The following is a 57671-nucleotide window of genomic DNA, read 5'->3' as shown; positions in this document are numbered from 1 at the left end:
GCGTTTAGCTTATCAGACCTCATTGGTATGAGTGAGTAGGAATTAATATGGATAAAGTGCTTATTCGACAATTACGTATTGATACTGTGATTGGCGTCTATGAATGGGAAAAGAAAATTCACCAAAGCTTGTTTTTAGATCTGGATATGGCTTGGGATAATAAGGCCGCAGCGGTAACAGACGATTATCAATACGCGCTCTGCTATGAGACGGTATCGAATCGCCTGACTCAGCTCATTACCGAAAAGCCCATTGAGTTGATTGAGACGGTTGCCGAGCGGATTGCCCTGTGTTTGCTGACCGAGTTTAAGGTGAGTTGGGTAAAAGTGGTGGTGATGAAGCCAGGTGCTGTCCCTTCAGCCGCTTCTGTTGGGGTTGAGATTGAGCGCTCACGTTAATTGAATCTTTAGATTCGGGTTTTCGGTTTGGACGGTTCGGACATTCGTATGGCACGTATATACATTAGTTTAGGTAGTAATATAGAACCCACTCGCTACCTTAAGGCGGGCTTGCTGTCCTTACGGGAATACTTTGGCCCGCTGCAACTCTCCTCAATGTACGAGAGTGAAGCGGTTGGATTTAATGGTACCAACTTTTTAAACATGGTGGTCTGTGCACAAACGAGTCTGAATATTGCTGAGGTAGTTGCGCAGTTTAAGCAAATCGAGCAAAATCACGGCCGGTTGGTGGGGGCCAAAAAGTTTAGTCCAAGAACCTTAGATATTGACCTATTGCTCTACGATGATGTCGTTTGTCAGACCCCTGTGGTACTGCCCCGCGCCGAAATTGTCAGTAATGCTTTTGTGCTTTGGCCTTTAGCGGAAATCGCCCCCAATTTGATTCACCCATTGCAGCTAAAAACCTATGCTGCAATGTGGGATGAATATGATAAAACGTCACAAAAGCTGTGGCCGGTGGCCTTTGAATGGCCTTTTGGACTGACTTTTTAATTGATTGATAGGATTGTCATGGATACGTTTCAGGTAATTATTTTAGCGTTAATTCAAGGATTAACAGAGTTCCTCCCCATTTCAAGTTCGGCGCACCTTATCCTACCTGCACAGCTTTTAGGCTGGGAAGATCAAGGGTTATCCTTCGATGTTGCCGTTAATACAGGTTCATTGTTTGCCGTAGTGATTTATTTTAGGCATGAACTTTGGGCTATGTTTAAGGCGTGGATTGCCAGCATGGTTAAAGGTCAGCATTCTGACGATAGCAAACTGGCATGGTGGATTATTCTTGCTACTTTACCTGCGGTATTTTTTGGTTTTATGGCCAAAGACTTTATCGAAACCCATTTACGCAATGCCGGCGTTATTGCTGTGACAACAGTGGTCTTTGGTTTGCTGCTTTGGTGGGCGGATAAGATGTCACGCCGTGATTTGACGGTTTATCAAACGGGGTGGCGCAAGGCATTATTAATTGGTTTTGCTCAGGCGCTGGCGTTAATCCCGGGGACATCTCGCTCAGGTGCGACGATGACCGCGGCGCTGATGTTAGGTCTTAGCCGCGATGCTGCTGCGCGTTTCTCGTTCTTGATGTCTGTACCTGTCAGCTTAGGCGCGGCTATTTTAGTGGGTAAAGATTTGGCTGAAAGCCCGCTTCCCATTGACTATCAAGCGCTTACACTAGGCACTGTGATTTCTTTCGCTGCGGCTTATCTGTGTATACATTATTTCTTGAAAATCATTAGCCGCATGGGTATGACGCCTTTCGTTATTTATCGTCTTGCCCTTGGTGCTGTGTTGTGTGGATTTATCTTCTTATAATGCACTCGCTCTTTTGCCAAAAAATCGGGTCAAGTACCCGATTTTTGTGTTTTTAGGCATGAATTTTCGTATTTGGAGTTGTTTATGAGCCTTCAATATCAATGTCCTACCTGTAGTTTGCCACTGATGCAACATCAGGCGTCCCAAGGTTTTTATTGTGCGAATAAGCACCATTTTGATAAGAATGAAGCTGGATATTGGGTGTTCACTAAGCCTGCTCGTCAAAAGCCGACGGGGGATAGTCGTCAACAGGTCAGAGCTAAACGGTTCTTACTCGAGTCAGGGATTTTTACGCCTTTAATCGACAAAATGGGTGAGATGATTGCTGCGCATTTACAGGCTGATGATTGTTTGTTGGACTACGAGTGTGCTGAGGGCTTTTATTTACGTGCGTTATCTTCGTTGCTGTCAAGGCTGACAAATGGGATGAACGTCCACTACAGTGGCGTTTCGGATGCAGAAAATACTATTTTTGCTGCAGCTAAAGCGCAAACGCCAGCATCGCTCTATCTCAGTACATCCAAAGCGTTACCCTTTGCAGATAATTGCTTCGATTTTATTACTGTTGTCGATAAGCCGTTGAAGGGAAAAGAATGCGTCCGCGTGCTTAAAGAGCAAGGGCTTATGTTGCAGGTGATCCCAGGTGCTCGGCATTTATGGCAACTCAAGACGCTCATTTATCCAGAACTCATTGAAAAATCAGTCCAAATAAATTTACCTACTGGGTTAATCGTAAAAGAGCAGCAGCGAGTGCAATTTAGTTTATCGATAACAGGTGAACAAGTTTTGGTATTGCTTGATATGACACCTTATGCGTGGCGTGCATCGGATAAAGTCAAACACCTTATTCGGACTCAAGTATTCAATAATCTAGAAATTGACTTTATTTTAGTCTTAGCGCAAAAGTCTTTAATCAGAGCTTAACTCGCTAAAATAAATAATCCTATTGGATGTTTTTTAACCTATTCATAAGCTTAGGTATTCTATTTCTTGATGCTTCTGTAGAGTGAATAATGCAAGTGCATGATAATAATCGAGCTTTTATGTTGCTTTCATGTTAATCCAAGACTGCATGCCTTGGAGTTTGTATTTATTCAGCCGTCGTTCATTACAGATATAACCTCTTAACTGCTTTTGTCTCGCAAATTGCTTGAGTTTGCGCTGTTGTACTTTCATTAAAATACCCGTTAAGAGATTTAATAAAAATAACGTTTTTAGTGAGAACAGGGGAGAGGATTATGAAAAGTGAAAAATCGATTTTACGATGGATATACCAGTTTAAGAATGATTAATACTGGAAAGTCGTTTTCTTTCGATAAGAGTTTATCTTGATGTCAAGCTGAGAGTTTGGTTTGTGAAGCTAATAAGCATTAGCTAAATTTCAGTTATTCAACACAGCTTGGCTTATTACGGAATTAGCTTGTGAAAGCTGACAATCAACCATAAAAAAAGGCTTGGATCGATGTGCTATTCGCTTTCATCTCTCTCAAGCCTTTGATCTTAACCTGATGAATTACAGGTTAATTACCTATCATTACTTCTTGTAACGAGAAGCAACGTTGTCTAGACGGTCGTTAGCGCGTTTAGCTTCTGCTTGTGCGTCCATAGCTGCTGCTTTAGCATCTTTAACGTCTGCAGACAGTTTGCTTTGCTCTGATTTCAGAGAGCCAACATCAGCTGACAATTGATCAACTTTGTTGCCCAGAGTTGCAACGCTTTCTTCCAGAGCAGTAGTGTTTGCACAACCACCTAGTAGGGCAGTCATTGCTAAACCAGCAATCATCAGTACTTTTTTGTTCATTGTAAAAAATCCCTTAAAATAGGTTGGATTTGAATGTTTCGTCACTTGGTAATCGAAACTGCCTAATTATGACATAGCTATTTTAATTTGCTACGAATATTAATGCGTTTAACCACTATAGACATATAAATTTTTTTTTAAAAGCGTTTTTTCCCGGTTATATCGTCATTTCTCATCGAAAAATGGTGTCCCATTTACTAGAAAGTGTTTATGTGTTTACAAAAAAATTACAATTTTATGGCGTCAGTTTGGCTTGTTGGTGTGGCCAGTTGAGTTTCACTTGCTCGACGTTATCAATCCGCCTCAAATTGAGCGCTTGTTTTATCTGTCCTCCCTGAAATCCTGCTGCGATGATGGCTTTTATATCCACATTATTAGCGGCTAAAAAACACGCATTAAGGTAGTCACTTTGCGGGTAGGCTTGATGCTCGAAGCCTGTGCGCCCTCGCATATCGGCGATACAAGCCAATAGGAGTTGATTTAGTCGGTCTGGTTTACGCCAAAAATTGGCTTTATCGAAGACTTTAACAATTGTCTCGGCTCTTAATTCAAATGCTTGGTGTACGTTTTGGTGCAGATCACTAACCAATAGAGCGAGGTCGCGATACTCGTTAGGGACTCGTAACCGTTCACACAGTTTTTTAATGACGGGTAATCCTTTTTGTCCATGGCCATGGTGTTTAGGCCAGTGTTCTTTGGGGCTTAATGCCTTACCCAGATCGTGCACTAAAGCTGCAAAGCGTACCGCTTTGTCTTGAGTCAGTAATGTTGCCTGTGTTAACACCATCAGAGTATGCAGACCTGTATCTATCTCAGGGTGCCACTTTTCCGGTTGTGGGATACCAAAAAGTGCATCAATTTCGGGGAATAGGATTTTCAATGCACCGCATTGCCGCAGCACTTGGAAAAAAATCTCTGGATTGGGGCCGCCGAGACTTTTATCGACTTCTTGCCAAACGCGCTCAGGCGTAAGCGCCGTTAATTCCTCGGTTTGGCTCATATGCTGCATCAAGGACATGGTTTCTGTAGCAATCTTGAAACCTAAACTATGAAAACGTGCGGCAAAGCGTGCCACTCGTAACACCCTTAAAGGATCTTCTGCAAAGGCTGTTGACACATGCCGCAGTTGCCGTGCCTGTATGTCCGCGACACCATTATAGGGATCATACAAATTGCCTTCTTCATCTTGGGCAATCGCGTTAATAGTGAGATCGCGTCTTAGCAAATCTTGCTCTAGGGTAACATCGGGACTGGCATAACAGCTAAAACCACCATAACCCAAACCCACTTTACGCTCCGTACGCGCTAACGCATATTCTTGCTGGGTTTTAGGGTGTAAAAAGACCGGGAAGTCTTTACCTACTTGGCGATAGCCCAATTGCTGCATTTGCTCAGGAGTGGCGCCGACAACCATATAATCTTTATCTTTTATTGGAAGGTTTAGCAGGCTGTCTCGTACAGCGCCGCCAACTAAGTAAATTTTCACAGGATTATTCTAGCGAGTGTGCCATAGGCATAGCTTATCATGATGATGCCATTGCAAGGCGAACTAGAGTGTAGATATTTATTAGAATGTCACATCCATATTGCTGATGCTTTGACAATATCCTTTGGACGTTTTAACGTGGGGCGTTATTTTTAGCTTAGGATGATTGGTGGTATGTACAAGGCCTTTTATGGACTCAGTGATAACCCTTTTTCGATTGCACCCAATCCACATTATTTATTCTTGAGTGACAGACACAGAGAAGCCTTAGCCCATTTAACCTACGGGTTGGGTGAGACGGGTGGCTTTGTGTTACTAACGGGAGAGGTCGGCACAGGGAAGACAACAGTATCTCGTTGTTTGCTTGGGCAATTACCCGATCATACCGATACGGCGTTTATCTTAAATCCTTCGCTGACGGAGTTGGAATTACTCGCTACACTCTGTGATGAATTGAAGATTAGCTATGGTGAAAACCCAACCCTTAAACAGCTCACTGACCATCTGAGTCGTTTCTTACTGGCCAATCATGAGAAAGGCCGCAATACCGTTCTCATCATCGATGAGGCGCAGCATCTGCGTGCCGAAGTATTAGAGCAATTAAGGTTGCTCACCAATCTCGAGACCGATACGAAAAAACTGCTGCAAGTCATTTTGATTGGCCAACCTGAACTGCAGCTGCTACTCAAACGACAAGAACTGCGGCAATTAGCCCAGCGGATCACTGCTCGTTATCATCTATTGCCGCTTAATGAAGATGAAATCGCACTCTACGTTTTGCACCGTTTACAGGTGGCGGGTCGTTTTGAACCGCTATTTACCCGTAAAGCCATTAAAGTGCTGCACAAATACAGTGGCGGCATTCCGCGATTAATTAACTTGCTGTGTGAACGTGCTTTGATGGCGGGTTACGCACAATCTAAGGTGCCCATTGATCACCATATGGTGAGACAAGCTGCGGCTGAAGTATTAGGCGAAGAAGAACCACAGCAGCATAAGTATCTGTGGCCAAGTGCTATCGCCGCCGCATTGGTATTAGCTTTTGGAGTATCCTATTGGTTGTTTACGGATAAACTTGCTGTTGCCAATGTGACGACCGAGCCTGTGACCCACGACAAACAAACAGTTGTAGCTGACAATTCTGTTCAGCAAAGCCAAACGCCAGTAAATAATACTGTACCAGCACTCACTCAAGTGCAAAATACTGTTGTGGCGGCTGACCCCAGTCTGCGGGTATTACAGGAGGCTATCAAACAAAGTCGAAGTATTGATACCGCCTTTGCAGGTCTTTTTAATGTGTGGGGCAAAGTCCCATTTAAAGGCCTCACAGCCTGTCAGTCTGCACGGGAGCAGGGGCTGTCATGTTATCAACAGCAGGGAAATTGGATGTCGATTACGCGGCTAAATTATCCTGCCGTTGTATATTTAGTTGATGATAATCAACAAGATTTTTATGGTGCTGTCATTGCAGTTGATGGTGATCAGCTATTGATGCAATTGGGCGAGCAGCAGCTTTGGGTTGATAGAGCTTGGTTCAATCAACACTTTAGCGGCACCTTTGAAATTCTCTGGCAGGCCCCCAATTTACCTATGCTGGAAATTAGCCAAAAATCGAGCCCTGGGCAATTACAGTGGCTGGAGAATGCGCTTGCCCATGTGGCTAAACGACCTTCACGCCGAGTCAGCCAATTTGATCTTAAGTTGGAGAATGATCTTAAAGCCTTTCAAAGCCAACATGGGTTGAAGGCTGACGGTATTGCAGGCAATCAAACGTTAGTGAGACTGAATTTGTATTTAAGTGATCAAGGGCCGCGCCTAACCGATAATGGAGCCCAGAGTTAATGTCTATCTTACTCGACGCGGTAACCCGTAATAAACAACAGCAAGCTTCACCTTTACCCGATGCGGTATTAACGCCGAGGGCAAGTTATCCTGCGCCACGCAAGGCTTCTTTCCCTGCTGCAAAATTGTCGCTGCTTGCCGTTGCGATTACTCTTGGTATCGGTGTGGCATGGGGCGTTGCGCATTGGCAACAGGTCAATTCAATGATGCCCTTGAAGGCTAATGATGATAATAGAAGTGATCTTCAAACGGGCACAGTGATAACTCAGCATGCTTCAAATACAGGTTCTGATAGCTCTGTCTCAACGAGTCAGGCTAACCGGAACGCATCCTTAAATGACCCAGTAAGTGCAGCCACTACGGTTGCCACGCAGGAAGATACTGTTATTCAGGGGAACGCCGCAGGATTTCGATTAGCTGGGAAAGTCGCTTTGCCCAGGGAGCAGGTATTAAATGATGTGCCTTTAAGCGCACAAGCTTATCCGAACGTAGATTCGTCTCAGGTTGTCGCTACAAATACTTCCTCAAATGCTGATCCTAGTTATGATGACTATCTTGCGACGTCAGCAGCCTTAGATGAAACAACTCGCGCCCAGCCATCACCGGCCGAAAATGGGGAGCTGGCGCAAGAGTTTGCCGATCCTGAACCAATAATGTTGGGCGCGAATGCTAATCGTCAAGGGTTAGCAACACTTGAGGCGCTGCGTCAACAAGTTAATGCTGCGGCGACGGATGTTGGCTTGGATACGGCGCAGAGTCGTCAAGATGATGAATTGGTCGCGACCTTCCAAGATGCACTGAAAGAGGTGGAATATGTCAAAGCGGCTAAAACACCTGTGACTGAGCCTAAGCTTGATCCTATCCCTAAAACGGAAAATGGCGATATTCCTAAATACGGGCAACTGCCTGCGGGATTACAACTACAAGTACCGGAATTTAATATTGTTGCCCATGTTTATTCGACGGATGCGAGTCAGCGTTGGTTAAACGTTGACGGTGCCGAGTTACAGGAAGGCGATATGATTGGTGGTAAGTTAAAGATCATTGCCATTCGTCCGCGGGATGTCGTTTTAGACATTCAAGGAACACAGTTTAGGGTTCCGGCGATGTAAGGCATTCTCTTAAGACAAAAGGCGCCTGTTGGCGCCTTTTGTTTATCGTTTTAAATTAAGCAAAGAAGTTATATGCGAGGAATAAAGTTAAGCCATAGCCAACACAGTAGCATAGGAATAGTGCAGGTACATATTTCAAGTAGCTTACAAAAGTGAGCTCTTTTACTTTGCTCATGGCGACGATACCCGCAGCCGAACCAATCACTAACAATGAACCACCTACGCCCACACTGTAGGTTAAGCCTAACCATTCTGGAGTGTTGAGTACAGGTTCTGCTTTTAATAGGGCAGCAGTGAGTGGCACGTTATCGATAAGAGCTGAACCCATGCCTGTGACAAAGTTTGAGATATTTGGATTAAATAGGGCATAGGCCTCGGTCAGCATATCTAAGGTGCCGATTTCTTTAAGCATGCCAACTAGCAATAAAATCCCTAAGAAGAATAACAAAGTGTCATATTCAACTTGGCGGATATATTCAAGGATCTTGATTTCTTCTTTATCGCTGCGCGTTGTATGACCAATCAGGAACATGATGGACAGACCGGTTAAGAAGGTCAGTACTGGAGGGATGCCAAACAAAATGTTGAGTAACATGGTCATTAAAATCGTGCAGAAGAACACGAGGGCAATCAGTAGATCAACCGTTTGATAACTATGTTTAATTGGGGTTGTTGAGACGATACCTTCAGCTTTTAGCGAAAAGAGCGTTGCCAGTAAAACGACACTCACGGCTGATGGGATGAACAGCATTAACAGTTCGGAGATATGCACGTGACCCGCGAGGAAGATCATCAGCGTGGTGACGTCACCAGTGATCAATGCTACACCACCTGAGTTCACTGCGAAAATAATCAACACCGCCATTCTGCGACGCATTTGTTTATCGAGTTTAAAGGTGGTTAACAAACCCAAAGAAACCAATGTAGCAGTGACGTTATCACAAAAGGCGGACAGAATTAGCGAGAATAATGCGACTTGTATCATCAATAACCGAACAGAAACCTTTTGTGGAAAGAGCTTCTGCACCATGATTTGAATCATACCTTTGGCGTTAAGATAGGCCACAAAGGTCATTGTCGACATTAAAAATAGCCACAAGGTGGCAATTTCAAGCAAGTTTTCATTGAGTTGATGAGCAACTAACTTCTCATGGCTAGGATCTCCAGCAGCCATGAATAGTGCTACCCATGAAATACAGCCAAAGAATAAGGTGGTTTTTGCTTTATTAAGGTGGGTTACTTCTTCAAAAATAATACTGAGCAATGCAAGCAGTGCCAGTATGATCAGAAAGGTATATAGCATAACTGCAATTCCAACTGCTGTTTTAATGTCGTGGCAGGCCAAAGGCGAGCTATTGAGTGGCATTATCAAGGCTTAATTAAGTTTGCCGTGTTAACGCGTGCGGATCAGAACATAATGGCGCGAATAACGCAACTGTTAGCTGCAACTCAGTTTTGCGTTGCTTTGTGATGTGTATCTCAGTTGTTTGGGTGTGTTTTTAGTTTTAAATACTGTCTTGTGGTTTTTTGTTGGTTTTTTATGTTGTTTATTTCGGGTTGGTTATTGAGTGTAAAGTAAGATCTACGATTAAAGTCTAAGCCGTTATTTTATCGATCCTGCAATTAATTTTTCTTTAGAGAGAAAATTCTGATTGAAAATTCAATGGTTCAAATTAGATGCTGGATTTGAGTTTATTACCGACAATTGTACGGAATGTGCTGAGTGAGTCACAGATATGACCACGTCGAAATATTGACCGAACAGAAAGTGAGCGGTATCTTGTGCCTCTTTTATCGTTAGGACACTGGATGTTGTATTTTGAGGATGTTGCAAAATGAACTTTGTACTCCGGAGTCTCTTACTCTTAGGCTCTTTGGTTTGGCTGATCTACAGTGGTAAACAATTACTTGCTTTGGGTATATTCCACAATCCTAGCTTAGTGATTGATCACCTCACGTTAACTCTACAAGCCTTAGTCGCAGCGATTATCTTTAAGTCGGCCTTAGGTTCAAAAAAGTCCGATAGCTATTGATTGGGCTAAGATTTGCACAATATTACTTTCAAAAGCTAAGTAAGAAAAAGGGACGCTAATGCGTCCCTTGATATTTTAAGCGCTCGCTTACATTGCCGCTTTCATGCGAGCTAATACGCGATCAGCCGCTTCAAGCGTGAGGCGCAATTCTTCTTCGCCATGGGCCATCGACAGGAAGCCAGCTTCATAAGCACTCGGTGCTAAGTAAACGCCTTCATCTAACATGCCATGGTAGAAAGTGCGGAAGTGCTCAATATTGCACTTAGTCACTTGGTCGAAGCGAGTGATCTGCTCTTGCTCAGTAAAGAAGAAGCCGAACATACCGCCAACATAGTTGATCGCCATTGGGATGCCGTGCTTATCAGCCGCCGCTTTAAAGCCTTCGGCGATGCGCTTGGTTTTAGCGCTCAGCGCTTCGTACAGACCTTCTTCACACAGCGCTTCCATTTGTGCTAGACCCGCTGACATCGCAATAGGGTTACCTGAAAGCGTGCCTGCTTGGTATACAGGGCCAGTTGGTGCGATAAACTGCATCACATCTTTACGACCACCAAATGCACCTACAGGCATACCGCCACCGATGACTTTACCGAGTGTGGTTAAGTCTGGTGTAACGCCATAGTGACCTTGAGCGCCACTTCTTGATACTCGGAAACCTGTCATCACTTCGTCGATAATCAGCAGCGCACCAAACTCATCACACAGGCTACGCAGACCTTCGAGGAAGCCTGGGATAGGTGGAATGCAGTTCATGTTGCCAGCAACGGGTTCGATAATGATGCAAGAAATTTCAGTTGGATATTGCTCGAACAGCGAACGAACAGAATCCAGATCGTTATACACAGCAGTTAAGGTGTGCTTTGCGAAATCTTCAGGAATACCAGGAGAGCTGGGTTGGCCTAAGGTTAATGCACCGGAACCTGCTTTAACTAATAGACAGTCAGCGTGACCATGGTAGCAACCTTCAAATTTTAAGATCTTGTCACGATTAGTAAAACCGCGCGCTAAGCGAATGGCACTCATGGTTGCTTCAGTACCTGAGCTCACCATACGGACTTGCTCGATAGAAGGCACCATGGCGATCACTTTCTCAGCCATTTGTACTTCAAGCTCGGTCGGCGCGCCAAAAGACAGACCATTATGTACCGCAGCCAATACGGCTTCACGGATCTTCGGATGGTTGTGGCCGAGGATCATCGGGCCCCAAGAGCCGACATAGTCGATATAAGCTTTACCATCGGCATCGTAAATATAAGCGCCATCAGCTTTTTCAATAAACAGGGGTGAGCCACCTACACCGTTAAATGCACGAACCGGAGAGTTAACACCGCCGGGGATGGTTTTTTTAGCCTGTTCAAATAGCGCTTCGGAACGGGTCATGTTAAGTCCTTAAAGTATGTAGCCGATTAGCGATCGGCTTTACGTGAATACCAATTAACAGGACACTCATATTTTTCGAGTTGTGAGTCAACCCCGAGTGTCAATGCAAACAGTGCCATACGAATTAACAGTCCATTGTCCGCCTGTCTGAAGATAGCGAGATTAGGATGGCTGTTTAAATCATTATCTAACTCATTAGCTTGTGCTCGCGAATCCCGTGGCAGTGGGTGCATGATCACAGTGTTAGATTTGCAATGTTGGGTGTAAATACTGCGATTCAAACGGAATTTACCGCGGTATTTGTTTGCTTCTTCCTGAGATGGGAAGCGCTCTTCTTGAATGCGAGTCAGATAAAGAATATCTGCTTTATCTAAGTGGCCTTCAAGCTGGTCTGTTATTTTGATGCTATGGCCAGCATTTTCAATGTCTGAGATCACATAATCAGGCATAGCTAATTCAGCTGGTGAAATCAGTGTGAAGCTGATGTTCTTATACATGCACAGCAGGCGTGACAATGAATGCACGGTGCGGCCAAATTTTAAGTCACCGACCATGGCGATATGCATGCCATCGATACCGCGGCCCGCATGACCTAACTCCTTTTGAATGGTAAACAAATCGAGCAAGGCTTGGGTTGGGTGCTCGTTCGAACCATCACCACCGTTGATCACTGGGACGCGGCTACCTTCGGCAAACTCTTTGACAGAGTAAGAGTCAGGGTGGCGCATCGCAATCACATCGGAGTAGGTCGAGAGTACGCGGGCGGTATCGTACAGGGATTCACCTTTAGATAAGGACGAAGAGGCCATACCTGTGGTTTCACGCACATGGCCGCCGAGTAAGTTAAAGGCACAGCCAAAACTCACGCGGGTACGGGTACTTGGCTCGAAAAACAGGTTACCTAAAATGGCGCCTTCGAGCACTTTTGTGCGCTTCTCACGAAGTGCATAGGGCATCATGCGGTGGGCGACATTAAAAATAGTTTGGATTGAATCAAGATCTAACTGGTTTACGGAGAGGATGTGGGATCCTTCGAACTGGTTCATCAGCCTGTTTTCCAATTGCTAGGGGGCGTTCAAGTGCAGATATTGCGCTCGTAGCCCTAATGTTATGTAGGGTGGCTGAGGCGCGATTGTAACAGATGCACCAAGGCAGCGAAATAGTACCCTTGCCTCTGTAGTGTATTTTTACAGTGAAACAACAGGATTTTGTGAATCCAATCCACTCTTGGTTGACTGTTTAGTCTGTGACTTGGCTTAGACTTGGCCTGAGCGAATTTCTTGCTGTAGGTTCGACCAACTAATCACCCCTACCACGTTATCTGGCGTGTCTTGATAGATAAAGACTTCACCGCTGCGCTTGGGTGACAGTATTGAATAGACCTCATCTAAGGTTTTGGTATCACTCAGTCCCTGCATGGGATGGCGTGAGAGGGTGATGTTGTCATCAAAGGATTGCATCTCAAGGCTGAGCATTTCTATTACCCCATCGGCATTACGTACTAACACAGGGCGACCTTCGGCGCGTTTTAACACCTCGAGCAGTAGCTCATCGTTGTTGTTAACGATAACGAAGCGCTTATCCATCAGGGCGCGTACGCCTTTTTTCTGTAGCGCCAGATTCACGGGGGCCACTTTATAGCCTAAGCCCATAATTTCTAACTGCTTGAAGAAGATAGAGTTAGTTTTAAAACCTTGATAGGCAATCAAAAATGCGGGAGCTGTGACAAACATCGCGGGCAGAATAATACTGGCATCGTTGGTCATTTCGAGCAGCGCGACTAATGCAGCGAGCGGCGCACTTAGGCAAACGCCCATCATGGCAGTCATGCCTATCACTGTATAGAGGCCAACGTAAGGCGCAATCGAAGGGAATAACATCGCACTGACTAAGGCTAAGATGGCACCGATTAAGGCGCCGATGCCGTAGAGCGGGCCAATCAATCCGCCCGGGATCCCAAGCCCTATCGCCGCAATCGTCGCAATAATCTTTGCGGCAAGCAGGGCGATTAACAGCAATAAACTGGGATGCTCGCTAATGGCTTCACTGATCGCTAAATCCCCGGTACCGAGAGCTTGGGGCAAGATTAATCCAATCAGCGTAGTGATACTGCCCGCCAGCAAGAGCCGATAAATCAGTGGCCAGTTTTGCCCAGTGGCGGTGACTTTAAGGAGCGCGTAGTTGAAGACGGCGGCGGCGCAGCCCAGTGCAATGCCGCCCAAGGCTAAAATGGGATAGTGATCCAACGGAATATGGATTACTTGAATACGATCAAACTCGTGCACATTACCAAAAACCAGCTGGCTGGAAACCGCACCACAAATGGCGGACAGCATAATCGGGAAGAAGTAATGCACCTTGTATTCGCGCACTATCACTTCGAGTACAAATATCACTGCTGCTAGTGGGGCGTTAAAGGTGGCGGCAATCCCCGCGGCAATGCCGCTGGCGCACATAATCCGCACACTATTATCGGGAAGATTAAATTTTTCGGCTAAAACACTGGCACTTACGGCGCCAAGGTGAATGGCGGGGCCTTCACGGCCCACCGAAAAATTAGTCCCTAAGGCAAACAAGGTCTGAAAAAATTGCCCTGCGGCAGATTGCAGCGGAATTTTGCCATAGTGCAATTTAACCCTATGTAATACATAGGCAATCCCCATGCGCTTGTAACGTTTGGAGCCGAGTTTGGCGACAATCCAGATCAACAAGGCGCCAAAAAGTGGCAACAATGCTCGCCAGTCGGTGATGTTACCCGTAAAATCCTGCGTCTCGATTTGGGTGTAATGGTTTGCCCACAGGAGCAAGAGTCGAAACAACAGGATCACGCAGGAGGCGAAGATGGCGAATAACAAGGCCAGTAAGCACAGCTGCACACTGATCTTGGCTTGAGATAAATGATCACGCAGCTCGTTAGTTAAGTACTTTTTAGCTGTGCTGATAGCGTCTTGAATCGCGGCTTTATTTATCGTTAATTGCACTGCATTGGCCTGAGTTGTATTGTATCGAACTCGTTCTTGAGTTGATTGTATTTTATATAAGGGGCTGTTACCTAATGCCAAATTATCATCGTTGGCTAGACCGGCTGCAAGTCATGGATTTAAAGTATCGTCCATCGACCAAGTATTTATTGCTATTAGTTTTTGTAGCATTTTTATTGGGCGCTTGGGTGAGCTTTATTGTATTAAATAGTGATGAAGCTGTCGTGAAGCACATTGGTGGGGGTAAATTACAACGTGTTACCGCTGAACTTGAGTTGCAAACCCAGGAACTCGCTACCCGCAATTTAGAGCTATCTGTCGAACGCGAAGCCAATGCGCAAATGCAAGATATGTTTGCACAGCAGATGGAAAAACAAAAAGAGCTAGAGCACGAATTAGCCTTTTATCGCAGCATTATGTCACCAGATGACAACGCTGAAGGTGTGGCTATCCATGGCCTAGAAATGACGCCAGGGGCCTTGGTTGATGAATATAATTTCAAACTGATTTTGACTCAGCTGCAAAAACGTAAGCAGGCGATTCAAGGCCGCACCGAAATCACGCTTATTGGTGTGCAAGATGGTAAATCTGTTGAGTTAAGTGTGAACAAACTCACGGGTTCTAAGCTTGAATTTGATTTTCGCTATTTTCAGGTCATAGATACCAAAGTTACTGTGCCAGCTGGCTTTAATGTGGTGCAAGTCAAAGTGAAAGTGGTGGTGCCTTCGAGCCGCTGGACTAAAAATTCGCAGACAGAACATGTCTATAGTGTCCCTGAATTATTACAGGGTGAAAAAGAACCGCGGGTAATACTTGAACAAAATAGTCAGGTAACGGATAATTTGCCCCAGAAAACTGATGTAAGAGGTAGTAATGACTGATCAAGCTGACGCAACAATGCCAATTAAATTTACCGATGCGGCAGCCGCTAAGGTAAAAGGCTTGTTGGAAGAAGAGCAAAATCCTGCACTTAAGCTACGCGTGTATGTTACTGGCGGTGGTTGTTCTGGATTTCAGTACGGCTTTACCTTTGATGAAAAGGTCAATGAAGGCGACTTCACTGTTGAGAAACAAGGCGTCCAATTGGTCGTCGATCCCATGAGCTTACAATACCTCGTTGGCGGTGAAGTGGATTACACTTCAGGTCTCGAAGGTTCGCGTTTCTTTGTGAAGAACCCTAATGCCACAACCACCTGTGGCTGTGGTGCAAGTTTCTCTGTATAAGCTTGTGTTACAAATGTAGTTAGCTGATATAGAAAATAAAAAAGCCGTCGACAAGACGGCTTTTTTATTGGTAATGATCTACTGAGCTGCGTTGGTATAGGCCGTTAGTTCATAATATTGAGGTTTAACTTGGGCTTAAACCAAGCTTTAACGTCCTTATCGAATGCGATCCAAACCTGCAATAAAGATAAGACAATCAACACAGTAAAAATCACATAGTCAGGTAGTTTCCCCTGCCACTGGCCAAGGTGCACTGTGGTTGGTCCTGCGACGAGGTTGTCAGGATCGTATAACAGTACTGGCAGCATACTTACTAATGCTAACTGCACTAAGGTATAACCTCTTAGCATAATTAGCCCAGCCTTTTGGCGACCTATAATCCCGAGCACCATCAATAGGGTTAACAGGCAGAAAAGTACCCCTTGTTTGGCGATTAAACCGCTTACCGATGCTGCGACATAAAGTAGCAGCAAAGCAATTAAGCGTTTAGGTAAACGGGCTTTTGCCAAGGGTGGCGTAGCCTGCGTTGCCAAAGAGGATTCTTGCTCGCTCAGCGACATTGGGTTTGCCCTTGTGGATTAGTGGCTTTGTTTAGTGACTAAACGTTGATCTAATTCATAGGGTGGGATCACCACACCTAAGTCGTCCTGTACAGGGAATACGGCAACGAACAGACCGTCATCTTCCATGCCAGGTACCCATCGTTCATGCCATTCATCATAGGGAATCGCTAAGGTTTGGCAGTCGCTCCAATCATCGACGGCCCAAGATTCAGCCGCTTCTTCGGTTGGCCACATTGGGATACAGTCTTCATCTTCAGTGGTTAGCATCACGCAACCATCTTGATCTTGAAGCGTCCATAACACTTTATGTTGCTTGATTTGTTCAACGAGGTAGTCGTAACGCGCTTCTGGAGTCATGCCAGCGGCTTCTGCAAAGGTTTTAACAGTCTTGCTCATGAAAATATCTCTTATGCGTGAATAGGGCGAAGCCTGTCGTGCCACAAAAGTAAAAACGTGGGCACAGCAAAACTCACCAGTTGCCAAGATGGTAACATTAGAGCGGAGTTTGAAAAAGCACAACAGCGCAGCTAAAGCGCTGTTGGCATAGAGGGATTACTTGGCAGCGTTGAAATAACGGTAGATAACGCCCGCTAAAATGGCGCCAATGATCGGAGCTGCCCAAAATAGCCATAATTGTGAGACGGCCCAATCACCAACAAATAGCGCTGGGCCTGTGCTGCGGGCAGGATTTACTGAGGTGTTAGATACAGGAATACTGATAAGGTGGATTAGGGTTAAGCATAAACCAATAGCGATCGGGGCAAAGCCTTTAGGCGCTCGTTCATCGGTTGAGCCTAAAATGACGAGTAGAAAAAATAAGGTCATTACAATTTCGCAGATCATTACCGATATCATGCTATAGCCGCCTGGAGAATGTTCACCAAAGCCATTAGAAGCAAAACCTGCCGCGAGACTAAAACCTTCTTGCCCTGAGGCGATTAAATACAATACACCTGCACCGACAATACCACCCGCTACTTGGGCAATGATATAAGGCAACAGTTCCGATGCTGGAAAACGTCCGCCAGCCCAGAGTCCAAATGATACCGCCGGGTTGAGGTGGCAACCTGAGATATGACCAATCGCGAAGGCCATAGTGAGAACGGTTAAGCCAAAGGCGAGTGACACTCCGAGTAAGCCTATCCCCACCTCAGGAAAAGCTGCTGCCAGTACTGCGCTGCCACAGCCACCGAGCACCAGCCACAAAGTGCCCAAAAATTCTGCCGCCATTTTTTGTGACATATTCATTGATTGATTTCCTATTCAGTCGATTTATGTCGGTATGGCTTTTTGACGCCATTGCATAAACCATTGTTTATCTTGCTGGTTAAGTGTAGCTAGATAAATAACCATTCCCTTAATTGAAGTGTTGTGCCCGCAGATTGTTCGGATCTCTATAGACCATCACAACCTGGCTTTGCATGTTTACGGCTTAGTTAACAACCACTTTAGCAAGTTTGCATGACACAACTGTGATCAAGCATAGATGGGTTTTAAGTATTTAGATTAATATCAAAGACAAAGATAACTTTAATGTGAGGGGATATTGGTTGTTGGCGGTGTTTTTGAATTGGCTTTATTAAAAGTGATTTAGTCGATAGAAGAAGAGAATCATCAGGACACAAATACTCAAGAGCATTTGTGTCCATTAATATTACTTAGCGCTAAAACGTCCACCCAAAACGGCTTCGCGGGAAGCGCCAGTGACGGCAGGTAGATTGGCTGGCAGGCCTAAGTGATGGCGCATCGCAAGCCATGCAAAGGCGATGCCTTCGGCCCATTTAGGATCGACTCCGAGTGCAGAGGTGGTATTGATATGATAATTCGGCAGTAACTCCGCTAAACGCTGCATTAGCTCGCCATTGAAAGCGCCACCACCACAGACAAATAATTCCCCTGCTTGGGCGAGTTTAAGGATGTCGCGGGCAATACTGTGACAGGTTAAATCGAGCAGTGTCGATTGAATATCTTCTTCATCTAATTGATTAAACGCCGATAATTGCTGCTCTAACCAGGCCTGATTAAATAGTTCTCGCCCAGTACTCTTTGGATAAGCAAGGGAGAAATAAGGGTGCGACAACAATTGCGCGAGTAGCTGTTGATCGGTTTTACCCGATGCTGCCCAAGTACCATTTTTGTCATAGGGTTCATTCTTTACTTGCTGAATCCAGGCATCAATTAAGGTGTTGCCCGGCCCAGTATCAAAACCTAAGACTTCATCGCTATTACCCGGCAGATAGGTGATATTGGCAATACCACCAATATTGAGGATGATGCGTTTTTTTCCGACTTGGGCAAAGGTTTGCTGGTGAAAAGCGGGCACTAATGGCGCGCCTTGGCCGCCTAAGGCGATGTCTTTGCGGCGAAAATCGGCAATCACATCTATGCCCGTTTCGGTTGCTATGGTGTTGGGATCGCCAATCTGCAGGGTAAAACCTACCTCAAGATTTGGCATATGGCGCACAGTTTGGCCATGGCTACCAATGGCTATGATGTCTTCTTTGGCTATCAGGGCTTTGGCGAGCAAGTTATTGACTGCAAGAGCAAATAATTTGCCAACACTGCGGTCTAGGCGGCCAAGGCGGTTAATTTCATCATTGCCTGGCAGACACAGGCGTTGTAATCCTTTGAGCAAATGGCTCGGGATCGCCTCGGTATGCGTTGCAATCAGCTGCGGCTGTTCGCCCGCAAAGTCGACTAGCACAGCATCGACACCATCCATACTGGTGCCTGACATCAGTCCAATATAATAAGCCTTGTTCATTTGATGGGGTCCATCCGTCGTTATTGCATCGCCAATTGGGTTTGCTTGTTCTGTGAAATGCTTGCCATCAACTGTTTGCTGATAGTATCGAATTGAGATTTTTCTTTACGGGCGATTGATTCGGCCTTGGGCAAATCCACTGTTCTTGGATTGCGGTGCACCCCATTGACGATAAATTCATAGTGTAGGTGAGCACCCGTGACGCGTCCTGTTTTGCCTAATGTGCCAATAATTTGCCCCTGCTTAACGCTAGCCCCTTTGCTGACATTACGCTTGGTCAAATGTAAATACTTGGTCGTGTAGGTATCGTTGTGCTTAATGAACACATAGTTACCATTAAATTGATTGTAGCCGGATTCGATAACTCGCCCATTGCCTGCCGCTTTAATGGGGGTGCCAATTGCGGCAACATAGTCAACACCACGATGAGCTTTAACTTGTCCTGTCACTGGATGCAGGCGTCTAGGATTAAAGTTTGAACTGACATATTTAAAGTCAACCGGTGAGCGTAAGAATGCCTTACGCATACTTGTGCCATTTTCGGAATAGTAGTTACCGTCGGTGTAGCGCACTGCAGTGTAGCGCTCATCTTGGTTAATAAACTCCGCAGCTAAGATATTGCCATTACGTAAAAACTCGCCTTCGGCATACTCTTGCTCATAGATAATGGCGAAGCTATCGCCCTCGCGTAAATCTAAGGCAAAGTCGATATCCCAGCCAAACACGGTCGAGAGTTGCATAATTTGGTTAGCATTTAAGCCCGCATCTACGGCAGCGTTCCAGAAGTTACTCTTAATTTTCGCGCTGGTGAATTGAGTGCGAATTTCAATGTCTTTTTCGGTGATTTTTTCAAAATACCTGTCGTGATCTTTAGTGATCACTAAGGTTGATATCGCATCAACACGGTAGCGCACTTCGGTTAAATCACCATTGACGTCCTTAGAGATCACAATTTCTTCGCCGGGAATGATCTTTAATAGATTCTGTTTGGCGAGCGGTAACTGAGTGATTTCATATACATCTTTGCTGGTGAGTCCTGCTCGCTCAAAAACGGCGGCTAAAGTATCGCCATTCTTAACATTAAAATGCTCAACATCCCTATGGTGGGCGCTCTCTAGGGTTTCGGGGGCTGAATGATTACCCGCAGCTAACGCGTCTACTGAAGACAAGGCTGTGGCTTGATTTGCCTCATCCTGTGTTTGTCCTTCAATACCTTCTGGACGCTCTGGTGAGCGAAAGGCTAAGGGCACATCGTAACGGGTGTTGACTTGATGATCTGCAATACCTTGAGTTTGTCTTGAAGCTTGGGCTTCTTCAGATGGAAAGAGCAAGGTTATCATTGTGATAACAGAAAGAATGCTGAGGAGAATTTGATGCTTTTTAGGCAACAATTTAAATAACGTTATAACCTTTCCCATTGACGCCGATACCGATAACCTAAGGCTTGAATAATCCCGTTAGTGTACACACTTTCAATTGTGGTGGCTAACAAGTAACATAAGTCTCCTCATTTTATGACTATGGCCTTAGGAGTCCCCGCCGAGATGGCTGATTTAGACCAAGTATTAGCAGAAATTAGACGTGGTACCGACGAGATCCTACTCGAATCGGATCTGCTGGAAAAACTCAAAGAAGGACGTCCACTTCGTATCAAGTTAGGCGCAGATCCTACCGCACCGGATATCCATCTTGGACACACAGTAATTTTAAATAAGTTAAGATTATTCCAAGAGTTAGGTCATGAGGTCATTTTCTTAATTGGTGACTTTACCGGTATGGTGGGTGATCCAAGTGGTAAAAATAGTACCCGTCCACCGCTTACCCGTGAGCAAGTGTTAGCCAATGCCGAGACCTATAAAGAGCAGGTCTATAAAATCCTTGATCCTGCAAAAACGCGTATCGAGTTCAACTCGAGCTGGTTAGAGCCATTAGGTGCGGCTGGGATGATTCGTTTAGCCTCGCAGCAAACTGTTGCTCGTATGATGGAACGTGATGACTTTAAGAAGCGTTATGCATCGGGTCAATCAATCGCTATCCACGAATTTATGTATCCGCTACTGCAAGGATATGACTCTGTAGCGCTCAAGGCCGACGTTGAATTAGGGGGGACTGACCAGAAGTTCAACCTATTAATGGGTCGTGAGTTACAGAAAGCCGAAGGCCAAAAACCACAAGCTGTGATTATGATGCCACTGCTTGAAGGTTTAGATGGCGTGAAGAAGATGTCTAAATCGGCGCACAACTACATTGGTGTGAGTGAGCCCGCCAATGAAATGTTCGGCAAGATCATGTCGATTTCTGACGAATTAATGTGGCGCTACTTTGAGTTGCTGTCATTCCGTCCTTTGGCCGAGATTGAACAGTTCAAACAAGATATAGCCAACGGTGCTAACCCTCGTGATACCAAGATTGCACTCGCGAAGGAAATCATTGCGCGCTTCCACGACGAAGCCGCCGCTGAAAGTGCCCATCAAGCCTTTATCGACCGTTTTCAAAAGGGTGCTATCCCTGATGATATCCCAGAGGTTGAATTAGCGGCGGGTGAAGGCTTAGCGATTGCTAACTTACTTAAAGATGCCGACTTAGTGGGTTCGACTTCCGATGCGATGCGTATGATCAAGCAAGGCGCGGTGAAGATGGATGGTGAGAAGGTTGACGATAGCCGTATGACCTTAAGCGCTGGCACGGTTGCCGTATTCCAAGTCGGTAAGCGTAAGTTTGCGAAAGTGACTCTGGTTTAACTAATCTGAGTTTAGCTTGAATCGAATATCACGACTCGAGTACAGTGAATAAGTGCTTATTACGGTTAATAAGTACTTACCAAGTAGTAAAAAGAGCGCCTAAGGGCGCTCTTTTTATCTCTGTATTTTATCTGGTGCTGGCTACATGTGAGATGCAGGCTTAAGGTGCCGTACTGGCCTCATGTTCACCAATATTACATCTGTCGGTGCCAAAATGCTGGCCATCACGACACTTCCAAGCTAGTTGAGCTGAATCGACCTGCCAGCGTTGGGCATCTTTTTTGAGTGATAAAATCAACAGCATTTGTGGATGTTGTTTAGATATTTCACTCACTTGATAGGTCAATATTCCATACTTTGTCGGCTGGGTCCGAACTAGGGTGAACTTTTGCCCCGCGTATTGGTTACTTATGGTTTTGGGATCTTCACTCCAAGCTTGATGTTGTGCTTGGGCAACACGCAGTTGTTGATTGAAATGGCTTACAGGTTGCACCGCATAGGAAACAATAATCGGCTGCTGCGCTTGTGCGTTGGGCACGAGTATCAAAGCATTTAGGGCGAGCAGGGCAATCAGTCCAAAAAACTTCATACAAACCTCATTGAAACTAAACGAACGAATTAGGCATTCAGCGCCATGGTTCGGTCGCATGACTCATTGTAGATTTCGACTCATTTTTATGGCTCAAGTTTCAATCAAAGCGAAATTTTGTGATTATTGCATCGCTAATTGGTCTGACATGGTCTGATAGTCAATCAGATCCACATGCTCTGCGACTCTATGGTTGCGCATATCAAGTTTAAGGCTAGTCACGCCAGGGATAGCGACATCAATGATTTTGCCGGGCTTACCAAATTGCTCCCCTGGCCCCTTAAAGTGATAGTTACCAATCATCACCACTAATGAGCCCGCGTTATACATATGCTCGATATTAAAATCATATTCGAGCACTCCCTCATGGGCGCGCTCGAAAAAGTCGATAATAAAACGACCACCCGTGTATTTACGATTGGCAGTCTTATCGAAGAAAATACTATCGCGGTTATAGAATTTGCCGAGTGTTTTATAGTCGTGTTCAGTGAGCGCGTTCATATATTTGATGGCTAACTGTTGTTCCGCAGGCATTTCCCCTGAGTTTGCATGTACAGACACAGGAAACAGCGCTGGAATAAACATAAGGCAGACTAAAAGACACAATATTCGCAAACTATTCCCTCTTGGTTTTGAGATCAAAGGCGGGTAACGACAAATGCCATTTGATGGCGCATAGGCGGATCATTAATGCACTGGTCATGGCTAAAAACAGTGCCGTTTTTTCGCCCATACCCAAGGCTAAGCTTACGGTATAACCAATACCGCCGATAATTGAGGCCGTGGCATAGATTTCTGTGCGCAACACCATAGGGATTTGTCGGCACAGTAAGTCTCGAATAATGCCTCCTCCAACGCCTGTGATCAAGCCCATCACGACGGCAATCATGCCACTTAGCCCCATATTGAGGGCTTTTTCTGCACCAATCACAGTGAACAGGGCTAAACCTAAGGCATCAGCTACGGGGAGCGTATACTCCGGCATCTTGCGTGGTCGGCGTACTAACAGCAAACAAGCTAGGACAGTGGCGAGTATGACTATGATGTAGTTCGGGTCGCGGATCCAAAACACGGGTGTGGCGCCAATCAGCGCATCACGGATACTGCCACCACCTACAGCTGTGACCGATGCAAGCACTATCACCCCAAAGGGGTCCATGCGATGACGTCCTGCAGCTAAGGCGCCAGACAGAGCAAATACTGCCGTGCCACATAAATCGAAGAAGTAAATCCAATGGTTCATTTACTCATCTCTTTGATATGGATATTCAGCGCATCCACAGAAATACGAATTTCAATGACAGATAAAATCAGTGAATAAAGTAGGAGTAACAAGCTGGCACCAAAGATGATGGAGCCAGTCTTGTTAAAACCGATATAAATAAAAATCATACAGAGCACACACAGGGCAAAACTCGATACACCAGCTTCCTGCATGCGGCGAATAATCCTGATCCGCTGACTTAAGTTTTTAATCTGATCCTGATGCACGGGTTTGTCGCCGTTACTTAACTGACGGATCAATGCTGCCAGTGCAAAGAATCGGTTGGTATAAGCAAGTAATAGCAAAGAAATTGCCGGAAATAACAACGCAGGAGTTGTTAATGAGACATGCATGTTTTCGAACAAGATAGTCAGCCTTTAACCTAATGTTAAGATGAGAGGCATCATATCACAGGGTTTGTAGCCAGCGTAAACCCGCCCAAAGGAAGGGAAGAAGCGTGATAAAACTAAACCAAATTGCGCAGGCGCGTGAGGTGAGTTTTACTGCGGGGGTAATACTCTCATGGTGCGGCTGTGGGCCATAGACTATCTTTGCTACATCAATGCGTTGCCCCGAAAACTTCTGCGGTCCGCCTAATTCAATCCGTAAAATATTCGCCACTAAGGACACACTCATCACATAACCCCGTAGGGCGGGATGATTTTTAGAGGTGCGAAACAGCAATGCCAAGGCTTTAGGGCCACCCTGAATCGCAATAGACAGGCTCCATAACCAAGCGGGTATTGCCAGTAGTACCGTTGAGATAATATTCACAGTACTGCAAAAATGCTGATATTTAGGTTGTATAGGTGGCCAGCTGAGCTCGAGTTGTTTAATCATTCTGACCGCCAGCACCATAGGCGCACCCGCGATCGCAAAGAAGAAGATAGTCGAAGCCGTACCGTAAATTGGCGCTGTAGCCAATTTTTCAATCGTCGCTTTGGTTAAGCCCACTTCCGATAGGTTATCCGTATCACGGACAACCCACGGCTGTAATAGCTTTTTTGCGCTGGCATTATCCTCGCGTTTTAATGCCTTAGCGATTTCGTCGGCGACTTGGCTAAAGCCTGCATCACTCAAACACAGATAGAGTACTAAAAACTCAAAAAACCAAGGGAAAGCCGCGAGCTCGAGCAAAAAGGTAATAATCGCCCAAAAGGGGAACACTAAGAGCAGCATGGCCAAAAAGCCAGCCGTTGCTTGCTGGCTTGGTGAGCGCTCAGGGCGGTTTACTTTAGCGGCGAGCTGTTTGGCTAAGTGACTAAACCAAATCAGTGGCTGCATTTCCCTTGGCAATGGCGCTAAACGCGCCAGTAATAAAGCAAAGAAAAGTACCAAGAAGCCCTCAAACAAAGCGCCATCAATTTCGACAAGTTGTTGATAAAAAGAACTGTGCATCAGGTACTTTCCGCAATCATGCTTTAGTCAATTACTTTACTGAGTTTGGATCTAATTGCTCAAGCAGCAACATTACCATCAATGCTGAATGGTAGCCTGCCTTCACAATGTAAGAATCAAAGTCGACGGGGGAGTCGTTGTTGGCGTTGTCAGAGAGTGAGCGAATCACCACAAATGGCACGCCAAATTGGTGGCACACTTGAGCAATTGCCGCGCCTTCCATCTCACAGGCCGCCATGGTTGGGAAGTGCTCCAACATGGTCTTGGTACGTACTGGATCGCAAATAAAGCTATCGCCAGTACAGATTAAGCCTTCAATCGCTTTCACTTCGCCTAATTGTGCGATGGCCTTATTGGCTGCTTCGACTAAGTATGGCGCTGGAATAAAGGCTGCGGGTTGCTGCGCCATTTGGCCTATTTCGTAACCAAATGCGGTGACATCCACATCGTGGTGGCGCACTTCGGATGAAATCACGATATCGCCAATCGACAGTGAATCGACAAAACCACCCGCAGAACCTGTGTTGATTACTGCATCGGGGGCGTATTTCTCAATCAGCAGCGTGGTGGCAATACTAGCGGCGACTTTACCAATACCAGAGCGCGTCACTACAACGTCTTTTCCCGCTAAGGTGCCAGCGATAAATTCAATACCCGCAATCGTTTGCGAAGAGGCGTTTGTCATAGCCGCAATAAGATGGGCAACTTCTGGCTCCATTGCGCCAATAATACCAATTTTCATGGGAGACCCTTTTGATTCAACTGAATGTGTGATGCCACTAAAAGAGTGGGATAACAGAATGGCGGCTAATATACCACAGTTATGCTTTGACGTTATTGTGGGATTGCGATTGCTTGATTGGGATAATGTTAAACGGCGAATGGGTAAAAAAATGCGCACCCTAAGGTGCGCCAAAATTCACAAGCAAATGGTGGACTCGTGGGTACGAGTCCTAGACTCACAGCTACAGCGGTACAACAAAAAACCATTAATCTAAGTAGTTAAGAATGCCTTGCGCGGCATCACGTCCTTCGGCAATTGCGGTCACAACTAGATCCGAGCCACGGACCATATCGCCGCCAGCAAATACCTTTGGATTGGTGGTTTGGAATGGATTATCGGCCTGTTTACTGGCTTTTACTCGGCCCCATTGGTCGAGTTCAATGCCGTAATCGGCAAACCAAGGCGCAGGGCTAGGTTGGAAACCGAAGGCGATAATTACCGCATCGGCGTCGAGTAGCTGTTCACTGCCTTCAATCACTTCGGCACGTTGACGGCCACTCGCATCGGCTTTACCCATTTGAGTTTCAACGCATTCGACACCCACCACTTTGCCATCCTGGGTTTTAATCGCCACGGGTTGACGGTTAAACAGGAAGTTCACTCCCTCTTCACGGGCGTTTTGCACTTCGCGGCGAGAACCCGGCATGTTGGCTTCGTCACGGCGATAGGCACAAATCACGCTGCTAGCCCCTTGGCGCACGGCGGTGCGAACACAGTCCATGGCGGTATCACCACCACCTAAGACCACCACGCGCTTACCGGCAAGGTTAAGGTAAGGCGTATCAGGGCTTGTGCGGCCCATCAGGTGATGGGTATTGCCAATCAAGTAGGGTAGGGCTTGGTACACGCCTTGGGCATCTTCGCCCTCAAGGCCCGCTTTCATGGCGGTGTAGGTTCCCATACCGAGGAAGACAGCATCGTATTCCTCAAGCAGTTGGTTAAAGGCGACATCTTTGCCCACAGTTACGCCCAGTTTGAACTCGATACCCATGCCTTCTAACACAGTGCGGCGAGTTGCCATCACGGCTTTATCCAGCTTAAAGGCGGGAATACCGTAGGTCAGCAGGCCACCAATCTGGGGATATTTATCAAACACCACAGCCTTAACCCCATTACGGGCAAGAATATCGGCGCAGCCTAAGCCAGCTGGACCTGCGCCCACAATCGCCACTTTTTCTTTACGGGGCGTGACCTTGCTCATATCCGGACGCCAGCCTTGGGCGATGGCGGTATCGGTAATGTATTTCTCCACATTACCAATAGTCACGGCGCCAAAGTCGGCGTTTAGGGTACAAGCCCCTTCACAGAGTCTGTCCTGTGGACAGACGCGGCCGCAGATCTCGGGCAGGGTATTGGTCTCATGGACTAAGTCCGCCGCCTCCATGATCCGACCCTGTTGCGCCAGTTTCAGCCAGTTGGGAATATAGTTGTGCAGCGGGCATTTCCACTCACAATAAGGGTTACCGCAATCGAGACAACGGTCCGCTTGTTCACTCACCTGTGCTTGCGCAAAGGGTTGATAAATCTCAATAAACTGAGTCGAACGCTTTGCCGCAGGGTGTTTAGTTGGGTCTTTACGACCCACTTCAATAAATTGAAAATCGTTACTCATCTGCTATTACCCCGCTTTTACTGCCAGTTCCGGGCTCGATTGCTCTAATTTGAGCAGATCTGCAACGGCGATATTTTTCGGTTTCACTAATACAAAGCAATCTAACCAGTTGGCAAAGTCGCTTAAGATCATCTTCGCGTGCTCACTGCCAGTCTCGGCCACATGTTCTTCAATCAAGCCTTTCAAATGCTGTTGATGAATAGGTGACTCGAGTTTTTGGGTATCGACAAGCTCGTTATTCACACGGCGGTTAAAGCGGCCAAATTGGTCGAAAACATAAGCAAAACCGCCCGTCATCCCCGCGCCGAAGTTGACTCCAGTTTTGCCGAGCACGACCACAATACCGCTGGTCATGTATTCGCAGCCGTTATCGCCTAAGCCTTCAACTACGGCGATGGCGCCCGAGTTACGTACCGCAAAGCGTTCACCTGCTTGGCCCGCGGCGAAGAAGCGTCCGCCCGTCGCGCCATACAAACAAGTGTTACCGACAATCGCGCTGCGCTCGCTCTGGAATGGGCTACCCAGCGGTGGATAAATCACAATCTTGCCGCCCGACATGCCTTTACCGACGTAGTCGTTGGCATCACCGCAGAGCTTGAGTTCAAGGCCTGGGCTGTTCCATACCCCAAAGCTTTGGCCAGCACTGCCATTAAAGCTGAGTTTAATCGGTGCCTTAGTGCCTTTAACGCCAAGGGTGGTTGCGATATAGCCCGACAGGCGTGCGCCCACTGAGCGATCAGTGTTGTTGATACTGTAAGCGGCATCGAAACACTCGCCCTTATCGACTGCACTCTGGCATTCGTTGAGCAGATGCTGGTTGAGCAAGCCTAAATCTGCTGGTGGATTGGTTTCCTGCCAAGTGCGCGAGGTGTTGGCTTTGACCTTAGGCTGATACAGAATTGGCGCTAAATCGAGTCCACGTTGCTTATCGGTCTGGCCTTCTAAGGTATGTAGCCACTCACTACGGCCCACTAAGTCTTCGAACTTGCTGACCCCTAGGGTTGCCATCCACTCGCGCACTTCCTCGGCGACAAACTCAAAGTAAGTCATTACTCGCTCTGGTAAGCCGTGGTAGTGGTTATCGCGCAGTTTCTTGTCCTGAGTTGCGACACCGGTAGCGCAGTTGTTCAGGTGGCAAATACGCAGGTACTTACAACCTAAGGCAATCATAGGCACAGTTCCGAAGCCAAAGCTCTCGGCGCCGAGTAAGGCTGCCTTGATAACATCGGTTCCGGTTTTTAGGCCGCCATCGACCTGCAAGCGGATCTTATGACGCAGGCCATTTTCCACCAGAGATTGATGTACTTCAGCAAGGCCGAGCTCCCATGGACTGCCAGCGTATTTCACCGAGGTGATAGGGCTCGCGCCTGTGCCACCATCGTAGCCAGAAATAGTGATCATATCGGCGTAGGCTTTTGCTACACCTGTGGCGATCGTGCCGACACCTGGCTCAGACACTAATTTCACAGAGATCAGTGCCTTGGTATTGATTTGTTTTAAATCGAAAATCAGCTGGGCTAAGTCTTCGATAGAGTAAATATCATGGTGTGGCGGTGGTGAAATCAAGGTTACACCTGGGCGCGCGTGGCGCAGCCCAGCAATTTCTACACTCACCTTATGGCCTGGCAGTTGTCCGCCTTCACCGGGTTTTGCGCCCTGGGCAACTTTAATCTGCAACACATCGGCATTGACTAGGTAATGGGCGGTTACGCCAAAACGTGCCGAGGCAATTTGCTTAATCGCCGAGTTACGCTCGGTGTTAAAGCGGCGAGCATCCTCACCACCTTCACCTGAGTTAGAGCGGCCACCTAAACGGTTCATGGCAATGGCTAATGCCTCATGGGCCTCGGGGCTTAGGGCGCCGATACTCATGGCCGCACTGTCAAAGCGCGGGAATAAGTGGCTGGCTGCTTCAACTTTATCCAGTTCAATCGCAGCTTGGTCAGCCTTAATACCAATCAAATCCCTTAGGGTGGCGACTGGGCGGTTATCGACTAATTCGGCGAACTTCTTGTAGGTCGCAAAATTCTTGTCGATTAAGGATGCCTGCAGCGTGTTAACCACATCAGGGTTGAAGCAGTGGTACTCACCGCCATCCACGTATTTGAGTAAACCGCCTTGTGGCAGCGGCACATGGGCGCGGTAAGCAGCCTTATGCAGCAGCGCTTGATCGTTGGCGATATCCTCAAAGCTGGCGCCTTCGATACGGCTCACTACCCCTTTAAAGCAGAGTTCAATCACATCACTGGCAATACCAATGGCCTCAAACTGTTGGCTACAACGGTAGGAGCCGACGGTGCTGATCCCCATCTTCGACATGATCTTACGTAGGCCTTTCTCGATGCCGTAGCGGAAGTTGAGCATCAACGCCGTGGTGTCGGTCAGTTGATGGCGTTTCGCCAGATCTGAGATTGATTCATACACTAGATACGGATAAATCGCCGTGGCACCAAAGCCGAGCAGCACCGCAAAGTGGTGCGGATCTCGCGCCGAGGCGGTCTCAACAATGATGTTGGTATCGCAGCGTAGGCTCTTACTCACAAGCATTTGTTGTACTGCGCCGACTGCCATGGCCGCTGGGATTACCTGCGCCGATTTATCAATCGCACGGTCGGATAAAATCAGCAGCGTAGTGCCACTGCGGGCTAAACGCTCGGCTTCCGAGGTGATGCGGCGAATCGCCTGTTCTAAGCCTTCTTTCGGATCGTAGTTTAAATCGACGATATTGGCGCGATAGTAAGTGCTATCTAATCCAAGTAATTGATTGAAATCACTGAATAATAATATCGGTGAGTTGAACATCACTCGATAGGCATGGCCAGTAGTTTCGTTGAAGAGGTTTTGTTCGCGGCCAATACAGGTCGCCAGAGACATCACGTGCTTTTCACGCAGCGGATCGATAGGCGGGTTAGTGACTTGAGCGAATTTTTGCCTGAAATAGTCATAGAGCGAGCGTGACTTTTTCGACAATACGGCCATTGGCGTATCATCGCCCATGGAGCCTGTCGCTTCTTCGCCTTGTTTTGCCAGTACCCAAATCACTTGTTCAAGCTCTTCGCGGGTGTAACCAAACTGCTTTTGATATTGCAGTAGTTGCTCAGGGCTTAATTCACTGGCGCCATGTTGCTCTGTCGTTAGCTGCTCGGCAGGAATTAAAGTACGACTGTTTTTCGCCATCCATTCTTTGTAGGGGTGGCGACGCTTAAGATCGTTATCGATTTCGAATGACTGATATAGACGGCCATTTAATGTATCTAACACTAACAACTCGCCTGGGCCGACACGGCCTTTTTCAATCACTTCATCGGCGGCGTAGTCCCAAATGCCGACTTCTGAGGCGAGGGTTAAGATACGATCTTTAGTGATCACATAACGAGATGGGCGCAGACCGTTACGATCGACCGCGCAAGCGGCGTGGCGACCGTTGGTCATTACGATACCAGCAGGACCATCCCATGGCTCCATATGCATGGAGTTAAAGTCATAGAAGGCTTTTAGCTCGTCATCCATCTCTGGGTTACTTTGCCACGCTGGCGGAATAAGCAAACGCATGGCGCGGTATAAGTCCATCCCGCCAGAGAGCAGCATCTCGAGCATATTGTCGAGGGAGGAAGAGTCAGAACCCGTTTCATTCACAAACGGTGCCGCCTGCTGTAAGTCAGGCAGCAGCGGCGAATTAAATTTATAGGCACGGGCACGGGCCCATTGGCGGTTACCGGTAATCGTATTGATCTCGCCGTTATGGGCAAGATACCTAAAGGGCTGAGCGAGTGGCCATTTAGGTGACGTATTGGTTGAAAAGCGTTGATGGAATAAACAAATAGAGCTCTTCAAACGGATGTCGGCAAGGTCGGGATAGAATGCGGGCAGGTCGGCAGGCATCATTAAGCCTTTGTAGACGATGACTTGACCTGAAAGACTCGCGACATAAAAGTCTTTATCGTCAGTAATTTGTTGCTCTAAACGGCGGCGAGCCATGTAGAGACGTCGCTCAAGATCTTTCTCACGCCAACCAATGGGGGCGTTAATCAGCACTTGATAGATTTGCGGTAGGCTCGATTTACCAATCTCACCCAATACCTCAGAATTGATAGGGACTTTACGCCAACCAGCGATACTTAATGTTTCACGCTCGAGTTCGCGTTCGAGGATGAATTTAGCTTGGTCGGCTAATTCCTCATCTTGGCTTAAAAACAACATGCCTACAGCGAATTTGCGGCTCAAGTGCCAGTCATTTTCTGCGGCTACGGCCTCAAAGAATTGCAATGGTAGCTGCATCAATAAACCACAGCCGTCCCCAGTTCGACCATCAGAGGCGATACCGCCACGGTGTTTCATGCGATCAAGGCCATGGATAGCTGTGCGCACGATACGATGACTGGCTTCGCCATCCATTTGTGCAATCAAGCCAAACCCACAATTGTCCCGCTCAAAACTGGGATGATATAAGCTCATACAAAAACCTCCCTTGACCTCAACGAAATTACTACTCGGGAGAAATGTAAAGACTTTCTATAGATATGCACCCGAACCACCCAAATTAGCCTGAGATTAACTAAAGGTCAAACCAAAATTTTGCATAAAATATGGGTATTAATTCATGTTTCATACACAAAACACAATTGCTTGACGTTAACGTTAACTGATTAAAGTGTCGTATAACATTATGAATAAAAAGAATTTTAAAAAATGAAAAACTTGTAAGTTACCAAAATGTAACATTGGCGCGGATTGTTTTTGATTTAGAAATAGTGATTTTTATTGCAAATACAGTGTTTGTATAAAAATATGAAATAAGTGAATTGTTATTCTTTTTGGTTGTGAGTGCTATCACAGAATGTAAAGGCCCTGTGAGGGGCGGCTCAGGTTTTTAGCTTGGATATGGTGAATATTATGAGAGTTTGATTTACCGCCAAGAAAAGTGTGGTCGCTTTGTTTATCATGAGTTTTTTCGTCTATCTACACATCATTATTTCTTCTTTCTTGTGATTTTATCTTGGTTATTTTTAATGAAACGACATGAAATATGGCAGGTGAGCTAATGGGGCTCGATGCATACGTAAACACATTTGGTGCTGTTTGTAAGGCTAAATACGGTGAGCGATTACGCAAGCTCACCATAGATGCCAAATTCACTTGTCCTAACCGTGATGGCACGCTTGGACGTGGTGGTTGTACCTTTTGCAACGTGGCGTCCTTTAGTTATCAGCAAACGGAAACGCTCAGCATCAGTGAGCAGCTAGAACAAGGGAAAGCCCGTTATAAAGAGGCGAAACCCAAGCTGAATGCGGATAAGTTTATCGCTTATTTTCAGGCTTATACGAGCACTTATGATGAGTATCAAGTGTTGATGGCTAAATACGATGAGGCGGTCAAAGACAGTGAGATTGTGGGCCTGTGTGTTGGCACTCGTCCCGACTGTGTGCCAGATAATGTATTAGATTTATTAGCGAGTTATCAGCAAAAGGGCGTCGATGTCTGGTTGGAGCTTGGTCTACAAACCGCCAACGACAAGACGCTACACAAGATTAATCGTGGCCATGATTTTGCCTGTTATTGCGATACCGTTTTGCGGGCGAGAAGTCGAGGATTAAAGGTGTGTACTCACCTTATCTTAGGTTTACCCAGTGAGACTCGTCTCGATTACATGGCGACACTGCAGGCGGTGCTGACGCAGGGCGTAGATGGTTTAAAGCTTCATCCATTACATGTGGTTGAGGGCAGTACTATGGCAAAAGCTTGGCGCGCAGGGCGCTTACCTTTGCTCAGTATTGAGGAGTATGCGGCTTGTGTCGGCGAACTGGTTCGGCATACACCGAAAGAGGTGATATTTCATCGGGTGACCGCCTATGCGAAAAAACCGATACTGCTGGCACCCGATTGGTGTGGTTATCGTTGGAATGGCTTAGTGGCGATTGTTGAGGATCTTGCGAGTAAGGGTGGACAAGGGGCGGCATTAGCGCGACCATAATGTCCATATTTGCTGAATGGATTCATTTGGTAATTTTTTATCGCTAATAGTATTTGATATAGTTGATTTTTTGTTAATAAAAACATCTTTTGACCACAAATGCTGCTATAAGTTGCGCTGACAATTTTAGTGGGTATCATGTCATAAATTTGTTTTAAGCATTGGACTACTTAAGGGAGGCCTAGATGGCCACAGTTGAATTAGAGACAATTCTAGATCTCAATACGTTAGAACAGTATTGCAGCGCGATTGGTGCCGGTACTTTGCTAAAGAGCGTGGTGTTATTTGAGCAATTAATGCCTGAATATGTTGGGAATCTAGTAAAGGCTAACGAAGCTGCTGACAAGGACACTTTATGTTCAGAGGCCCACAAATTTAAAGGTGCAGCGGGTTCAGTTGGCTTAAAACGTATTCAGCAAATTGCCCAATTACTGCAGCATGGCGAAGAAGCGCGTTGGGAAGTTGAACATGCAACTTGGGTCGCGCAAATTGTTGAATTTGCGAGTGCCGATCTGCAGCAATTAAAGCAATTCTTACAGGCTAAAGCCTAGTTTGGTTTGCGAGGTGCGGCGTAAAGGTTGCACCTCGATAACTTCTTCCTTCTCGTTTTATCCCCTCTTTTGCTTTTCCCTCCTTTATTCTGAGTCGCCTCAAGCGTTTTACCTTGATTGAAAATCGATTTTGCTCACACTATTGAGTAATTTAGCCGCGTTTTAGTTGATAACTTATGGTAGAGTTGATTAAATTTATTAATTCATAACCGTAGTGGCAATCGATAAAATGAAAAATTTACCTAGCCTTAAGAATCTATATTACTTGGTGAATCTTCATCAAGAGCAGAATTTTAATCGCGCCGCTAAGGTGTGTTTTGTCAGCCAATCGACTCTGTCAAGCGGCATTCAGAATCTTGAAGAACAGCTTGGCCACCAGTTAATTGAACGGGATCACAAGTCTTTTATGTTCACCGCTATTGGTGAGGAAGTGGTGCAACGTTCTCGCAAAATCCTCACGGATGTAGATGATTTAGTTGAATTGGTTAAAAACCAAGGTGAGCCTATGACGGGGGATATCCGCTTAGGTTGTATTCCTACCATTGCTCCATTTTTACTCAGCCGCGTTGTCAAACAGTGCCAACACGCTTATCCCGCGATGAGCCTATTACTCAAAGAGGATACAACAGAGCGCTTACTCGATGCGTTGGGTAAAGGGGAATTAGATATACTCATTCTTGCTCTACCCGTTGATACCAGTGGCTACCACAGCATGAAGGTAGGTATTGATCCCTTTAAGATGGTTATCCACAAAGATTTAGTGGGGGGAATTCATCAGCCGATCGATTATCAGACATTACCTGATGAGAGTATTTTTCTGTTGCAGAGCGAGCATTGTATTACTGGCCATGCCATTACTGCTTGTCAGTTGGGCGACAGTGCTAAAGTCAATCCTTTTGCTGCCACGAGTCTGCATACCTTAGTACAAATGGTAAATAGCAAACTGGGCACAACGTTCTTACCGCAAATGGCGATTGATGCAGGGATTTTGAATGATACCGATCTGGTGGTAATGACTCCGCCAGGTGAAGCGCCATATCGCGATATCGGTTTAGTATGGCGACAAACAACCAGCCGAATTTTAACTTTCCGTACGCTAGGTTTATTGATCCAAAAATTGTTAGCTAACGAAACCGCATAATCACTGAGTATTTTTGCTTTTGGTGAGGTTTATAAAGGGGAAACACCAAACACTTCAATCGAGTGTTGTTTCCCTTTTAATTTAATTGGGCCCAGATTAGTCAAACGATACTCACTGTTAGGATTATCGAGTCGTCCCGCTAAGGCGCCAGAGATCAACATACGCTGTCCTAAGGGATTACATTGATCCTGCAGTCTCGCTAACGTATTTAGCACATCACTAAAGAAGCTAATTTCTTGTTTTTGAACACCAACAACTGCTGCAACGACTTGCCCACAGTGAGCTGCCGCTTTAAATTTAGGCACAAAACCATAGTGTTCTTCAAAGTAACGTCTCTGCCAATTTAATTGCTGGCTAAATTCAAAATAGATATTCATGCAGCGGTCGTGCACAACACCTTCCTCTAAGGGCCAATGGATTAATACGGCATCACCCATATAGCGGTAGATTTCAGCTTCGTTATTACTCACAGTATCTGAAAGTAAGCTAAAACTATCTTGGATTAGGCGACTAAAGCGATAATCGCCAAGGGATTCAGCGTGAGTTGTTGAGGCGACCATATCTAAGTAAAGAAATAAACGCTGTTCGTATCTTGGCTTATGGTATTTACCTAAACCAATATTGAGTAAAATACGTGGCCCAACTAAAAGCCCCATCTGCTCAACAAAGGCTAAGCTCACTCGTACAACGACTAAATAAACAATTAAGGCTTGGAATGAGGGACTATAGAGAATATGCGCCGTAAGCATTTGTCTAAGGGTCGACATGTGATTTTCAATGGCCCACATATTTAGAAATTGGGTCATATAAGCTAAGGTTGTTGCACCCAATAACAGGAACAATCCTTTAAAAATGACTGAGAAGATATAAGGTAGGCGATTGATAGCGCTAAAATCAGCTATCAGATTGGACATCCAGTGTAAGCTGCCAAAAATAATCCCCATATAGACGGCGAGTGTCGCGAGATCAGCCGAACCTACAGCCCATTGCGGCAGTTCTGGTGATTGGGCATATCGAAAAAACACGAATGCAGCCATGGCTATCGCCCAAGCTAATATCGCAAAAAGAAGTTTTTTCGCTTGTCTACGAGTTCTCACAACGGGTTTTGTATCCGAATACGGCCATATATTTCAGGATGCCGTAGTTTATAGAAAATCATCACTAGAGTGCCAGTGATATTTGTGATCTGGATCAATACAACGCTATATAGCTACAAAAATTTAACCAAACACTTTATTTAATATCATTGCTGTAAAGGCGGTCTTGAGATAAAAACCGCGAGGATTGGTCATTTTGAGGCTGCCATCCTCGGCAATACTTTGAGTCAATGCCTTACTATTAGCGGCTTTAGGGCGTAATTGGAGAACTTCACCGTGCCTAGCGGTGAGATTTTCGACTTTACCAAGAGCAATCAGCTCCATGATTTCTTCCCAATCCTGTTGCAGTAATGCTTGCTCTTGTGGATCGGGCTGCCACAGTATTGGTGTGCCAACTCTGCGTTCACCCACAGGGATATGTCGCTCCCCCTCTACTGGTACCCACAGTACTCGTTGTAACTTGTGACACACTAAGCTGTCTTGCCAAGTTAATCCTTCGATATTGGTCAGCGGTGCAACACACACATAGGTGGTTTCTAGTGGTTTGCCCTGATGATCAATGGGGATAGTTTTTAGCTCTACTCCGAGGTGAAGAAAATCTTGTTCGGGTTTCGAACCTGCTATCGCACCTAATTCCATTTCAATGAGTTGTCCCACCCAACCTTTATCGCGTTTCAGATTGACGGGGACATGAATACCGCGATGGGCAGCAATTTGCGCCAAAGATACGCCGGCCATCATATTAGCGCGTTCGAGCAATTCGCTCAGATTTTGAGGGGGAATAATAGGTTTCATAGGCGAATTTTACTGGAAAATAACTGCTTAGCAACCAAGGTCAAAAAATGAACATTAAAATAAGAATAAACGCATTGCTAACTTTTTGTATTTAACAATATGATTTTTATTGTTTTTATCTGATTTTAGGCAAGTGTCAGTTAAAGTGTTCAAAGTTACTCTCGGCTTTCCCTTGCGTTTCTCACATATTTATCCACAGATATTATGGATAACTCACAATGCGTGTGCCTTTAACTGAATAAAATCTTTGAGTCAATGGTAGTAAGTGGCATTTTTAAATAGGGATGTGGGTAATTTTGGGTGTGCTCTGTGTATAACATTTAAGGATTACTCTAATTAAATAATAGAATTTATTTTAGGTTAAAAAGTGAGCGTTTGTGTATTTGGATAGATATCTTGTAAATTATTAAGGTTTATCCTGATGATTTATAGGTTATTTTTTTAATGTGGTATGCGTTGTGATGTATATTCTATTTGTTGTTTTTTGAACGATATACCTAGTTTACCCTAGTTTCAAACAGAGATATCCACAGAAAATGTGGATATCCCCTTAAATTAATTCGATGAGTTGTTGATAAAGTAGTAAGTTGAAACTATTTATCCAAAGATAAGCTGAAAATAGAGGTTTGCTGAGAGACGGGCTTTGTGAAACAATCGCTTTATTAAAATTTATCCTTATTTGGAGTCCATGTGATTGATAGCGACGGCTTTCGCGCAAATGTGGGCATAATAATTTGTAACAGATATGGCCAAGTCATGTGGGCCAGACGGTTTGGACAACACTCATGGCAGTTTCCTCAGGGCGGTGTAGATGATGGTGAATCGGCCGAAGAGGCTATGTACCGTGAATTGTATGAGGAAGTTGGCTTAAAACCCGAGCATGTCACTATATTAACCTCGACGCGCTCTTGGCTAAGATACCGTTTACCTAAACGCTTAGTGAGACAGGACAGTAAGCCTGTGTGTATTGGCCAAAAGCAAAAGTGGTTTCTGTTACAACTAAAAAGCCAAGATAGTGCGATTAATTTAAGTTCTTCAGGCCACCCTGAGTTTGACGATTGGCGCTGGGTAAGTTATTGGTATCCGGTGCGGCAGGTTGTCTCATTTAAGCGTGATGTTTATCGTAAGGTCATGAAAGAATTTGCGGTAACGGCATTGTCATTCCAAACCCAGGAAATACCGAGGAAGCGGGTAAGACAAAAGACAACGGGCTGATTTTCAAAAGAGGATTGAAAACAGTGTTAAATACGCTCAGGGATATTACCCAAGCTGTGGCTTCTGCCCACAGCTTAGAAACCGCATTAGAAGTCCTAGTTTCATCGACCAAGGCTGCGATGGAAACCCAATGTTGCTCGGTCTATATCCTAGAGCAGCAAGAACTCGTTTTATCCGCAACCGATGGTCTCGAAAAGAGTGCTGTCGGTCGAGTGCGCATGCCTTTAACTCAGGGCTTGGTGGGCTTAGCTGCCGAGCGTGAGGAGGCGGTGAATTTAGCCGATGCACGTTTACATCCGCGCTTTAAGCTCTTTCCCGAGGTTGCAGAAGAAGAATACCGTGCCTTTTTAGCTGTCCCTATTATTTATCAAAAAGCGGTTGTGGGTGTGATTGTGGTGCAGCAAGCTAGTGCACGGCAATTTAGTGAAGGCGAAGAAGCCTTTTTAATGACCTTGGCTGCACAGCTTGCGATGGCGATCCGAGGATTAAACAAAAGGACGCAGGTCAGTTCACTCCATCAACAGATTTTATTCCAAGGGACATCCGCATCCAGTGGGATCGCTATTGCACACGCGTTAGTGCTCGGTGGGGAGATTTCCCTCGAACAGCCCGATGTGCGCTGCGAGGACATTGTCCTTGAATCCAGCCGTTTAGTCGCGGCAATGGGGCGTTGTAAAGAGGCGATTGGTGCGCTATCTCAGCGTTTCGACCGAGAACAGGATGAGGAGGTCGCCTCAATATTCAATGCCTTACAGTTACTACTTGATGATGCCAGCCTCGGTGGTGAATATACCCGTGAAGTACAGCAGGGCTGGGAGGCTGAATCGGCGGTGAGCCGGGTTTCGTTGCGTTATATTCAGCAGTTTTTGGCGATGGAAGATCCTTATCTCAAGGAGCGGGCGAGTGATATCCGCGATTTGGGGCAAAAGGTGCTAAGGCAATTGATTGAGCCTGAGCGATTAGAGCATGAACCTGATAAACCTGTAATTTTAGTGACGAAAGAAGCCGATGCTACAATGTTGGCTGAATTTCCTCGGCAAAAATTAGCTGGGATTGTGACCGAGCTCGGTGGCGTTAACTCCCATGCGGCGATTTTAGCGCGGGCGCTTGGTGTACCGGCGATTACAGGCGTTGAACAGTTACTTTCCGCCGATATTGATCAAAAGCTGTTAGTCGTCAATGCCAGCCGTGGGCAGCTTATGGTGTCGCCATCGCCTGCTATTGTTAGCGAGTATCGCAGCCTTATCTCAGCGCAAAAAGCGTTGCAGCGCCAATACGCACAGGAGTTAGCGCTGCCCTCTGTGATGCTTGATGGCACGCGAATTAGACTCTATCTCAATGCGGGATTACTCAGTGGTGTCGCCTCGGAAATTGCCGAAGGGGCAGATGGTATTGGGTTATATCGCACTGAAATCCCCTTTATGTTGCAGCAGCGTTTTCCGAGTGAATCCGAGCAGGTAAAGGTTTATCAACAGGTACTCTCAGCGGCTTCGGGTCGCCCTGTCGTGATGAGAACCTTAGACGTTGGCGGCGATAAGCCTTTGCCGTATTTCCCGATTAAAGAAGACAATCCTTTCCTCGGTTGGCGTGGTATTCGACTATCACTGGATCACCCTGAGCTGTTTCTTGTGCAGTTAAGGGCCATGTTACAGGCTGGCGCAGAAGGCAAGCAGTTAAGCATTTTGTTACCCATGGTCAGTAATTTAGATGAAATCGATCAAGCTCTAGCCTACTTAGAGCAGGCTTATGTTGAACTCAAAAATGATGTCAACAGCAATATCGAAATGCCGCGTATTGGCATAATGCTCGAAGTGCCTGCAATGCTATATCAGTTAGATGAAGTGGCAAAGAGAGTGGATTTTGTGTCAGTTGGGAGTAACGATTTAACCCAATATTTACTCGCAGTCGATCGCAATAACCCGAGGGTCAGTTCATTATTTGACAGTTATCATCCGGGGATTTTGCGGGCCTTACATCAGGCAAGAATAGATTGTGAATATCATCATCTTGATATCAGTATCTGTGGTGAGTTGGCTGGCGAGCCCATGGGCGCGATCTTGCTTGTGGCGATGGGATACAACCAATTGAGTATGAACCAAGGCAGTTTAGCGCGAATTAACTATCTGCTGCGCCGAGTCTCTGGTGATGATTTAGCACAGTTACTCGCGCAGGCGTTAAGCCTATCTAACGGTTTCCAAGTGCGTGAGCTGGTTAAAGAATATTTTACTCAGCAAGGATTAGCCACAATTCTTAATTAACTAATCGTGCCTTTTGCTTTAAGCTAAGGCTTCACTTAATCACGCTGTAGGTATTCGTGTGGATAGTTTGTTGTTGGTGTTCTTTATTTGCTTGGCGTTAGGTGCGTTTGTCGGTTTTATGGCAGGATTATTAGGTATCGGCGGCGGCTTGATTGTCGTGCCTGCATTGCTTTATATTTTGCCATCGGTCGGTATTAGCTCTACTCAGCTACCTCATATTGCGATTGCCACTTCGCTAGCCGCCATTATTCTTACCTCTATTTCATCGGCACGTGCCCACCATAAGCGCGGTAATGTGCCTTGGGAATTGTTCAAATCAATGTTACCGGGCCTGATTATAGGCGCGCTGGCTTCAGGTTTTATTGCTGAGCGTATTCCTGCTGATGCTTTACAGAAAGGTTTTGCCATCTTTGTGATTTTAATGACAATTCAAATGGCTTATCCCGTAAAAGCCGAATCAAATCGCCAATTACCTAATTCAGTCGTGCTTTTTGTTGTATCGGCTTTGATTGCGGTTTTGGCCGGTTTGACAGGAATAGGTGGCGGTATACTGATAGTGCCATTTTTGACTTTTTATGGTTTACAGATGCGTCAAGCCGTGGGTTTTCTGCTGCGATGGGCTTTTTAATCTCTCTTTCTGGCAGTTTCGGCTATATTATTGCAGGCATGAATGCCCCTGAATTGCCTTACGGTACCTTAGGCTATATCTATTTACCTGCGTTATTTGGCTTAATCATAACCTCAATTTTAATGGCTCCGGTTGGTGTGAAGGCTGCAAGCACTTGGCCCACCCCAGTCCTTAAAAAAATATTTGCACTTTTACTCCTTTGTGTCGGTCTCAAATTAATTCTGAGCTGATTTTTAGTTTTTAGCCCTCAATTTGAGGCTGTTGATGGATAAGTTATGGCATTGAATTTTCCCAATATCGATCCTGTGATCGTGAAGTTTGGTCCCTTTGATATTTTTGGACAAACCTTTGAACCTGCGCTGCGTTGGTATGGATTTACTTACTTAGTGGGTTTTGTGGCGGCGATGTGGTTACTCAATCGCCAGGCTGATCGTTCCAATGGTTTATGGACGAGAGAGCAGGTTTCCGATTTACTATTTTATGGCTTCCTAGGGGTGATATTAGGCGGTCGTATTGGCTATGTGCTCTTCTATCATTTTGATTATTTTCTCGCTAGTCCAATGTATTTATTTAAAATTTCAGAAGGTGGCATGTCCTTTCACGGTGGTTTGATTGGGGTGATTACCGCCATGATTTATATCACTTGGAAGCAAAAGCGTACCTTCTTTGCCGTGGCGGATATGGTGGCGCCCGTGGTGCCTATTGGTCTTGGGGCCGGCCGTATTGGTAACTTTATTAATGGTGAGCTATGGGGCCGCGTGACTGTGTGCCTTGGGCTATGGTGTTCCCAAGCGGTGGGCCGGAACCACGCCATCCCTCACAGCTCTATCAATTTGCTCTTGAAGGTGTTGCATTATTCTTGCTCCTTTATTGGTTCAGTAAACGTACTAAGAAAGTCGGCGCAGTATCGGGTATGTTCTTACTTGGCTACGGTATTTTCCGCGTGATTGTCGAAACGGTACGGCAACCTGATGCACAGTTAGGCCTCTATTGGGGCTTTATGACAATGGGGCAGATCCTCTCAGTGCCGATGATCCTCTTCGGTTTATATTTAATTCTTCGTCCAGAGGGTAAGCAGTAATGCAGCAGTATTTAGACTTGATGAAACACATTTTAGCCGAAGGTGTGGATAAATCAGACCGCACAGGTACAGGCACTCGCTCGGTGTTTGGCTATCAAATGCGTTTCGATTTGAGTAAGGGTTTTCCTTTAGTCACAACGAAAAAGTGCCATATGCGTTCGATTATCCATGAGCTATTGTGGTTCCTGAAAGGGGAGACCAATATTGCTTATCTGCGTGACAATAAGGTCAGTATTTGGGACGAATGGGCCGATGAAAACGGCGATTTAGGCCCTGTTTACGGTGCACAGTGGCGCAGTTGGCCGACCCAAGGTGGTGAGGCTATCGATCAAATTTCGCAGGTCATTGCGCAAATTAAATCGCAACCCGACTCGCGCCGTTTGATTGTCTCTGCATGGAACGTGGGCGAACTGGATAAAATGGCACTGGCGCCATGCCATGCGTTTTTCCAGTTTTATGTCGCCGACGGCAAATTATCCTGCCAGTTGTACCAACGCAGTTGTGATGTATTTTTAGGTTTACCATTCAATATCGCCAGCTATGCGTTGCTGACGATGATGGTTGCGCAACAATGTGATTTAGCCTTAGGTGACTTTGTTTGGACGGGTGGCGATACACATTTATATTCCAACCATATGGAGCAAACTGCGTTGCAGTTGACCCGTGAGCCAAGACCTTTACCCACCATGACAATTTTGCGTAAACCTGCCTCTATTTTCGATTATCAATTCGAAGACTTCGAACTGACCCACTACGATCCACATCCTCATATCAAAGCGCCTGTTGCTGTTTAATGGTGAATTAATCGACCAACACCTCGGAATAGCCGAGGTGTTTTGTCGAAACTAACGATTATACTTGTTCATTTTCTTCGTCTACACTCAATCTATTATGATTTTTGGGAGTGCAAGATGGAAAAAGCGATTAGAAATTTTTTAAGCCAAGAGTCTGCAGGCGGCATCCTTTTATTGATTGCCGTTGCCTTTGCCATGTTGATGGCCAATTCTCCTCTCGCGGGACTCTATCAAGGTTTTCTCGGTACTGAAGTTCAGGTGCGTGTCGGTGCACTCGATCTGCATAAGCCATTGTTGCTGTGGATTAACGACGGTCTAATGGCGCTGTTTTTCTTGCTGATTGGTTTAGAAGTTAAGCGCGAGCTACTCGAAGGCGCATTATCGAGTGTGGCACAGGCTTCTCTGCCAACTTTTGCTGCCATTGGTGGCATGTTAGTACCTGCGGGAATTTATCTTTTATTTAACTATGGTGATCCTATCACTCAAGCGGGTTGGGCAATTCCTGCAGCGACGGATATTGCTTTTGCTTTGGGGATCATGGCGTTGCTAGGTAGCCGCGTACCCGTTGCTTTAAAGGTCTTTCTGCTGGCATTAGCCATTATCGATGATTTAGGCGTTATTGTGATTATCGCCCTCTTCTACAGTACCGATTTATCAACCATTAGTTTAATCATTGCCAGTATTGCGATTGTTGGTTTAGTTGCTTTAAACCGTAAAGGGGTGACCTCATTAGCACCCTATGGTGTATTAGGGCTTATCCTGTGGGTTGCAGTGCTCAAGTCAGGTGTTCATGCCACATTAGCGGGTGTCATTATTGCCTTCTGTATTCCTCTTCGGGCAAAAGATGGAAGTTCGCCTTCTGAGCATTTAGAGCATAGTTTACACCCATGGAGCACCTTCCTAATTCTGCCTGTATTTGCCTTTGCTAATGCTGGGGTCGCTTTAGGAAACATGAGCTTAGATACGCTTATTTCCCCTGTGCCAGTGGGGATTGCGTTGGGATTAATGTTAGGTAAACCGATAGGGGTGATGCTGTTTAGCTTTGTTGCTGTCAAGCTTAAGTTGGCACAGTTGCCTGATGGTATCGGTTGGAAACAGATCGCACCCGTGGCGGCGATGTGCGGGATTGGTTTTACCATGTCGATGTTTATTGCTTCGTTGGCATTTGAGCAGGCAGACCCTATGTTCGGCGATTTAGCACGCCTTGGCACCTTGATTGGCTCAATTCTCGCAGCCTTGATCGGGTATTTCTGGTTATCAAAAGTGTTACCAAAAAAAGGAGTATAACTATGATAAATATGAAATTAGTGGGAGTTGCTGCATTGTTAGCATTATCTTCAAGTGCCATGGCTTCGCAAATTGATGCCTGCAACAAAGATGTCGCATCACAAACCTGCCAAAGCTATCTTGAGGGGATAGTTGATGGGGCATTAATGTTTAAACCTGAGGCATTAGGCGCGAGGCTTGAAACCAATGGTTACGAGTCTAGAGCATTAAAATACCGTGGCGGTAAACGTTTCCAAGAAGCAAACCGTACTTATTGTGCTAGTCGAATTCCTGATCGTGACAGTTTAGTCTCTGGGGTGACTGAAGCTGTTAGCACTGGTACTGCCGCAGATTTAGAGCAACTTCAAGGAATCGTTGTTAACTTATTGGATTGCCAGCGTTTAAAATAGCGATATTGACTCATTATTTGTTAAGCTGGGTCATTGCTACCCGATATGCCACAGCATAGATGCTGTGGCATCCCTAATAGGAAGCTCATTGGCGATGCTCCATCTCAATTACAACCATCTTTACTATTTTTGGATGATTAAGAAAAAGGGCTCTGTGGCAAAAGCTGCAGAAGCCCTTTATTTAGCTCCACAAACGATTACTGGGCAAATCCGCGCCTTAGAAGACAGGCTAAACGGTAGCTTATTTAAACGTGTCGGCAGAAATCTAGAAGCGACAGAGCTCGGAGAGCTCGTCTTTCGTTATGCCGATAGAATGTTTTCTCTCAGTTATGAGATGCTCGATTTACTTAACTATCAAAAAGATGACGCTATTCTATTTGAGGTTGGGATTGCCGATGCTTTATCGAAAGCCTTATCGAGTAGAGTGTTGCTCTCGGTTGTTCCTAATGATGGCTCTATGCACCTTGCCTGTTATGAGGCGACCCATGAAAGCTTAATGTCTCGCTTACGCGAGCATAAACTCGATATGATCCTTTCAGACTGTGCGGGCGAGTCACTTAAATATCCCGAAATTCTATCGAAAAAACTGGGGGAGTGTGGTGTGAGTTTCTTTTCTGCTGAAGCTTACAGTGCGGATTTCCCTGCCTGTTTAGAGCAAGGGCCGCTATTGATCCCCGGTCGTAGAACTTCGCTCGGTCAGCAACTATATCGTTGGTTTGATGAGCAAAATCTTAAGGTGAGTATTTTAGGTGAGTTTGATGATGCGGCCATGATGAAGGCTTTTGGTTACCTTAAGCGCGGTATCTTTGTCATGCCGTCGATTTATCCCCAAGAAGTGATTTCCCATGGCATGCATTTACTCGGTGAAACCTTAGATGTGAAAGAAGAGTATCATGTGATGTTTGCCGAACGGATGATCCAGCATCCTGCGGTTAAACGCCTCCTAGAAACGGATTTTAGTGATTTATTTGCCGGATTAGATACTCAAGTTAAGCAGTATTAAACTTGTGTTTCAACAACGCTTGCATCGACACTCCATGGACTGAACTGGTAGACTAAGGCGAATTTTGTTTTGGGAGAGATTAACTTGGAGTTAATGAACATTGCACGGGTCCGTTGGGCATGTCGCCGCGGAATGCTCGAATTAGACGTTTTGTTCCAGCCCTTCGTTGAGAATGTTTATCAGGATTTGTCTGATGAAGATAAAGCCCTGTTTATTCGTTTGCTCGAGTGTGAAGATCCTGAATTATTTGCATGGTTTATGGGTCATGAAGTTTGCCCTGATCCTGAGCTTGCCCGCATGATAGTGCAAGTCCGTGGCCGAGCTGCGCCATAGTTTTAGTGTAAAAGCCTCCTTTGACCAACGTCTCTCGTTGGTCGTATTTGTTTGTGTCTGTAGCACTTCTTTACTTCTCTGGCCAGAAACGGATACCGCAGTACTACATGGACTGAGGGCTATATTCGCCGTCTTAATATTGGGATTCTTGTGCTCTCAGTTATGGCAACTGAGGAAATGGCATTACCGTTTTGAGCTTAATGGTCAAGGAGAAGGCTGGCTATCAACGGGAGAGGCGTTTCACGTATTGCAAAGAACTTGGGTAACGCCGTTTATCTGCTTGGTTTACTATCAATCTGCCGATAGGTTGCATCTCTTACCTCTATGGGCGGATATGTTTAGTGATACAGATTATCGCCACTTGTGCCGGCTATTACTTAAAGTTAAAACTCAGGCGGTGAGCCAACACGAACTACTTTAATCTAAATCTGAATCTGAACTATGAGTGATGCGACTTTCACACCGTCTAAATAACAAACGGGCTAAATCCTTATTAAGATTTAGCCCGTTAAAAGCGTTTAAGTTAAGCTATCCGCTTATTTTTCAGGTTGCAAAATGGTCGGTAGCGGAGAAGCTGACTTTTCAGGATGGTCAATATTATAGTGCAGTCCTCGACTTTCTTTACGTTCCATCGCGCAGCGAATAATGAGTTCCGCCACTTGCACTAAGTTACGCAGTTCAAGCAGGTTATTACTGACTCTGAAGTTGCTGTAATACTCTTGGATTTCCTGCTGCAACATCAAGCAGCGGCGCAGTGCGCGCTCTAAGCGTTTATCTGAGCGTACGATACCCACATAGTCCCACATAAACAGGCGCAGTTCGTGCCAGTTGTGGGCGATAACGACTTCTTCATCAGAATTAGAAACTTTACTTTCATCCCATGCGGGAATTGGGCCTGGTAAGGGGATTTTATGCAGTTGACTCTCAATATCTTGGGAGGCTGCCCGCGCAAATACCAAGCACTCAAGCAGCGAGTTACTTGCCAAGCGGTTGGCGCCATGCAAGCCTGTATAAGCGACTTCACCAATGGCATAGAGACCATTGAGATCGGTTTGACCATGTAAGTCTGTCATCACCCCACCACAGGTATAGTGGGCTGCGGGGACGACCGGAATAGCGTCCTTTGTAATATCAATACCGAGTTCTAAGCAGCGACTGTAAATCGTCGGGAAATGCTTCATTACAAAGTCAGCATCTTTATGGCTGATATCCAGATACACACAATCGGCACCGAGACGTTTCATCTCATAGTCAATGGCGCGGGCAACGATGTCACGGGGAGCTAACTCTGCACGTTCATCAAAGTCTGGCATAAAGCGGCTGCCATCAGGGCGACGCAAATATGCACCTTCACCACGTAGAGCTTCGGTCAGTAAAAAGTTACGGGCATCAGCGTGGTATAAGCAGGTTGGATGAAATTGATTGAATTCCATGTTGGCAACGCGGCAACCTGCACGCCATGCCATCGCAATACCATCACCACTAGCCACATCGGGATTTGAAGTATACTGATAAACCTTAGAACTACCGCCAGTGGCTAAAGCGACAAACTTAGCCTTGATGGTTTCAACTTGCTCGGCATTTCGGTTCCACACATAGGCACCTAACACGCGATTACCGGGGCGATTTAATTTGCGGGTGGTAATAAGGTCGATGGCGTTATAGCGTTCTAAAACTTGAATATTTGGATGGGCTAGGGCGCGTTCTTGCAGTGTTGTCTGCACCTCTTTGCCCGTTGCATCCGCAGCATGTAGAATGCGTCTATGGCTATGGCCGCCTTCGCGGGTAAGATGATAAGGGGCATCTTTAGCATTGTTCCCCGTGGCTTCTTCTTTATCGAAAGCCACGCCACATTCGATTAGCCATTGCATTGCACTCTTGGCGTTTTCGGCGGTAAAAGTCACCACCTCTTTATCGCACAAACCAGCACCAGCGACTAATGTATCGGCTACATGGGATTCGATAGTATCACTTTCATCGAAGACGGAGGCGATACCGCCCTGCGCGTAGTATGTCGACCCTTCCGAGAGAGGGCCTTTTGAAAGCAGAATTACGTTTGCTTTTTCAGCAAGATGCAAAGCTAGTGTCAGACCTGCGGCACCGCTACCTATGACTAATATGTCAGATTGGTGTTCAACTACTTGTTTCATCGGGTATCATGCTATGACTGAGAGTACCATCTATGGTAAACCAACTGACGAATTATGGGTACTTTCCTTTTAACCTTACTTTTTTTGTATAATTCTTAGAACTTTTTCAAAGCACGCGAGTCTACATAAGTGAATATGATTCGAGCGACTGAGAAATCAGCATTTTAGATTTGGGAGAAGTCGGCTCGGATGAGTGGACAAATAAGTGATCAACAATTAGTTGAGCGCGTACAACGGGGAGATAAAAACGCTTTTAACCTGTTAGTGCTTAAATATCAGAGTAAAGTGATTAGCTTGATTTCACGCTACGTGCGTAACCAAGCCGACGTTGCTGATGTAGCACAGGAAGCGTTTATTAAAGCTTATCGAGCTTTGCCAAACTTTCGTGGTGAAAGTGCGTTTTATACCTGGTTGTACCGCATAGCCGTTAATACGGCTAAGAATTACCTCGTATCACAGGGGCGCAGAGCGCCTGCAAATGATGTCGATGCCGAGGATGCCGAATATTATGAAGGTAGTGATGCGCTAAAGGAGTTTGCCTCCCCAGAGCGACTAATGTTATCGGATGAAATCAAGAAAGTGGTTTTCGAAACATTAGAAACATTGCCTGAAGAATTACGTATGGCGATTTCATTGCGTGAACTCGATGGGATGAGTTACGAAGATATCGCCATCATCATGGATTGCCCTGTTGGAACGGTAAGATCGCGAATCTTCCGTGCCCGTGAGGCAATCGATAAAAAGCTTCAGCCTTTGCTGGAAGCCTAAATTCTTATTTTAAGAAACCCTTAAATTTAGACAGGTGAACAATGGATAAATTAGGTCAAGAATGGGTATCAGCCGCTGTCGATGGAGAGACAGATGTGCAGACGATGGCAGAACTTGCTGCCGATACGCATTCACATAATAAATGGCGTAACTATCATTTGATAGGTGATGCTATGCGGGGTGAATTACCCCAGACTATGGCGTTAGACCTTAGTGCAAGTATTGCTGCTGCAATTGAGCTTGAGCCTGCCATTGTCTCGCCCCAAGCCAAGGCTCCGATAGCCATTACTGAACAAGTAACAACGGATAAAAACCGCGTAGTGCCACTATTTAAGCAGTTTGGTCAGTATGCGATTGCCGCTACTGTGGCCATGTTTGCCATCGTCGGCGTACAGAACTTTAACCAAACAGCTGATGATGCCGCGTCGCCATCACCTGTGCTTGTTACTCGTCCTCTGATGGGTAGTGCGTCGCCAGTGAGCTTACAGACGGGGCCTGTGCAACAAAATCAGAGCTACACTAATGACCAAATGAACGAGCAACGTCGCCGAATTAATACGTATATACAAGATCATATGTTACAACAACGATTGAATACGGGGGCCGTTGTAGAAGACAATAGCGAGGTTATTCCCGTTCCTGTCAATCAGTAGTAAGGAGTTAGCTTGCGTCTAATCCTGTTGGCTTTGTTAGCCTTGGTATTTCCTGCGGTGGCGCAGGAAGATATGCCTGCCAAAGTCTGGCTTGAGAAAATGAGCCAGGCTTTAAAAGAGAAAGAATTTAAAGCATCGATTATACAACTTCAGGCCGACCATATTCGGCCTTTGGTTTATCTTCACGGTAAGGTGAATAATCAAGAAGTTGCCTTTCTTGAGTACCTCAACGGTCCTCCCAAAAATGCGGTAAGAGTGGGAAATCGAGTCACCTTTATCGAACATGATCAACCCGCGTACAGTATCATCTCTAATCATATTCAGGGCGTGTGGCCTGCGGCTTTCTCATCAAAAATGAGCGATTTAGAAGTGGGTTATCAATTTGTATTAGGTGGCCGCACTCGCATTGCTGGGCGCCCAGGACAAATGATCCGCTTGTTGCCTAATGATGAATACCGATATGGTTTCCAAATCTGGTTAGATATGGACACCTATTTGCCACTCAGATATGACATGTTGACTCAAGATAAGCAATTGCTTGAACAACTAATGGTGATTGAATTAATTGAATTTAGCGAGCCACCATCGATTCTACAGGAAGCCTACAAGCAAGAATGGCCTGCTGTGATCGATCAGGCTGAACGTCAAGATGGACAAAATTGGCAGTTTTCTTGGCTCCCCGCTGGATTTAGCGTAGTAGTGCGTGATCATCACCGTTTGATTGGTAGCCACGAGGCGGTTGAATATATTGCCTTGACTGATGGCTTAGCCAATATTTCTATTTATGTTGCTCGCGCTGGAGCAACGCCATTGCCTGAAGAGTTAATTACGCGTAATGGCTTATCTTTAGTGTCAGAAAAAGTCGGTAATGCTGAAGTGGTGGCTGTGGGTAAAGTGCCAACTGAGACCTTAGCCCGTATCGCGAAAAGTTTGATGTTAAAATAGAGCGGTTCATCATGATGGAAGAAGTGGCGCGGGTTGTCGCCTGTGATAATCAAGGTTGGCTCACCGTTGAGGTCGAGCTTAAAAGCACCTGCAAGAGTTGCAGTAGCAGTGAGTCCTGCGGGACGTCTGCTGTTGCACAGGCTTTTTCTGCAAAGACACAGCAATTCTCTATTCAGAGTGAACGTGCCTGTGAGGTTGGTGAACTGCTAAAGCTGGGGCTACCTGAGAGTGTCATCTTGAAAGCGGCTGCCTTGGTTTATTTGACGCCACTCTTCGGCTTATTTGCGGGTGGATTATTAGGGCAGTTTTTTGCTAGTTTGTTAGTAATCAATTCGGATCTCTGTGCGATAGGCTTTGCTGCTTTAGGCGCGTTAGCTGCTTGGTTCTTTGGAAAACGTAAGGCAAAACAGCTTGAAGTAGATTCGCAACCTGTGATTTTAGCTTATTTAGGCACAGGGATCAGTTTAGATAAATTATCTGTTTGATTTCATGTTGTTATTGATTTCAATTAGACAATAAACTTTTGCTGAGGGCGGCATTTTTCGACATAAAGACAACTATGAGTGAATCTGATTGGTATTGAATCCGCAATCAGGTACAATTTCCCACCTTTGAACCGTATCCATTTTTCAGTATTAGTCATAGCAGCATAATGAAACACATTAGAAACTTCTCAATTATTGCCCATATCGACCATGGTAAATCGACGCTGTCAGATCGTCTTATTCAGGTTTGTGGCGGTTTAAGCGACCGTGAAATGGATGCACAAGTTCTTGATTCTATGGATTTAGAACGTGAGCGCGGTATTACCATTAAGGCGCAGAGCGTTACGTTGGAATATACAGCCAAAAATGGCGAAACCTACCAACTCAACTTTATTGACACCCCTGGTCACGTCGACTTTTCCTATGAAGTATCTCGTTCATTAGCCGCCTGTGAGGGTGCGCTGCTTGTGGTGGATGCAGGCCAAGGCGTTGAAGCTCAAACGCTGGCAAACTGTTACACCGCGCTGGATATGAATCTGGACGTGGTACCTATCCTGAACAAAATCGACTTACCTCAAGCTGATCCTGAGCGTGTTGCCGCCGAGATTGAAGACATCGTCGGTATTGATGCGATGAACGCGGTGCGTTGTTCTGCAAAAACCGGTGTGGGTATTGATGATGTATTAGAGGTTATCGTCGAGCAAATTCCACCGCCAGAAGGCAATCCAGATGCGCCGTTGCAAGCCCTCATTATTGACTCGTGGTTTGACAGCTACTTAGGCGTTGTTTCTTTAGTGCGTATTAAACATGGCGTGCTCAAGAAGGGTGATAAGTTCAAGGTGATGTCTACAGGGCAAAACCATACCGCAGATCGTGTCGGTATTTTCACGCCAAAACAAACCGATAAAACTGAGCTAAAAACTGGTGAAGTTGGTTTCGTTATCGCAGGTATTAAAGAAATTCACGGTGCGCCAGTGGGTGATACCTTAACACTGGCTAAAAATGGTGCCGATAAGCCATTACCCGGCTTTAAAAAAGTGAAGCCTCAGGTTTATGCTGGTGTGTTCCCGATTTCTACCGATGAATATGAAAACTTCCGTGATGCACTGAACAAACTCAGCCTGAACGATGCCTCATTGTTCTTTGAGCCTGAAAGTTCATCTGCGTTAGGCTTTGGTTTCCGTATTGGCTATTTAGGCCTGCTCCACATGGAAATCATTCAAGAACGTTTAGAGCGCGAATACGATCTTGACCTCATCACGACCGCACCTACGGTAGTCTATGAAGTGCTGATGACCAGTGGTGAGACTATCTATGTTGATAATCCAGCAGATTTGCCTGCAATTAACAACATCGAAGAGATGCGTGAACCGATTGTTGAAGCCAATATTCTGGTACCAAAAGAATACTTAGGTAACGTAATTACGCTGTGTATCGAAAAACGCGGTACTCAAGTGAATATGGTTTACCACGGTAATCAAGTGGCCGTGACTTACCATCTGCCAATGGCGGAAGTGGTGATGGACTTCTTTGACCGCTTAAAATCAACTAGCCGTGGTTATGCGTCATTAGAGTACAACTTTATCCGCTTCGATCCGGCGGACATGGTGCGCTTAGATATTCTGATCAACGGCGACCGCGTGGATGCGCTGGCGATGATTATTCACCGTTCGAATATTCGTCACCGTGGTTTGGCGTTGGTTGAGAAGATGAAAGAGCTTATTCCGCGGCAGATGTTTGATATCGCGATTCAAGCCGCGGTCGGTAGCCAGATTATTGCCCGTTCTACCGTAAAAGCGTTACGCAAAGACGTAACAGCTAAGTGTTATGGTGGTGACGTTTCCCGTAAGAAGAAACTCTTAAATAAACAAAAAGAGGGTAAGAAACGGATGAAACAAGTTGGTAACGTTGAGGTGCCACAAGAGGCGTTCTTAGCGGTACTTAAGCTAAACGAGTAACACTCGAGATAACACAATTTAGCTATTATTGCGCCGCAGTTTGCGGCGCTTTACTTAGCTTATCGTATGTTTTGTGGTGTTTTTTTATAAATGCGGTAAGTTAACTAAAGTTCGCGAGTCGAAATACAATAGTCGCTGAGTTTAGATCTTTACATTTCAAGGCAGGAGTTCAATACGTAATGGCAGCCTATTTTTCCATTATTTTAGTGCTAGTCACTCTGATTTCAGGGTTGATCTGGTTAGTCGATGTGCTGGTATTTGCGCCTAAACGCCGTGAAAGCTTAGCCTTGGCCAAGGCTTCTCAGGCCAATTTAACTGAGGAAGCCGAATACAATATTATCCGTGAACCCACTGTGGTTGAGACTGCGCACTCTATCTTCCCGGTGATTGCCTTTGTGCTGATCCTGCGCTCGTTTATTTATGAGCCATTTCAAATTCCATCGGGTTCAATGATGCCAACGCTGTTAGTGGGCGATTTTATTCTGGTTGAAAAGTTTAGTTATGGCCTAAAAGATCCCGTATGGCGCACTAAACTGATTGAAACGGGCGAGCCCAAACGTGGTGATGTGATCGTCTTTAAGTACCCAGAGAATCCTCAGGTTGATTACATTAAGCGTGTTGTAGGTTTACCGGGCGATAGGATTATCTACCGCAATAAACAGTTGATGATCCAAAAGGCCTGTGGCGCGGAGCAAACCAATTGCCCTGAGCCAGAACTGGTGGCGCGTACCGAAATCAGCCGTGGTGATTACAGCCAAGATGGTGTGCCTTTACTGCGTTATAAAGAGCAACTCGGTGAAGTGGCACACGATATTTTAATTAATCCAAGCCGTCCTGATATGTTGGGTTATTTCAAGCGTGATGGCAATTTACCCGCGGGTGAATTTCTTGTTCCCGAAGGCCATTACTTTGCGATGGGTGATAACCGCGATAACAGTACCGACAGCCGTTTCTGGGGCTTTGTCCCTGAAGAAAATCTTGTCGGCAAAGCGGTGGCTATCTGGATCAGTTTTGAGTTTGACCGTTCAAAAGCCGATTTCCTGCCAACCTGGGTACCAAGCGGTGTGCGCTTTGAACGTGTAGGTGGAATTCACTAGTATGGAACCGATTAAAAATTTGCCACGTTTGTGTCGTACATTGGGCTATGAGTTTAAGAATATTGACCTTCTAACCCAAGCGTTGACCCATAGAAGCGCGGCAAATAAGCACAATGAGCGTTTAGAGTTTTTAGGTGATTCGATTTTATCGATAGTCATTTCGGATGCCTTATATCATCAGTTTCCTAAGGCGACTGAAGGTGATTTAAGCCGGATGCGCGCCACTTTAGTGCGTGGCGATACGCTGACCTTGATTGCTCAAGCCTTTAAACTTGGGGATTATTTATTCCTCGGTCCTGGCGAATTAAAGAGTGGCGGTTTTCGACGCGAGTCGATTCTGGCCGATGCGGTTGAGGCGATTATTGGTGCGATTTACTTAGATTCGGACCTCGAAGTGTGCCGTGAGCTGTTGCTTAAATGGTATGCCGAGCGTTTATCTGAGATTCAACCAGGTGTGAATCAAAAAGACGCTAAAACCTTACTGCAAGAATATTTACAAGGGTTAAAGAAGCCGCTACCCGATTACCAAGTAATCAACATAGAAGGCGATGCCCACGATCAAACATTCACCGTTGAATGTCGTATAGATGACTTGAGTGAAAGCGTGATTGGCGTTGCGAGCTCACGCCGCAAAGCCGAGCAGATTGCCGCGGCTCAAGTATTGGAGTTACTTAAGAAATGACCAAAAAAACAGACTTGCCAGCTGTCGATGCCGCTAACGCGAGCAATGAGCCGAGCTTAGATGAATTACTGGCAAGGATGAATGCAGCGAGCGCAGCAGCGCCGTCTGTTCACTATGATGTGACCTACTGTGGCATGGTGGCCATTATTGGCCGTCCTAACGTGGGTAAATCGACCCTGCTGAACCGTTTGCTTGGGCAAAAGATCAGTATTACCTCGAAAAAACCGCAAACGACGCGTCATCGCATCATGGGGATCCATACCGATGGTCCACGTCAAATCGTGTTTATCGACACACCGGGTCTGCATATTGAAGAGCAGCGTGCGATTAACCGTTTGATGAATCGCGCGGCGGCGAGCTCGCTTGCCGATGTGTCTATGGTGATTTTTGTGGTCGATGGCATGACATGGACCGCCGATGATGAGATGGTGTTAAGCAAACTTCGCCGTGGCGGTGAAGAGCGTAAAACCGTTTTAGCCATCAACAAAGTCGATAATATCAAAGACAAAGAAGCCCTTTTCCCTTATTTGGAAGAAGTGGCCAAGAAGTATCCCTTCGATGAGATCCTGCCGATTTCTGCCAGTAAGGGCACTAACGTTAAGCGCATTTTAGATATGGCGGCAGAGTCTCTGCCCGAGAATCCATTCTTCTTCCCCGAAGATTATGTGACCGACCGTTCGCAGCGTTTTATGGCCTCTGAAATTGTCCGCGAAAAACTGATGCGCTTTTTAGGTGATGAATTGCCCTACGATGCGACGGTTGAAATCGAGCAGTTTAAGATGATGGAAAATGGGGTTTACCAAATTAACGCCCTGATCCTCGTCGAGCGAGAAGGCCAAAAGCGGATGGTGATTGGTAGCAAAGGCGAACGCATCCGTACCATCGCTACACAAGCGCGCCTCGATATGGAAACCTTGTTTGATAACAAAGTGTTCCTCGAAGTCTGGGTGAAGGTTAAATCCGGTTGGGCCGATGATGAACGCGCCCTGCGAAGCTTAGGTTACGGTGACGATTAATAGTTACTGATGATAGGCCTAGCCTGACCATGAACGAGCGCGCAGATTGATGAAACGGGGTTATGTTTTGCATCATCGCCCCTATCGGGAGTCTAGCGCGCTGGTCAATCTCCTGGTCGACGGGATTGGGCGTGTCGATGCCGTTGCGCGTGTCGGGAGCGGTAAACGCTCCATCAAAAGTATCCTTCAACCTTTTCAACCGCTGATTTTTGAATTTAGCGGTAAATCAGAACTCAAAAACATCAGCCAAATTGAAGCGGCCGCGCCAGCCGTGCCTTTATCGGGTTATAGCCTGTATGCCGGCATGTATATCAATGAGTTGCTGATGCGTACTCTGTCGGTTCACCATAATGCCGAGGCGTTATTTCTCATCTACCACCAAGCCTTGGTAGGACTTGCGGCGCAGTTTTGTGAATCGAAGCTGCGATACCTTGAGCTAGCGCTTTTGCGGGAACTTGGGGCCATGCCATCCCTTATTCGCGATACCCAAGGTGAACCGCTGATCCCTGAACATTACTATCAACTCGTGCCAGAACTGGGTTTTCAATTTGTGTTGAACAGCAGGGCAAAGCATACCTATCAAGGGGCGATGTTAACCGCGCTTAACGATAATCAATTGTTGCAAGAGCAGTTTTTAGAGGCTAAACGGTTGATGCGGTCCATGCTGCAACCCCTGCTCGGAAACAAGCCGCTGGTGAGTCGGCAGTTGTTTATTCAAGCGACAGCCTCTAACAGAGATGGGAATAATTAGCCCTAGCTCCTGTTTTTTACTGTCTGTCCCAGTACAATAGGGCGCAAATTAGCGTTAATTCTAGCCTTACAAACATAAAGGAGTTCCCGATGAGCCGTATCTTATTGGGTGTTAATATCGACCATATTGCGACCCTGCGTCAGGCCCGTGGCACCAGTTATCCTGATCCTGTCCATGCGGCGGCGGTTGCCGAGCATGCGGGAGCCGACGGTATCACGATTCATTTACGGGAAGACAGACGTCATATTATCGACCGCGATGTGTATCTGCTGGCAAAAACCTTAAAGACGCGGATGAACTTTGAGTGTGCCGTGACTGAAGAAATGCTCAACATCGCCTGCGAAGTTAAACCGACCTACGTTTGCTTAGTCCCTGAAAAACGCCAAGAAGTGACGACTGAAGGTGGTTTAGATGTGGCTGGTCAACTCGATAAAATCACTGCCGCGGTAAGCCGTTTAGCCGCCAATGGTATTCAAGTGTCACTGTTTATCGATGCCGATAAGACGCAAATCGATGCCGCTGTCGCCTCTGGCGCGCCACTTATCGAAATCCATACCGGTTGCTATGCCGATGCCAAAACGGCTGAGGATGAGGCCAAAGAGCTTGCGCGTATCAGCGAAATGGCAAAATACGCCCACGGCAAAGGGTTGGTGGTGAATGCGGGCCACGGGCTGCATTATCACAATGTTAAGCCGATTGCGGCAATCCCTGAGCTGTATGAGCTCAACATCGGCCATGCCATTGTCGCGCGTGCGGCCATTGATGGCTTAGCGACAGCGGTTAAAGATATGAAAGCGCTGATGTTAGAAGGTCGTCGAGGCGAATAATGGCAATCGTTGGGCTTGGCACTGACATAGTTGAAATCGAGCGTATCACGGCTCATGTGGCACGTTCCGGCGATAAGCTGGCTAAACGCGTACTGACAGAGGCTGAGTTCGATATCTATCAACAGCATAGCCAACCGAGCCGCTATTTAGCTAAACGCTTTGCCGCCAAAGAAGCCGCCGCTAAAGCTTTGGGGACGGGGATTGGTCGTGGCGTATCTTTTCAGCATATCCACATTGGCAATACGACTGATGGTGCGCCGACAATTGATTTTACTGAAGGTGCGCTGCAACGTTTAGCTTTGCTCAATGGTGTGATTGGGCACATTTCAATCGCAGATGAAAAATCCTATGCCATTGCGACAGTGATCCTCGAGTCTCGCTAGTCTCTTACCTTGTACGAAAAAGGGAGCTTTAAGCTTAATGCCGTTCACTTAAGAGTGAACGGCATTTTTC

At 46.0% G+C, this 57671-nt stretch carries 54 protein-coding genes and 2 pseudogenes; 34 read left to right on the top strand and 22 right to left on the bottom strand.

What is annotated here, in order from left to right; genetic code table 11:
* The first annotated feature begins 47 nt into the window (after window positions 1-47).
* The 4 genes from folB (at window position 48) to SHEWPOL2_RS08320 (ending at window position 2693) form a co-directional block, all read left to right on the top strand.
* Window positions 48-398 (top strand): dihydroneopterin aldolase, encoded by a 351-nt coding sequence (gene folB / locus SHEWPOL2_RS08335; RefSeq protein WP_037427622.1) that lies wholly within the window; start codon window positions 48-50, stop codon window positions 396-398.
* 48 nt (window positions 399-446) lie between these two features.
* Window positions 447-950, top strand: a complete 504-nt coding sequence (gene folK / locus SHEWPOL2_RS08330) for a 2-amino-4-hydroxy-6-hydroxymethyldihydropteridine diphosphokinase (protein WP_037415460.1) — start codon at window positions 447-449, stop codon at window positions 948-950.
* A gap of 18 nt (window positions 951-968) precedes the next feature.
* Window positions 969-1769: an undecaprenyl-diphosphate phosphatase gene (locus SHEWPOL2_RS08325; protein ID WP_037415463.1), complete on the top strand. Its 801-nt coding sequence runs from the start codon at window positions 969-971 to the stop codon at window positions 1767-1769.
* An 84-nt stretch (window positions 1770-1853) separates the two neighbouring features.
* Entirely contained in the window at window positions 1854-2693 is an 840-nt protein-coding gene (locus SHEWPOL2_RS08320; RefSeq protein WP_037427620.1) for a putative RNA methyltransferase, read from the top strand.
* A 610-nt stretch (window positions 2694-3303) separates the two neighbouring features.
* On the opposite strand, the gene SHEWPOL2_RS08315 is transcribed toward SHEWPOL2_RS08320, so the two are convergent.
* Together SHEWPOL2_RS08315 and SHEWPOL2_RS08310 are read right to left on the bottom strand one after the other, a co-directional pair.
* Window positions 3304-3570 carry an Lpp/OprI family alanine-zipper lipoprotein gene (locus SHEWPOL2_RS08315; protein WP_007650000.1) on the bottom strand — a complete coding sequence of 89 codons (267 nt, stop codon included), beginning with the start codon at window positions 3568-3570 and terminating at the stop codon, window positions 3304-3306.
* 235 nt (window positions 3571-3805) lie between these two features.
* Entirely contained in the window at window positions 3806-5056 is a 1251-nt protein-coding gene (locus SHEWPOL2_RS08310; RefSeq protein WP_037427618.1) for a multifunctional CCA addition/repair protein, read from the bottom strand.
* Window positions 5057-5230: 174 nt separating this feature from the next.
* Between SHEWPOL2_RS08310 and SHEWPOL2_RS08305 the strand changes: the two genes are divergently transcribed.
* Entirely contained in the window at window positions 5231-6898 is a 1668-nt protein-coding gene (locus tag SHEWPOL2_RS08305) for an AAA family ATPase (RefSeq protein ID WP_037427616.1), read from the top strand.
* On the top strand, window positions 6898-8010 hold the full coding sequence (locus SHEWPOL2_RS08300; protein ID WP_037427614.1) for a general secretion pathway protein GspB: 1113 nt from the start codon (window positions 6898-6900) through the stop codon (window positions 8008-8010). Before SHEWPOL2_RS08305 ends, SHEWPOL2_RS08300 begins: the two co-directional genes overlap by 1 nt.
* Window positions 8011-8065: 55 nt before the next feature.
* On the opposite strand, the gene nhaD is transcribed toward SHEWPOL2_RS08300, so the two are convergent.
* The gene (gene nhaD, locus SHEWPOL2_RS08295; protein WP_037427613.1) at window positions 8066-9313 is read right to left on the bottom strand and encodes a sodium:proton antiporter NhaD; all 1248 of its coding nucleotides are present in this window, start codon (window positions 9311-9313) and stop codon (window positions 8066-8068) included.
* Between the two features lie 532 nt (window positions 9314-9845).
* Here nhaD and SHEWPOL2_RS08290 point away from each other — a divergent pair.
* Window positions 9846-10043: a hypothetical protein gene (locus SHEWPOL2_RS08290; RefSeq protein WP_037427612.1), complete on the top strand. Its 198-nt coding sequence runs from the start codon at window positions 9846-9848 to the stop codon at window positions 10041-10043.
* An 87-nt stretch (window positions 10044-10130) separates the two neighbouring features.
* Here SHEWPOL2_RS08290 and hemL read toward each other — a convergent pair whose 3' ends face one another.
* From hemL to SHEWPOL2_RS08275, 3 genes are all read right to left on the bottom strand, one after another.
* Window positions 10131-11423: a glutamate-1-semialdehyde 2,1-aminomutase gene (gene hemL / locus SHEWPOL2_RS08285; protein ID WP_037427610.1), complete on the bottom strand. Its 1293-nt coding sequence runs from the start codon at window positions 11421-11423 to the stop codon at window positions 10131-10133.
* A 26-nt stretch (window positions 11424-11449) separates the two neighbouring features.
* Window positions 11450-12469: an aspartate carbamoyltransferase gene (locus SHEWPOL2_RS08280; RefSeq protein WP_037427609.1), complete on the bottom strand. Its 1020-nt coding sequence runs from the start codon at window positions 12467-12469 to the stop codon at window positions 11450-11452.
* A gap of 210 nt (window positions 12470-12679) precedes the next feature.
* Window positions 12680-14404, bottom strand: coding sequence for a chloride channel protein (locus SHEWPOL2_RS08275; protein WP_037427625.1), 1725 nt, complete (start codon window positions 14402-14404; stop codon window positions 12680-12682).
* 74 nt (window positions 14405-14478) lie between these two features.
* On the opposite strand from SHEWPOL2_RS08275, the gene SHEWPOL2_RS08270 reads away from it, so the two are divergent.
* Both SHEWPOL2_RS08270 and erpA read left to right on the top strand, forming a co-directional pair.
* Complete coding sequence (locus SHEWPOL2_RS08270; protein WP_037427608.1) at window positions 14479-15285, top strand: DUF6776 family protein; 807 nt, start codon at window positions 14479-14481, stop codon at window positions 15283-15285.
* Window positions 15278-15628 (top strand): iron-sulfur cluster insertion protein ErpA, encoded by a 351-nt coding sequence (gene erpA / locus SHEWPOL2_RS08265; protein WP_011071517.1) that lies wholly within the window; start codon window positions 15278-15280, stop codon window positions 15626-15628. The genes SHEWPOL2_RS08270 and erpA overlap by 8 nt, the downstream gene beginning before the upstream one ends.
* A gap of 104 nt (window positions 15629-15732) precedes the next feature.
* On the opposite strand, the gene SHEWPOL2_RS08260 is transcribed toward erpA, so the two are convergent.
* From SHEWPOL2_RS08260 to SHEWPOL2_RS08240, 5 genes are all read right to left on the bottom strand, one after another.
* Window positions 15733-16188 (bottom strand): hypothetical protein, encoded by a 456-nt coding sequence (locus SHEWPOL2_RS08260; RefSeq protein ID WP_037415501.1) that lies wholly within the window; start codon window positions 16186-16188, stop codon window positions 15733-15735.
* An 18-nt stretch (window positions 16189-16206) separates the two neighbouring features.
* A complete protein-coding gene (locus SHEWPOL2_RS08255; protein ID WP_037427606.1) occupies window positions 16207-16587 on the bottom strand; it encodes a DUF2750 domain-containing protein in 381 nt (126 codons plus the stop codon).
* A gap of 156 nt (window positions 16588-16743) precedes the next feature.
* Window positions 16744-17439 (bottom strand): aquaporin Z, encoded by a 696-nt coding sequence (gene aqpZ, locus SHEWPOL2_RS08250; protein ID WP_037427605.1) that lies wholly within the window; start codon window positions 17437-17439, stop codon window positions 16744-16746.
* Window positions 17440-17845: 406 nt separating this feature from the next.
* Window positions 17846-18955: an anhydro-N-acetylmuramic acid kinase gene (locus tag SHEWPOL2_RS08245; RefSeq protein WP_037415511.1), complete on the bottom strand. Its 1110-nt coding sequence runs from the start codon at window positions 18953-18955 to the stop codon at window positions 17846-17848.
* A gap of 20 nt (window positions 18956-18975) precedes the next feature.
* Window positions 18976-20373, bottom strand: coding sequence for a peptidoglycan DD-metalloendopeptidase family protein (locus SHEWPOL2_RS08240; protein WP_037427603.1), 1398 nt, complete (start codon window positions 20371-20373; stop codon window positions 18976-18978).
* Window positions 20374-20499: 126 nt separating this feature from the next.
* On the opposite strand from SHEWPOL2_RS08240, the gene tyrS reads away from it, so the two are divergent.
* Complete coding sequence (gene tyrS / locus SHEWPOL2_RS08235; RefSeq protein WP_037415520.1) at window positions 20500-21696, top strand: tyrosine--tRNA ligase; 1197 nt, start codon at window positions 20500-20502, stop codon at window positions 21694-21696.
* A 160-nt stretch (window positions 21697-21856) separates the two neighbouring features.
* On the opposite strand, the gene SHEWPOL2_RS08230 is transcribed toward tyrS, so the two are convergent.
* The 8 genes from SHEWPOL2_RS08230 to gltB form a co-directional block, all read right to left on the bottom strand.
* The gene (locus tag SHEWPOL2_RS08230) at window positions 21857-22285 is read right to left on the bottom strand and encodes a hypothetical protein (RefSeq protein ID WP_037427601.1); all 429 of its coding nucleotides are present in this window, start codon (window positions 22283-22285) and stop codon (window positions 21857-21859) included.
* Window positions 22286-22408: 123 nt separating this feature from the next.
* A complete protein-coding gene (locus SHEWPOL2_RS08225; protein ID WP_037415527.1) occupies window positions 22409-22900 on the bottom strand; it encodes a nuclear transport factor 2 family protein in 492 nt (163 codons plus the stop codon).
* Window position 22901: 1 nt separating this feature from the next.
* Entirely contained in the window at window positions 22902-23528 is a 627-nt protein-coding gene (locus SHEWPOL2_RS08220) for a trimeric intracellular cation channel family protein (protein ID WP_037427599.1), read from the bottom strand.
* A complete protein-coding gene (locus tag SHEWPOL2_RS08215) occupies window positions 23525-23902 on the bottom strand; it encodes a DUF2721 domain-containing protein (RefSeq protein WP_037415657.1) in 378 nt (125 codons plus the stop codon). The genes SHEWPOL2_RS08220 and SHEWPOL2_RS08215 overlap by 4 nt, the downstream gene beginning before the upstream one ends.
* Window positions 23903-23957: 55 nt before the next feature.
* On the bottom strand, window positions 23958-24947 hold the full coding sequence (locus SHEWPOL2_RS08210) for a cobalamin biosynthesis protein (RefSeq protein ID WP_037427598.1): 990 nt from the start codon (window positions 24945-24947) through the stop codon (window positions 23958-23960).
* Window positions 24948-24978: 31 nt separating this feature from the next.
* On the bottom strand, window positions 24979-25689 hold the full coding sequence (locus SHEWPOL2_RS08205; RefSeq protein ID WP_037427597.1) for a 5'-methylthioadenosine/adenosylhomocysteine nucleosidase: 711 nt from the start codon (window positions 25687-25689) through the stop codon (window positions 24979-24981).
* A gap of 247 nt (window positions 25690-25936) precedes the next feature.
* On the bottom strand, window positions 25937-27343 hold the full coding sequence (locus SHEWPOL2_RS08195; protein ID WP_037427593.1) for an FAD-dependent oxidoreductase: 1407 nt from the start codon (window positions 27341-27343) through the stop codon (window positions 25937-25939).
* A gap of 6 nt (window positions 27344-27349) precedes the next feature.
* On the bottom strand, window positions 27350-31798 hold the full coding sequence (gltB, locus tag SHEWPOL2_RS08190; RefSeq protein ID WP_037427590.1) for a glutamate synthase large subunit: 4449 nt from the start codon (window positions 31796-31798) through the stop codon (window positions 27350-27352).
* A 586-nt stretch (window positions 31799-32384) separates the two neighbouring features.
* Between gltB and SHEWPOL2_RS08185 the strand changes: the two genes are divergently transcribed.
* From SHEWPOL2_RS08185 to oxyR, 3 genes are all read left to right on the top strand, one after another.
* Window positions 32385-33314, top strand: coding sequence for a TIGR01212 family radical SAM protein (locus SHEWPOL2_RS08185; RefSeq protein WP_037427624.1), 930 nt, complete (start codon window positions 32385-32387; stop codon window positions 33312-33314).
* Between the two features lie 185 nt (window positions 33315-33499).
* Entirely contained in the window at window positions 33500-33865 is a 366-nt protein-coding gene (locus tag SHEWPOL2_RS08180; protein ID WP_037415552.1) for an Hpt domain-containing protein, read from the top strand.
* A gap of 229 nt (window positions 33866-34094) precedes the next feature.
* Window positions 34095-35006, top strand: a complete 912-nt coding sequence (oxyR, locus tag SHEWPOL2_RS08175; RefSeq protein WP_050991326.1) for a hydrogen peroxide-inducible genes transcriptional activator OxyR — start codon at window positions 34095-34097, stop codon at window positions 35004-35006.
* Between the two features lie 29 nt (window positions 35007-35035).
* Here oxyR and SHEWPOL2_RS08170 read toward each other — a convergent pair whose 3' ends face one another.
* Window positions 35036-36103: an adenylate/guanylate cyclase domain-containing protein gene (locus SHEWPOL2_RS08170; RefSeq protein ID WP_037415556.1), complete on the bottom strand. Its 1068-nt coding sequence runs from the start codon at window positions 36101-36103 to the stop codon at window positions 35036-35038.
* Window positions 36104-36226: 123 nt separating this feature from the next.
* Window positions 36227-36898, bottom strand: coding sequence for a DNA mismatch repair endonuclease MutH (gene mutH, locus SHEWPOL2_RS08165; RefSeq protein ID WP_037427588.1), 672 nt, complete (start codon window positions 36896-36898; stop codon window positions 36227-36229).
* A gap of 690 nt (window positions 36899-37588) precedes the next feature.
* Here mutH and rppH point away from each other — a divergent pair.
* The 10 genes and pseudogenes from rppH (at window position 37589) to SHEWPOL2_RS08115 (ending at window position 46307) form a co-directional block, all read left to right on the top strand.
* Entirely contained in the window at window positions 37589-38113 is a 525-nt protein-coding gene (rppH, locus tag SHEWPOL2_RS08160) for an RNA pyrophosphohydrolase (protein WP_037415562.1), read from the top strand.
* A 23-nt stretch (window positions 38114-38136) separates the two neighbouring features.
* Window positions 38137-40371, top strand: coding sequence for a phosphoenolpyruvate--protein phosphotransferase (gene ptsP, locus SHEWPOL2_RS08155; protein ID WP_037427586.1), 2235 nt, complete (start codon window positions 38137-38139; stop codon window positions 40369-40371).
* Window positions 40372-40429: 58 nt separating this feature from the next.
* Window positions 40430-41229: pseudogene (locus tag SHEWPOL2_RS08150) on the top strand (sulfite exporter TauE/SafE family protein).
* 45 nt (window positions 41230-41274) lie between these two features.
* Window positions 41275-42080: pseudogene (gene lgt / locus SHEWPOL2_RS08145) on the top strand (prolipoprotein diacylglyceryl transferase).
* Window positions 42080-42874 (top strand): thymidylate synthase, encoded by a 795-nt coding sequence (gene thyA, locus SHEWPOL2_RS08140; protein WP_037415574.1) that lies wholly within the window; start codon window positions 42080-42082, stop codon window positions 42872-42874. The pseudogene lgt and the gene thyA overlap by 1 nt, the downstream one beginning before the upstream one ends.
* A gap of 117 nt (window positions 42875-42991) precedes the next feature.
* Complete coding sequence (nhaA, locus tag SHEWPOL2_RS08135; protein WP_037415576.1) at window positions 42992-44161, top strand: Na+/H+ antiporter NhaA; 1170 nt, start codon at window positions 42992-42994, stop codon at window positions 44159-44161.
* A 2-nt stretch (window positions 44162-44163) separates the two neighbouring features.
* Entirely contained in the window at window positions 44164-44550 is a 387-nt protein-coding gene (locus tag SHEWPOL2_RS08130; RefSeq protein WP_037415577.1) for a hypothetical protein, read from the top strand.
* Window positions 44551-44644: 94 nt separating this feature from the next.
* The gene (nhaR, locus tag SHEWPOL2_RS08125) at window positions 44645-45553 is read left to right on the top strand and encodes a transcriptional activator NhaR (RefSeq protein ID WP_037415659.1); all 909 of its coding nucleotides are present in this window, start codon (window positions 44645-44647) and stop codon (window positions 45551-45553) included.
* 84 nt (window positions 45554-45637) lie between these two features.
* Complete coding sequence (locus SHEWPOL2_RS08120) at window positions 45638-45886, top strand: succinate dehydrogenase assembly factor 2 (RefSeq protein WP_086024007.1); 249 nt, start codon at window positions 45638-45640, stop codon at window positions 45884-45886.
* Window positions 45867-46307, top strand: coding sequence for a protein YgfX (locus SHEWPOL2_RS08115; RefSeq protein ID WP_037427583.1), 441 nt, complete (start codon window positions 45867-45869; stop codon window positions 46305-46307). Before SHEWPOL2_RS08120 ends, SHEWPOL2_RS08115 begins: the two co-directional genes overlap by 20 nt.
* A gap of 115 nt (window positions 46308-46422) precedes the next feature.
* Here the strand turns inward: SHEWPOL2_RS08115 and nadB are convergent, their stop codons facing one another.
* Window positions 46423-48036: an L-aspartate oxidase gene (gene nadB / locus SHEWPOL2_RS08110; RefSeq protein WP_037415581.1), complete on the bottom strand. Its 1614-nt coding sequence runs from the start codon at window positions 48034-48036 to the stop codon at window positions 46423-46425.
* Between the two features lie 189 nt (window positions 48037-48225).
* Here nadB and rpoE point away from each other — a divergent pair, with 189 nt between their 5' ends.
* From rpoE to acpS, 11 genes are all read left to right on the top strand, one after another.
* Complete coding sequence (rpoE, locus tag SHEWPOL2_RS08105) at window positions 48226-48804, top strand: RNA polymerase sigma factor RpoE (protein WP_037415584.1); 579 nt, start codon at window positions 48226-48228, stop codon at window positions 48802-48804.
* 41 nt (window positions 48805-48845) lie between these two features.
* The gene (locus SHEWPOL2_RS08100; RefSeq protein WP_037427581.1) at window positions 48846-49457 is read left to right on the top strand and encodes an RseA family anti-sigma factor; all 612 of its coding nucleotides are present in this window, start codon (window positions 48846-48848) and stop codon (window positions 49455-49457) included.
* A 12-nt stretch (window positions 49458-49469) separates the two neighbouring features.
* Window positions 49470-50402 carry a MucB/RseB C-terminal domain-containing protein gene (locus SHEWPOL2_RS08095; RefSeq protein WP_037427579.1) on the top strand — a complete coding sequence of 311 codons (933 nt, stop codon included), beginning with the start codon at window positions 49470-49472 and terminating at the stop codon, window positions 50400-50402.
* 11 nt (window positions 50403-50413) lie between these two features.
* Window positions 50414-50887 carry a SoxR reducing system RseC family protein gene (locus SHEWPOL2_RS08090; protein ID WP_037427577.1) on the top strand — a complete coding sequence of 158 codons (474 nt, stop codon included), beginning with the start codon at window positions 50414-50416 and terminating at the stop codon, window positions 50885-50887.
* A gap of 167 nt (window positions 50888-51054) precedes the next feature.
* On the top strand, window positions 51055-52845 hold the full coding sequence (gene lepA, locus SHEWPOL2_RS08085; RefSeq protein WP_037415595.1) for a translation elongation factor 4: 1791 nt from the start codon (window positions 51055-51057) through the stop codon (window positions 52843-52845).
* 179 nt (window positions 52846-53024) lie between these two features.
* Window positions 53025-53942 (top strand): signal peptidase I, encoded by a 918-nt coding sequence (gene lepB, locus SHEWPOL2_RS08080; RefSeq protein ID WP_037415598.1) that lies wholly within the window; start codon window positions 53025-53027, stop codon window positions 53940-53942.
* 1 nt (window position 53943) lies between these two features.
* Entirely contained in the window at window positions 53944-54624 is a 681-nt protein-coding gene (gene rnc, locus SHEWPOL2_RS08075; protein WP_037427576.1) for a ribonuclease III, read from the top strand.
* A complete protein-coding gene (era, locus tag SHEWPOL2_RS08070) occupies window positions 54621-55640 on the top strand; it encodes a GTPase Era (RefSeq protein ID WP_037427575.1) in 1020 nt (339 codons plus the stop codon). Before rnc ends, era begins: the two co-directional genes overlap by 4 nt.
* A gap of 49 nt (window positions 55641-55689) precedes the next feature.
* Entirely contained in the window at window positions 55690-56391 is a 702-nt protein-coding gene (gene recO, locus SHEWPOL2_RS08065) for a DNA repair protein RecO (protein WP_037427573.1), read from the top strand.
* Window positions 56392-56480: 89 nt separating this feature from the next.
* The gene (gene pdxJ / locus SHEWPOL2_RS08060; protein WP_037415609.1) at window positions 56481-57218 is read left to right on the top strand and encodes a pyridoxine 5'-phosphate synthase; all 738 of its coding nucleotides are present in this window, start codon (window positions 56481-56483) and stop codon (window positions 57216-57218) included.
* On the top strand, window positions 57218-57601 hold the full coding sequence (gene acpS, locus SHEWPOL2_RS08055; RefSeq protein WP_037415612.1) for a holo-ACP synthase: 384 nt from the start codon (window positions 57218-57220) through the stop codon (window positions 57599-57601). The genes pdxJ and acpS overlap by 1 nt, the downstream gene beginning before the upstream one ends.
* Window positions 57602-57671 lie beyond the last annotated feature (70 nt).

Source organism: Shewanella sp. POL2 (assembly GCF_000282755.1).
Lineage (GTDB): Bacteria > Pseudomonadota > Gammaproteobacteria > Enterobacterales > Shewanellaceae > Shewanella > Shewanella xiamenensis.
Note: the sequence above shows the minus strand (reverse complement) of the source record. Positions and strands in the feature narration are given on the sequence as shown.

Bases quoted from the DNA above. Each gene is read 5' to 3' on its own strand.
- era (WP_037427575.1), top strand. From the start codon at position 54,621: ATGACCAAAAAAACAGACTTGCCAGCTGTCGATGCCGCTAACGCGAGC.
- SHEWPOL2_RS08305 (WP_037427616.1), top strand. From the start codon at position 5,231: ATGTACAAGGCCTTTTATGGACTCAGTGATAACCCTTTTTCGATTGCA.
- SHEWPOL2_RS08090 (WP_037427577.1), top strand. From the start codon at position 50,414: ATGATGGAAGAAGTGGCGCGGGTTGTCGCCTGTGATAATCAAGGTTGG.
- SHEWPOL2_RS08215 (WP_037415657.1), bottom strand. From the start codon at position 23,902: ATGCATGTCTCATTAACAACTCCTGCGTTGTTATTTCCGGCAATTTCT.
- SHEWPOL2_RS08220 (WP_037427599.1), bottom strand. From the start codon at position 23,528: ATGAACCATTGGATTTACTTCTTCGATTTATGTGGCACGGCAGTATTT.
- SHEWPOL2_RS08130 (WP_037415577.1), top strand. From the start codon at position 44,164: ATGATAAATATGAAATTAGTGGGAGTTGCTGCATTGTTAGCATTATCT.
- SHEWPOL2_RS08240 (WP_037427603.1), bottom strand. From the start codon at position 20,373: ATGGGAAAGGTTATAACGTTATTTAAATTGTTGCCTAAAAAGCATCAA.
- SHEWPOL2_RS08180 (WP_037415552.1), top strand. From the start codon at position 33,500: ATGGCCACAGTTGAATTAGAGACAATTCTAGATCTCAATACGTTAGAA.
- SHEWPOL2_RS08300 (WP_037427614.1), top strand. From the start codon at position 6,898: ATGTCTATCTTACTCGACGCGGTAACCCGTAATAAACAACAGCAAGCT.
- aqpZ (WP_037427605.1), bottom strand. From the start codon at position 17,439: ATGAATATGTCACAAAAAATGGCGGCAGAATTTTTGGGCACTTTGTGG.
- SHEWPOL2_RS08255 (WP_037427606.1), bottom strand. From the start codon at position 16,587: ATGAGCAAGACTGTTAAAACCTTTGCAGAAGCCGCTGGCATGACTCCA.
- thyA (WP_037415574.1), top strand. From the start codon at position 42,080: ATGCAGCAGTATTTAGACTTGATGAAACACATTTTAGCCGAAGGTGTG.
- SHEWPOL2_RS08205 (WP_037427597.1), bottom strand. From the start codon at position 25,689: ATGAAAATTGGTATTATTGGCGCAATGGAGCCAGAAGTTGCCCATCTT.
- rpoE (WP_037415584.1), top strand. From the start codon at position 48,226: ATGAGTGGACAAATAAGTGATCAACAATTAGTTGAGCGCGTACAACGG.
- SHEWPOL2_RS08280 (WP_037427609.1), bottom strand. From the start codon at position 12,469: ATGAACCAGTTCGAAGGATCCCACATCCTCTCCGTAAACCAGTTAGAT.
- recO (WP_037427573.1), top strand. From the start codon at position 55,690: ATGAAACGGGGTTATGTTTTGCATCATCGCCCCTATCGGGAGTCTAGC.
- oxyR (WP_050991326.1), top strand. From the start codon at position 34,095: ATGAAAAATTTACCTAGCCTTAAGAATCTATATTACTTGGTGAATCTT.
- SHEWPOL2_RS08270 (WP_037427608.1), top strand. From the start codon at position 14,479: ATGCCAAATTATCATCGTTGGCTAGACCGGCTGCAAGTCATGGATTTA.
- hemL (WP_037427610.1), bottom strand. From the start codon at position 11,423: ATGACCCGTTCCGAAGCGCTATTTGAACAGGCTAAAAAAACCATCCCC.
- rnc (WP_037427576.1), top strand. From the start codon at position 53,944: ATGGAACCGATTAAAAATTTGCCACGTTTGTGTCGTACATTGGGCTAT.
- pdxJ (WP_037415609.1), top strand. From the start codon at position 56,481: ATGAGCCGTATCTTATTGGGTGTTAATATCGACCATATTGCGACCCTG.
- SHEWPOL2_RS08315 (WP_007650000.1), bottom strand. From the start codon at position 3,570: ATGAACAAAAAAGTACTGATGATTGCTGGTTTAGCAATGACTGCCCTA.
- mutH (WP_037427588.1), bottom strand. From the start codon at position 36,898: ATGAAACCTATTATTCCCCCTCAAAATCTGAGCGAATTGCTCGAACGC.
- SHEWPOL2_RS08320 (WP_037427620.1), top strand. From the start codon at position 1,854: ATGAGCCTTCAATATCAATGTCCTACCTGTAGTTTGCCACTGATGCAA.
- SHEWPOL2_RS08260 (WP_037415501.1), bottom strand. From the start codon at position 16,188: ATGTCGCTGAGCGAGCAAGAATCCTCTTTGGCAACGCAGGCTACGCCA.
- nadB (WP_037415581.1), bottom strand. From the start codon at position 48,036: ATGAAACAAGTAGTTGAACACCAATCTGACATATTAGTCATAGGTAGC.
- nhaR (WP_037415659.1), top strand. From the start codon at position 44,645: ATGCTCCATCTCAATTACAACCATCTTTACTATTTTTGGATGATTAAG.
- folB (WP_037427622.1), top strand. From the start codon at position 48: ATGGATAAAGTGCTTATTCGACAATTACGTATTGATACTGTGATTGGC.
- SHEWPOL2_RS08230 (WP_037427601.1), bottom strand. From the start codon at position 22,285: ATGAAGTTTTTTGGACTGATTGCCCTGCTCGCCCTAAATGCTTTGATA.
- lepA (WP_037415595.1), top strand. From the start codon at position 51,055: ATGAAACACATTAGAAACTTCTCAATTATTGCCCATATCGACCATGGT.
- tyrS (WP_037415520.1), top strand. From the start codon at position 20,500: ATGGCTGATTTAGACCAAGTATTAGCAGAAATTAGACGTGGTACCGAC.
- SHEWPOL2_RS08100 (WP_037427581.1), top strand. From the start codon at position 48,846: ATGGATAAATTAGGTCAAGAATGGGTATCAGCCGCTGTCGATGGAGAG.
- nhaA (WP_037415576.1), top strand. From the start codon at position 42,992: ATGGAAAAAGCGATTAGAAATTTTTTAAGCCAAGAGTCTGCAGGCGGC.
- nhaD (WP_037427613.1), bottom strand. From the start codon at position 9,313: ATGCTATATACCTTTCTGATCATACTGGCACTGCTTGCATTGCTCAGT.
- SHEWPOL2_RS08325 (WP_037415463.1), top strand. From the start codon at position 969: ATGGATACGTTTCAGGTAATTATTTTAGCGTTAATTCAAGGATTAACA.
- SHEWPOL2_RS08245 (WP_037415511.1), bottom strand. From the start codon at position 18,955: ATGAACAAGGCTTATTATATTGGACTGATGTCAGGCACCAGTATGGAT.
- folK (WP_037415460.1), top strand. From the start codon at position 447: ATGGCACGTATATACATTAGTTTAGGTAGTAATATAGAACCCACTCGC.
- SHEWPOL2_RS08210 (WP_037427598.1), bottom strand. From the start codon at position 24,947: ATGCACAGTTCTTTTTATCAACAACTTGTCGAAATTGATGGCGCTTTG.
- SHEWPOL2_RS08195 (WP_037427593.1), bottom strand. From the start codon at position 27,343: ATGAGTAACGATTTTCAATTTATTGAAGTGGGTCGTAAAGACCCAACT.
- lepB (WP_037415598.1), top strand. From the start codon at position 53,025: ATGGCAGCCTATTTTTCCATTATTTTAGTGCTAGTCACTCTGATTTCA.
- SHEWPOL2_RS08185 (WP_037427624.1), top strand. From the start codon at position 32,385: ATGGGGCTCGATGCATACGTAAACACATTTGGTGCTGTTTGTAAGGCT.
- acpS (WP_037415612.1), top strand. From the start codon at position 57,218: ATGGCAATCGTTGGGCTTGGCACTGACATAGTTGAAATCGAGCGTATC.
- SHEWPOL2_RS08290 (WP_037427612.1), top strand. From the start codon at position 9,846: ATGAACTTTGTACTCCGGAGTCTCTTACTCTTAGGCTCTTTGGTTTGG.
- gltB (WP_037427590.1), bottom strand. From the start codon at position 31,798: ATGAGCTTATATCATCCCAGTTTTGAGCGGGACAATTGTGGGTTTGGC.
- erpA (WP_011071517.1), top strand. From the start codon at position 15,278: ATGACTGATCAAGCTGACGCAACAATGCCAATTAAATTTACCGATGCG.